Genomic DNA, 57,671 nt, shown 5'->3' with positions numbered 1-57,671 from the left:
GGCTCGGACAATCCGGCGCTGACCATTGTCAAAGCATTCTTATCCCGATGGTATGCGTATACGCCTTCCTGAAGATCCTCTACACCGTTCTCTTTGGCATAGATATAAATCTTCAGACCGGAAACACCTCCGGGAGGAGTATATAACCCCTTTTCCAGCGAATCGATCTCTTCTTTACCCAGAGTGGATAGCCATTTGCTGAATTGGCAGAAAGAAACAGGTGCGTTCTTATAATGCCGCCTGCTGGCACGAAGGGTGTAATAGGATGGGTCCCATTGGTACGGAGCCAGCGCGATTCGCTCATCGGCTTCATTGAATTTGCGGATATGGGGCTGTTCCCGCGTAAGCTGCACCAGCTCTTTACGGCTCAAAATATTAAACTTCCGCTCCCTCTGGATGCGGAGAATATCCTCCGCCGTCTCGTATACGGGACGCGCTCTAAAATGTCCGGCAATATCAAAGCGGCGATCCCTCAATGTCTGCACAAATGCCGCTTCATCAAACAGCTTTGTATCGGCCGCCCGGTAATCGAAATACCCTCCCATAAGGGAGAAAATGTACCGGTGGCCGCCGTCCAGCCGAAAGCTCCCGGCAATACTCTCAAAATCAAGTCCGATGGCCGGATACAACCCGATATTGAATTCATGCTGTCTGTTCATCATCAGTTGTGCCATATAACCGGTATCCAGCTTAGCCAGACTCTCGCTGTAATCCACATACACCGGCCTTAGTGCATTCAACTGGGCAATGAAGAAGATACTGAAGGCGGATTGCTCAAACACAGGCCGGTTCAGCTCCATATGGACGGAGGAATCCATCTTGAACGGTTTGCAGATCAAATACAATTCATGCGTCAGCGGGTGGTAATAATACAAGCCACCTTCCAGGCCTTCTACGCCGCCATCCTTGATATAAACATATGTCTGAACGCCATTGCGTCCGCCGGACGATGGATAGAGGAATCTGCTATCGCCTTTCACCTTCTCCATCTTTAACAGCGCAAGGAAGGCGGAGAAGACATCAAATGATATTTGCTTCTGTTCAAAGAGGTGTTTGCTTGAGGCGAAGCGGTAAAACATCTTTTTGAACGGCGAAGCCTGCAGCTGTACAGTCTGTGCCGGTTTCTCTTCTACGGCAGATGCTGAAACCGCAATTAGTCTACCGGCATCCTCTGGTAACCTAAACGAAGATCCGGAAGGATCCGCCATCGTCTCGTCCGCAATAAACTGGGCCACATCCTCAATTGTAGGGGAGCGGAAGAACAGGTCCATCGGTATTGTAACCTTGTACTTCTCCTCCACCATCCGGCTTACTGTCATGATGGTAAGCGAGGTCGTGCCTATATCGAACAGATCGTCAGAAACCTGTATGTTCTCTTCCGTTTCCAGCGCTTCCCGGAACATGCCGAGGAGTTGCTCCGTAATGCTGGTTCGGGCTGCAGGAGCATCTTGCTTAATTTCAATATCGGGCGGATTTCCCTCTGTACTGGTTGTGGCTGCTGCGGCCGGTCCGGGCTCCTGCATGAGCGGAGAGCCGCCTGCCGTATTGCCGTGTATATAAGCCGCAATATCCTGAATGGCTGGGTTGGAGAAATAGATTTCAATCGGAACCGTGACTTCATATCTTTCTGCAATCAGCTGATTGGCCGTCATGAGAGTCAGCGAGGTTGCCCCCAGATCGAAAATATCATCGGTTGCCGTCACCTCATCTTCTGTGTCCAGTGCTTCACGGAATATATCCATCAGGCCGCGGAGAAGTCCCTGATAGCCGCCGTCCGTCCGGAATGGCTTCTCCGCCTCCCCAGTCGGAATCGGCCATGGCAGCGCATCCCGGTTCAGCTTACCGTTCTCAGTTAGTGGGAGCTCAGTGATACGAGCAATGACATTCGGCACCATGTAATCCGGCAGGGTTCCCCTTACGTATTGACGGACTTCCTTGGCCGTCGGCGCTTCCCGATCGGCACATATAAGGTAAGCGACAATCTTCGGATCGTCGGTGTCCTTGTCTTGCACAGCCACAACCGCCTGCCGGATCTCGCCCATCTTAAGCAGCGCTGTTTCTATCTCACCCAGCTCTATCCGGAAGCCGCGCACCTTCACTTGCAGATCCATACGTCCGAGATATTCCACATCACCGCCGGGCAGGCGCAACGCGGCATCCCCTGTCTTATACAATCGGCTGCCCGGCTCGGTGGAGAACGGATTCGGAATGAACCGCTCTTCCGTCAGACTGGGACGGTTCAAGTAGCCTCTTGCCAGTCCTTTGCCGCCTACATAGAGTTCTCCGGAAGTCCCTGTCGGCACCTGGCGCAGTTGGTCATCCAATATATACAGTTGTAAGTCAGGGATAGGAGTACCGATGACACTGGTCTTAGAAGAAAGATCCTCTCTGGTTATCTGCCGGTAGGTGACATGTACCGTGGTCTCCGTAATACCGTACATATTAATCAGTCTCGGTTTCTGGTCGCCATGCCGCTGAAACCAAGGAGCCAGGCTCTGCGGGTTAAGCGCCTCACCTCCAAAGATGACATACCGGAGCGACAAGGCTCCCGGATGTTCCAGCCTGTCTTCAGTCAGCATAAACTGCTTGAAGGCGGTCGGCGTCTGATTAAGTACGGTTACCCCCTCTGCAGCAACCAGCCGGTAGAACTGGTCAAAGGAACGGCTGACGGCGTAGGGAACAATCACCAGACGTCCGCCGTGAAGCAGCGCTCCCCACATTTCCCACACCGAAAAGTCAAACGCATACGAGTGAAACATCGTCCAGACATCCGTCTCCCTGAAGCTGAACCACGCCTCTGTCGAAGAGAACAGACGGACTACGTTGGAGTGGGGGATCAGAGCTCCTTTCGGCTTACCGGTTGAGCCGGATGTATAGATGACATAAGACACGTTGTCACCGTTCACACCGCTTTCCGGATTGCGGTCATCCTCTTCGGCAAGCTCCTGTTCAAGGAGGTCCAGACAGATGAACTGGGCCTGGGCTAGTTCAGGCAGCTCAGGCATGTGCCTGGTCCGGGTAATAATCATCGGCAGGCTAGCATCCTCGATGATTAGGGACAACCGATCCTTGGGACTGTGAGGGTCCAATGGAATATAGGCTCCCCCGCTTTTAAGGATGGCAAGAATGGCAATCAGCAGCTCGAAAGAACGCTCCATACACAATCCGACCATGACCTCGGGTCCCGCACCCTGCCGGCGCAAATAATGAGCCAGCCGATTTGCCCGCTTGTTCAGCTCCCCGTATGTTATCTGCGACCCCTTGAATGTAAGGGCCACGGCATGGGGATTTCTCTCCACCTGATTCTCGAACAGCGAGTGGATGCATCCGACAGGCCCAGATAGCAGGTTAGGCTGATCAGGAACGCACAGATCGGGATCATGGGCCAGGTCGGTCAGCAATCCGTGATACCTCTCGAACATGGCCTCCGCTATTTCCGGCGGCAATACGGATGCATCGTAATCCCACTGGATCCAGAGAGAATCTTCACGCTCAAGGCTCATATTGTCCAAATAAACACCGGGGGTCGCAGATTGTCCGAATCCGACCGAAACTTCCGGCGGCATCGGCAAGGCACCGCCTGCTATGCTGTTTGTAAACACTACCGGGAAGCTGAGCGGCGCATCGGTTGAAGCGAGCATCAGCTTCTTGCGAAGCTCACCCAAGCCGCTGACGGCACTGCGGGCCAAATCATTGCGTATGCTCGCTTGCAAGGTGCGGACCCTCTGGGCAAAAGACAGACCGGAAGGGCGGATCACAACCCAACTGAGGGATGTGAAATCACCGACGACTCGCTGAATATCAGGATGGACCGCCGGGCGGCTCCAATCGACGAACACGATGGTGAAGGGCCCTTGCTTGCTCCGTTCCTCCAGCACTTGAGCGTAAGCAGCGAACAACAGAATTCCGGGTTCGATGGATAACTCTTCGGCCTTTCGTTTGAACGCCCTCCAATTGTGAATTCTCCCCTCCAGCCGGCGGTGCCCTCTTTCCGTTCCTCCGCCCTCAGTAGAGGGAAGCAGGGGACCTGAAGGCAGATCCGTCATTTTCTCCTTCCAGTATGCAGCCATCGCCTTGCCTTCGTCCGATTTGCGGAAGCGATCCAAAGCCTCAAGATAATCACGATAGTTAACCCCGGCTTCCTCCAGGGAAGCATCGGGAGTCACATATATCTTGAATAGGTCATGATACAGCATGGCAATGCTGTTCCCATCCGCAATCAATGCGTCAATGGTCAAATGAATCCGCGCCTTGTTCCCTTTCCACAGCGAAACGGACAGATCGAATAAAGGCCACTTGTTTAAAGGAAGCTCTATTTGTTGCTTGTCCTGTCGTATCCTTTCCGCTGCCCGATGATCTTCTTCATAATCCGATTGCTTATGAGAGTATACGGAAATCACATACTCAGGAACCGATTCCAATACCTGTTGGGTGCCGTTCTCGTTAATGACAGCCCGCAGCATATCATGGGCTCCCACTACACGGTTCCAGGCATGCTGGAGGCGAGTAACGTCAAGCCCCTCCAGTTCAAACTCCTGATACATCCGGCAGGCTGCCTTATAATTCAGGCGTCCGAACAATTGCGCTTGCTGCATATCGGACAACCGGAATCTATCATATCTTCCCGCCGGAGATGCAATAGCGGCAAGCGGTAGCGGTCCCCGAAGCTTGTCCTTCAAGGAGATCTTATCCCAGTCATTCAGGTTCGCAAGCTGCTTGATAATGTTCACGTATTCGGCGAACATGCCGGCTAAAGTCCCGGGTTGAAAATATTGCTCCACAGCATCCCACATTACGGTCAACTGACCATCCTGCTCGTATACCTGGTGGTCCAGACAAACCTGCGGCGTCTGGGAGATCGAGTACACTGTCTTGGCCAGCCAGCTGTCCTCCGCCGCCCTCCCCGCATTATTCAGCATACTGGTGAACACAATCGGAATGGACAGCGCGGGGGATTGCTTGCTGCGCACCCGCAGCTCCCTCAAGGCCCGGATTCCGCTCACGCTGCTATAGTCCAGATCCTCCCAGAGTTTTTGCTGATAGCTTTTTGCTTTGGCTTTGAGAGATAGCTGGCGGACATGTTTAATCGTGAAAATGTTGGTTGATACAAACGGTCCAACAACCTGGTCAATCTGCGGGTGAACGGGAGGCCGGTTAAAGTATGTAAGAATGATTGAAAAAGCGTCGTCCTCGCTCCAATACGACAGCAGCTCGCTGAAACACAGGATGAGCAGGGCTGTTTGCGAAATTCCCATGTCCCGGGACATATTTTTGAGCCGTGTCCAATCCTCCTTGCCGAATACATGCTGATAACGTTTGCGCTCATAGTAAGGCTGCCCTGATGGCTTCGCAGGATTCAAGTTATACGGAAGGGATGGACCGTTCGGCACCTCCGCATACTTCTCCATCCAGTAGGCAAGATCTCGCTTGTATCGGGGAGATCCCTCCTGATTGTGCTGATATAACATATATTCACGAAAGGTGAACTCTAGTGGCGGAAGCTTGCAGGAAGGGTTGCGGTACAACTGGTACCACTGCTTGAACAGTGTCGCCATGCTGAAGCCGTCCACTAGCCATTCATCAATGCTAAAGTGAATGATGTGCCGGCCCTGGTTCAGCCTGGACACGCATATTTCAAACAAGGGCCATTCATCCGTCTCGTACAGCTTGTGGGACATGCGCAGCCTCATATCCCCGATATGGCGGTCCATCTCTTCCTGACCACTGCCGGTTAAGTCAAATACCTGAGGCACATATTCGGGCACCTGCTCCAGAAGCCGCTGGGACCGGTTGGCCAAAACGACTGTCTGCAGCATCTCATGGTACGCAATCAGCTGGTTCCAGGCAGATGTCAATTTGGAGACATCCAGATCATATTCCTCCAACTCGAAATAGATATGGCAGCCCACACGATCGGTCGCTCCCCCGAAAAACTTGCCCACCGAAAATGATTCCTGCATATCCGACAATGGAAACGGACTGTACCGCTCACGGTCCGATCCCGCATTTCCAGCCTGAACCGACGTGCCGGAATCAGCATAAAGCTCTTTATCCTGAACAAGCTGCTGCATACGCTGTAGAACTTCCCTTTTCTCCTTGTCGGATAATTGGATAAACTGATTGTGATTTAGCATGGTTTCTCTCCTTCCAGAGTGAAAGGCTCACTGCAAGACATGTATGCAAGGACGGAAAGACCGTCCTTAAGGAAGCACCGTCTGGCCGTAAAGCTTCCTGTTCAAAGATTCGAACAAAGCATCCAACTGGTCTGATTCTAATGACTCGATATCGCTCTTTGGGCAGGAGCCTGCTATAGCCTTCCACAGCTCCTCCTGTCCAGGTGAGGATACGATGCGCACCGCCAAATCCTTGATGTAGCGGCTCTCTCCCAGCACCTCCATCGGAAGCAATAGCCCCAGCTCATTCTCCACCTCATATTTGAACTTCATCGCCATAATAGAATCAAATCCGAATTCCTGCAGCTCCTTGTCCATGCGCAGCTCCTCTGGACGAATTCCCAGCATGGAGCTGATTTTGTTCCCGAAATATCGGCTGACGGCTTCCTCCGGCCCAGCAGATTCCACGGCACTGAACGGTGACACTTCCGCCTTCCCTGTCGTAGAATCCAAGGCTTCCCGGCTCCGGTTAAGCTCCCCTGAGCGGGGTATCCAATACCGCTGCTTCGCAAACATATAGGTCGGGAGGCGCAACCGTGATCTGGTTCCTTCCGGATGGAGCTTGACCCACTCGATAGGAACGCCGTTTACCCATAACCTGGCGATGGTAGACCATTGTTGGCTCTGCATTAGCATATCGACATATCGTTGACTGGTTACATCCTTGCCTATTAATTCGCAAATGCCTTGTCTTACCGCTGGAGGTGCCGTCTCATAGATACCTTCTTCCTTTCCAATCTCCTGTCCGCTTATATAGAGCCGGGCCTTCTCCACAAATTCCTCAGCGGTTTGACTGACAAAAGCAACCCGCTCCTCCATCTCGTCACGGCCTGTCTGCAATGTGTAGGCGGCATGTAGAAGCTCAAACCTGCTTTCTTTCTCGGCAAATGATGCCGTAGCCTGCACGATCTCTCGAAGGCTGTTTTTGGTTTTGGCCGAGAACACCATCACAGCCGGTTCGTCCGCGCTCTTCGGCTCCGGCTGAGCCGGCTGTTCGTACTCCTCGATGATAATGTGGGCATTAACCCCTCCAGCTCCGAACACATTTATGCCAGCCAAGCGGGGAAGCTTGCGATGGCTTGCATCAACCGGCTGCCGCCACTCCTGTCTCTCAAGGACAATGTAGAACGGGCTATCGTCCAGCTGTATAAACGGATTTAATTCATTGCAGTGAAGGCTTGGCGGCAGCTCCTTATGCTTGAGCGCCAAGATTACCTTCAGCAGGCTTGCTATCCCTGATGCCGCCTCCAGATGGCCGACATTGGATTTAACCGAGCCCAGGCCGCATGCGGGTGCAGGCACGGACTGTACTCCCCACTGCTTCCTCAGCTCCGCGAATGCGTTTTTGATCCCCTCCAGCTCCACGGTGTCTCCCAACGTGGTGGCGGTGCCGTGGACCTCTATATAGGAAATCGCAGATGGATCAACACCGCTCCGGGCAACCGCCGCTTTTATTACCTCCGCCTGTCCACTTGGATTAGGCGCTGTAAATGATTTTGAACGACCGCCATGATTGACGGCAGTTCCCCTAATTACAGCATAAATAGGGTCCCCGTCCGCTTCTGCCTGAGCCAGCGGCTTCAACAGCAGCGCTCCGATTCCTTCCCCCGGACAAAGCCGTCTGCCTGCTTGTCAAAGGTACGGCAGCGCCCTGTCTTGCTGAGCATCCCTGCCTTGTCAAAGGCTACCATGCTGCGCGGAGACGAAAGCAAATTTACTCCTCCTGCCAGTGCAAGCCGGCATTCGCCTGCCTGCAGGGACAGTACGGCACGGTGAAGAGCTACCGCCGAGCTGGAGCATGCAGTATCCACTGCCTCGCTAGGACCATGGAAATCGAAAAAATAGGAAGTCCGGTTGGCAATTAAAAATGCGCATTCGATACAATCGAATGCGAATCCGCAGGAAGCTTAGACTCTGCAATTAAGTCGGCGTACTCATTGTTGGTAACACCGACGAATACCCCCGTCTGGCTGCCGGCCAGAGACGGCGGGCTGTAGCCGGCGTCTTCAATGGTCTGCCATACCGTTTCGAGAAACTTGCGCTGCTGCGGATCAAGCAGCAGCGCTTCATTCGGCGACATCCGGAAAAAGAGGGGATCAAATGAGGCCGCATCCTTAAGGAAGCCGCCCCACTTGCATTGAGATTTGTTCGCTTCCTTCATCGGATCGCCGTAGAATGCCTGCCAATCCCAACGTTCCGAAGGGATTTCAGTTATAAGATCATCCCCCTTGACGAGGTGGTCCCAGAACGCCTCCAGATTGTCGGATTGGGGCATCACACCACCGATTCCGATTACCGCAACCGCCCCGCAAGGTTTCGGATCATACGTTTTAACCCTGTCGTTCATTACTAACGACGGCCAGGCCTGCTCGGGCAGGTCGCCACTGTCTCGCTGTGAGTCAAGCGGCCCTTCCCCTAAACCAGTTACACATGCAGCTGTTCGGAAAGGATTCGCCGCTTTGGCGGTGTTAACCGACACAAAGCCGCCGCCTGTCAGCGTTTCTCCAACAGAACTTGCGGCCACCGGTTGAGGTTTTCGGAATACTAGCTCCGGCTCTGCGGCTACGCCCTTGCCCCCAAGGCTTAAACCCTTGGAAGAGCCGGAATAGCATGCCGCCAGCTCCTGCGGATACTTGTCACAGAGCTGCTGCACAATAGAATGTACAGTGATTTCTTTCATTTCAAAAAAAAGAGCCGGCGTAAGCTTAAGCCCCAGCTTCTTATTAAGATTATTCGTTAACTCCGTCAGTGTGATGGAATCAAATCCGTACTTTTCCAGCTCCGTATGCAGCGTAATTTCCTGCTCGCTGAGACTGCAAATGGCCACAATTGACTGAATAAGGTCTGTGGTTACCTTTACCGAAAGATTTATTTGGGCATCCAACGTGTAACCCCTCTCTTTCTCCAAGTATTGCACTACGCACCGCCTCATGATCCGATAAGCACGGCCTGCATTCTTTCCTGGTTGCCGTAAAGCACCATCAGTTGCTCCTCGTCAGCCGCCAAGCATTCCTCGAACAAGCGGATTCCCTGTTCATGTCTAAGGGGCAACAAACCTAGCGTATGTTGCATGAAACGCCTGGTTGCCTCATCGACCTGTATGCCACCGTCCTCCCACAATGGCCAATTAATGGAGACGGTTTTACCGTAACGTTTGTGCTCCTTACGCATCGCTTCCCGTCTACGGGCAAAATTGTCCAGGAAGCTATTGGCATAGGCATAGTCACATTGTCCAATGTTGCCGATCTCGCCCGATATGGAGGAGAACAGGACGAACAGATCCAGCGGCTCATCCTGCAACGCCTCATCCATAAACACCGCACCAGAAATTTTGGGCTCCAGAACATCCATGATGTCCTCGCGCTGCTTGCGAATGGCGATCGAGTCACGGATAATCCCGGCGCAGTGCAGAATTCCGTTAATCCTGCCGAACTGCGCCTTGGCCTGTCTCAGTACGAAATCCACATCCGATTTATCGGATATATCCCCGCTCACATAGACCGCCTGGCCTCCCGCCCGCTCCAATTCAGCAAGCTTGGCCGCAATCGTCCCGTTCATGGCCGTTCTGCCGTTCAACACTAGCCTAGCACGGTAATTTCTTGCCAGATGCAGGGCGATCTGAAACCCTATACCGCCCGCTCCACCCGTAATCATATAAACGCCGTTTTTTCTCAGGGGAGTGTTTTTTCCGTTTGACGGATCGTAAATCTCAAGCTTCTTCACCTGCCGCACATTGCCGATATAGCGTACCTCCCGCTCGGATCCGCCGTCGGTAAGTTCCTTCAGCAGGATATCAGGAAGAAGCTCCGGGGCATTCGGATCCACACCAACGGAACGTCCGAGCCAATGTCTGTTCTCCAAGTACAAGCTTTTGTAAAAGCCGCCGACGGCCGCACCAGCAGGATCATCCCTGAAATACAGATGAACGATTCGGACCTCACGGTCCGAATCGTTAGCGACAGCAGCCCTGCTCACATAGAAGAGCGATAACAGGCCTCTATCAAGCTGTTCGCTCAGGTAAATGCTCTTGTCCCGTGCTTCAAGCGTCCACAGGTGCACGATGTGGGAGTAGCCCGGAGCCACGCCCTCCAGTTCTTGAAATAATAGGTGGTATTCCTCCTCGTGTAACGGGTTAATCTGATACATGTCCTTTCCCATGCGCATATAACGATCCCCCGGCTTCACAAGAATGACCCGTTGGCCTGTTGCTGCGGACAATGCCCCGCATACGCTGCTGTCATTATGGAATAGCACGATCGGACCATCAACGGGACAGTGCTCCTGCTCCCTGCGCTTCTCCTCCCAAGTTGGACGGTACAGGACGGATTGGCCCTGTCCCTGCCGGATAAGTGGCCGAACGCTATAGTCCTTGATCTTGATTCGCACGTACCCCTCTTGGTCGATCAGACTTACATCTAGCCTTAGAACCTCTTCTTCACATGCAGATGACGAGAAAGATGCATACGCCAGACAGTTCTCCGGCAGTTCACCGTAGATTTCAAGACTGCCTATCGCAAAAGGAATATACGGACTTTCTTTTAGTGCATGTCGGTTGGCCAGAAAGCCTGCGGTCTGCAGCGCCCCATCCATCAGAACGGGATGCAGCAGGAAGGAATGAAAGTCCTTCTGCAGGTTGTTAGGCAAATGAATGCTTGCGAGCGCCTCATCTCCGTAAAAAGAGATTCGACTTAGCGGCTTGAAGGTGGACCCATAGGCAAATCCCGCACTCTCGAACAACCGGTAAAAATCGCCCTGCTCCATTTCCGTGCGGCACCGCCGGGCTATTTCCTGCAGATCCAAACGTTCGGCCGGAGCATCCGGCAGTGACCCGTAGCGGATCTCGCCCTGAGAGCTGACCGTTCCGTCTTCCAGGCTAATCCTGAAGTCAAATCCCGATGCTGACTGATGAATGGAGGTCCATGCTTCAACAGGCTCACCGGCCAATTGCAGAGGCTGGATCAGCGTCACGTTGGCCAATCCGGTTACATGCTGGTACGGATGCGCCAATTCTCCGGCCATGCGGGCCATCTCAAGATGGACCACCCCAGGAAGAATCATGCGGCCGTCAACGATATGATCCTGTAGGTAGAATGCATCCGCCCGCAGCAGCTTCTTATAACATTGGCGGATTAAATTCGATTCATTGCTGTCGATCAGTGCCGTCAGAGACGGCTGCGGGACAACGGCCGGCAGGCGTCTCGGCACCTCAGGCGTCTCCGCCAGAGGTTCTACCCAATAGCGTTGGCGGGAGAATGGATAGGCGGGCAGATGTACTCTTCCGGGCAAGCCGGACGGATACAGCAGATGCCAATCACTGAAATCAGCTCCTTGGGCCCATAGGGCAGCAAGCCGCTCCAGCTCTTCGGGAAGCTTCAGTTGAGAACATTCTGCCTCCATGCCGTCTTCGGACCCGTTAGCCGCCCTGCCTTGATATGAGCTTATACCGGTATACCCGGCCGCTGACCCGTTAAGGTAAACATCGAGCTTGGCCAGCAGATCTTCCATATCTTCGGCGATAAAGGCGATTCTTGCTTCCATCGCTTCTCTTCCCGTTTGCAGAGTGTAGGCCACATCCCGTAAGGATAAGCGGCCGGATGTCCGTTGGTTCTCCAGTCCTGCAGCGGTGCCGGAGAACCGGACTGCAGCCGTGATCTGTATCAGGCTGTGCTCAAGCACAATCTCCTGCTGCAATCCCTGCGGTCCATACTGGACCTCAAGCTTCCGGAGGAAATCCTCCATAGCAATAGGGTCTAATCCGCATTCGGCCAGAGTCATGTCTTCCTCCAGATCTTCAGATGAGACGTTCAGGCAATCCGCCAGCAGTATCTTTACCTCATCCACCAGGTGGCCGTGGCCGCTCTCCCGTTCAATTGCCGCCGATTCCGCCGATTCCATACAGCCGATAAGAAATGCACGGAGGGAATCGGCGTAAGCCAGTAGACGATCTTCATTCTGGGCGGACAATACGATCAGATGATTAGCGTCCTCTTCCGGTATCGGTACCGGTGCTCCAATCTCAGGCACAAATTCTTCAAGAACAATATGAGCATTCACACCGCTGAAGCCGAAAGCGCTTATGCCTGCCCGGTAAGGGAGCTCCCGTCCGTTCTCATCCTTCAAGCGGGCCCATGGCTGTGTCGTCTCCACCAGGTACAAGGGGCTGTCATCCAGTTGAATATAGGGATTACTTACACTGTAATTGGCCAATCCCGGCAACATGTGATGCTTCATGGCCAGCAGAATTTTGATGATACCGGCAATGCCGGATGCCGTCTCCAAATGCCCGATGTTCGGCTTCAGCGCACCGACGGCGCAATGTTTGACTGCTGCCTCGGCATCGCGGTTCCAGCCTTTATACAGTTGCTTGAAGGCTCTCTTCAAGCCGTTTATCTCCACAGGATCTCCAAGCTTTGTGCCGGTGCCGTGGGCCTCCACATAGCCGATGGTTGTAGGGTCCAGGTTCGCCTTGCGGTGCGCCATTACGACTACATCGGCCTGGGCGTTCGGGTTGGGAGCCGTAAGCGAGCTCGAGCGTCCGCCATGATTGATTGCCGAACCGCGGATAAGCCCATAGACCCGGTCACCATCGCGGATAGCCTGACTAAGTGGCTTCAGCAGGATGATACCCGCGCCTTCTCCACGGACCGTTCCTTCTGCAGCTTGGTCGAAGGTTCTGCATGTTCCGTCCTGGCTGAGGATGCCTACGTTGTCAAAAGAGATGTATAGTGAAGGGCTGGCTATGACGTTCACTCCTCCGGCAATCGCCAGATCGCAGTCGCCGCTGCGCAGACTTTCCACCGCCCGATGAACGGCAACCAAAGAGCTTGAGCATGCCGTGTCAATCGGTTCGCTCGGCCCGTGCAAATTTAGCAGGTACGAGATGCGCCCGGTCAATACATTATGGGCATTGCCGGTTAAAGCCTGAGCCCGGCTCTCAACCTTTCCCTCCGCCAGAACATCACTGTAATCATGTCCGGCTATCCCGATGAAGACGCCTGTCCGGCTTCCGGACAATTCGCGGGGATTGTAGCCCGCATCCTCAATTGCACTCCAGACCAGCTCCAGGCTGAGACGCTGCTGGGGATCCATTAGACTGGCTTCCCTGGGCGACATCCCGAAGAATCCCGGGTCAAACTTGTCCACATCCTTCATAAAGCCGCCCCAGATGACTTTGGTCTTATCCCTGTCCTCCGGCGACTCCCTAAAATGATCCCGCCAATCCCAACGGTCCGGCGGAATCTCCGTCACCATACAATCCATGTGGACTAGCTTGTTCCAGAAATCAGCCAAACTGTCTGATTGCGGCATGTAGCCGCTGATGCCGATAATCGCAACCGGTTGGTCCACCGGGGTAGAAGAGCCGGTATCGGTTACATCAGGGCTGGTATCCTCTGTCACTCTAGCCTCTCCGGCTTCTTCAGCCTCCGTACGTTCTGCTCCAGCGGGATGAAGCTGTATCGGCTGCTGCCCGGTAGGCAGCATAGCGGCAAGCTTGTCTCCATGCTCCCGGGTCATATAAACTGCCAATTCCTCTATATTTGGATATTCAAAGAACAGGGTCGGGTAAACCGGGATGTTTAGCTTGCTTTGAAACTCCTGGGCCAGTGAGATTAAATCTCCCGATTCGATGCCCATGGACATAAAATGCTGGCTGGTATCCGTTTCCGAAGGGTCCTCCTGAAGCAAGCCGGCGATTTTTTCGGTCAAGTACATGTGCACGCCCGCCAAAAGCTCCTCTGGGGTCGACGTATTCTGATTCATTGTACCGCTTAGATTCCTCCCGTTTGCCAGGCCTTCCGGCAGATTCTTGTCCGGTCTTATTTTTTTGCAAACAAATCCCTTCATCGTCACAAGAACCTTTCCGCCGGCATCTGCCCATTCAATATCACCTTCCCACAGCTCTGCATTCGTTCTCACTTCCTGCACCCGGCAATAGCACTCATCCGGCAAGGGACCGAATATATAAATCTGCTTGATCATCAGCGGAATCAGCGTGTCCTTCTCCCCGGAGACAGCAAAGCGAGGCGGCATAGAACCGCACCATCCAGCAATGCCGGATGAACCGCAAATTCCCGCTGATCCGTTCTCATCTCATCCGTGAGCGCCAGATGTCCCCAAACCGTTCGGGCAGCGTGGGAGACGATGACTTTCTGGACGGTAAGGAGCGATGGACCGTATACCCCTGGCTTGGCTTCATATAACAGAGAACCCGGTATCACCTCATGCTCCGGGAAGGATGGGACCGAAATGCTCCGACTTTCGCTAAAAGCAGCAGGGAGCACTTCTCCCCGCGACGCCAACCGTAGCTGACCCGATCCAGCATATTGAAACAAGCTTTCCGTATACAGCTTGCCGTCCTCTTCAACCGTACAGGCCGTTAATTCTACCTGTTCTCCTTCTGCCACTTCAACCGGCTCCTGAAAAAGCATGCTCCTGATATGCAGCAATGGAGCATCCGGTGCGGAGCGCCGGAATGCTTCATAGGCCAGACTGCAGTAAGTAACCCCCAATAAGGTGCGTCTGTCCATGGACAAATGATCCCTTACATAGGGCTCATTATAATGATATGTTGCTGTATAAGCTGCACGTTCTGGAACTTCACCCTCCCTTCTCCCATCCGTAAGCCAGTATGACTTGCGGTCAAAGCAATACGTCGGGAGCGGTAAGCGGTCCGGCTTCCGGCTATCTAGATACAACGCTTCCCAGATTACCTTTCCACCTTCCACCCAATGCGAGGCAATCGTTTCCAGGCTTCCATCAGTCAGCGCTTTCTTTCCAGAGCGTTGACCGGCACTGCCTCTAAACAGGCCTTGCACCGGTTCCCCCCTGCCAATCAAAGTGAGCTTCGCGGTCAGCTCCGTTAGATCAGCCGCAACAAAGGCAAGCCGTTCTTTCATCTCCGCGCGGCCCGTTTGCAGCGTGTAAGCGATCTGCTCCAGGGACAAGGTTTCTTCCGCTTCCGGTGTCAGCCGTTTCGCAATATACCGCTGGAGTGCTTCCGCATACGCCAGTAGACTACTCTCCTGATGGGCCGACAGCACAACAAGCACCGGCCTGGTGCTATACGCTTCCACTGCTTCCTTCCTGTATTCCTCCACAATGACATGCGCATTGGAGCCGCCCGCCCCGAAGGAGCTGATTCCCGCTCTAAGCGGATGAGTCTTCTGCTCCCCGTTCACCAGAACCGCTGGGCGGTTCCATTCCGTCAATTCCCGCTGCAGATAGAACGGTGAATCCTCGAATGCAATATACGGGTTTAACCTGTCGGCGTGGATGCTCGGTGCAAGCTTGCCGTATCTCATCTGCAGCAAAACCTTGGTCAGAGCGGATATTCCCGATGACGCCTCCAGATGGCCGATATTGGATTTGACCGATCCGATAGAACAATAGCTTTTCTTGGAGGTGAATCTGGAATACGCGATGCTCAGCGCCCGTACTTCGAGCGGATCTCCCAATGCCGTTCCGGTCGCATGGGCGTCCACATAACTGATGCTCTCCGGATCTACACCTGACCGCCGTATTGCTTGCTCCACCACCTCTGTCTGAGCGCTGAGACTCGGCGTGTTGAAGCTGCTCGATTGCCCGCCGCTGTTGACGGCCGTGCCTTTAATCACGCCATAGATATAGTCGTTGTCACGGACTGCCTGACTCAGAGGCTTCAGCAGAACGGCTCCGATTCCTTCGCCCTCAACAAAACCGTCGGCCCCTTCTCCGAAGGACCGGTTCTGATCCGATCCGGCCAGATTGTTCAAGTTGGCCAGACGTACATGCTGTCTCGGGTGAAGAATGAGATTGATGCCGCCGGCTACCGCCACATTGCAGTCCCCGTTCGCAAGACTTCCGCAGGCATAATGTATGGCTGACAGCGAAGATGAGCAAGCCGTATCGACCGCAATGCTGGGACCCGTAAAATTGAAGAAATGAGATGTCCGGTTGGCGATAATCCAATAAGCGGATTGGGCGTTGGTCGCCGCACCTTTCTCCCATGCACTGGCGGCAAGCTGCCCGTAAGCGCCGTACATGGCACCGACGAATACCCCGACCTTATCCCCCTTGTCCGCCAGCTTCTGCCCGGGATAGCCCGCATCCTCCAGGAGCGACCAGGTCGTTTCCAAGAACAGTCTTTCCTGAGGGTCCATCTCCCTGGCATGATCGCCTGGAATATGGAACAGTTCAGCATCGAACTTGTCCACATCCCGGATAAATCCGCCCCACTTGCTGCTTCCTTTTCCTTGCTCGCGGTTGTCGGGATCGTAATAACGCTCCCATTTCCAACGTTCCGCCGGCACCTCTGTAACACAGTTGCGTCCCTGCTTCAGATTATCCCAGAATTCATCCAGCGTTTCGGCTAAGGGATAACGGCCAGATAAACCGATGATGGCAATGTCCGTAGTGCCGGACACCATTTCGGTATGCTTCTTCGTAACGTCTGCAGGACTTGTTTCCTCCATACCGGAAGGTTGTTCCTTCTTCTGTGCAAACAACGAACCGACCCGGGCTGGGGCATCTGAATGTGCCTTCACTCCGAACATTTCCGTCAGTCTTGCCGAGTGCTCCCTTACAAAGTAGGATGCCAGAGCTTCAACCGTAGCGTGCTCAAAGAACAGCGTGGACGGAAGCTTGCTGAAATCCTTCCCCAGCTCCTTGTTCAGCTCGATGATGATGAGGGAATCGACGCCAAGCTTTTCAAATAACGTCTGCTCCCCGATTTTGTCCTGTTCCATCTTCAGTTTGCGGGACAGCAGTTGTTTGATATATTGGCAGACGGTCCGATGCAGTCCCTCTTCCGTCATCCCGGCACCCGCACTCGCCGCTACTGCCGCTGTCGGGTTTGAGAGTATGATTTCTTGTACCGGAGCAGGCTTCGGCTGTTCCTTCCCGACCGGCGCTCTCTCCCTCAGCTCTTGTGCCGCACTCTCTGCTGCAGGGTTCCCCGCCCCTTCAGAGATGACTACGCCGTTTCCTTCGGCCAATAGGACAGATTGATCGTTAACCCCGTCCTCATCTGCTAGCCCGTAGATGCTGACATGGGCATAACCGTTGCGGTTCAGGTACTCTTCCCAGGCTCCGGTGCTTAAAAGCGGGGAGCCCTTGATCCGCCCCGAATCGGTGAAATTCCACCATCCTCCCGTCAGACCGAAGGTCAAGGTGGAGAAAATCTGGAATTTGGTGATCTCGTTGATTACAACAAGTCCTTTGTTTTTAAGCAGCTCCTTCATATTCCGCAGAGTCTTCTCCACCGATCCGGTCGCATGCAGCACATTCGTTGCCAGAATTAAATCGAAGCTGTCCGCCGCAAATCCCTGCCCGCCAGGCTCCCGCTCAATGTCGAGGACTTGAAAACGAACAAAACCGTACCGGCCCCCATAAGTCTCATCACCATAGGCCGTGAAGCTTGCCGATATATCCGAATACACATATTCGACCAGTCCGCGCGGCACGCCCATGCGTTCCAGCCGGTCAAGGACAATAGCGCTTGTGCCGCCTGTACCCGCTCCAATCTCCAGGATTCGGACCGGCGAGCCGTCTCCGGCAGCCCTTCGCTTATGGATATAGCTACAGACTGCATCGGCAACCAATCCGTTGTAATAATCAATGATGTGGTTGCCCCGGTAAATGTTCTGGACCAGCTCCTTGGAGCCGCCCGGGAACATAATCTCTACATAATCTTTCCGGCCACTGAGTACTTCCGAATAATGAGCCACACATTGCCAGGTCAAATGGAAGTACGGTGCCAGAGACGGATAAGAACGCTCAAGCGATGTCTTGAGCGATTCCAAGTGGTCATCGGTAATCTGGAATTGCTCTTCGTCAGCCATAGAGGTGACGACCAGTTCATCCCTGTTCCGGGCAATGAAACCGCCCCGTTCAATGATATCCAGTAATGCACTGAACAGTTGCTCATACTTTTGCACAATGCCGAGTGTCTTCAGCAGCTCCTGTTGGCTGTAACGTTCACCCGCTGCCACAAACAGACCGTTCTCCCTGAAATACAGCAAAAGGGCCAGCAGGCCGAATCTTTCAAGCTCCTTAAATCCGCTTTTCAGGAAGTCTATCTGCTCCATCCCGTTCTTACGCAACCCGGAATCCAAGCTGATGTCCTTAATAACGGATGGCAGCCTGACCGGATAAACGGTTGCGCGGATGTTATGGTGGAAGAACTCCAGACTCTGGATCAACTCCGCTTGGGCTTTGAACATCAGCACCTGCGGGACCGGCAGAGCCAACGCTCGGCTAATCACCTGCATACCTTCCGCCGTATCGATGGGAAGCAGACCGGCTTCCGTAAGTAATCTGAGGTATCCATCTGATGCCACAGCTCCGACATTGCCCCAGAAGCTCCAGTTAATGACCTTGACCGGATAACCGGTCTGGGTTCCAAGCCAAGCCGAGAATGCGTCCTGAAAAGAACAAGCCGCACTGTAATTGCTCTGGCCTTGATTGCCCAGAATGGAATTCGTTGAAGAAAAGAAGACCATAAAATCCAACGGCACGTCCTTAAAAGCTTCGCCTAGTGTAACAGATCCTACCAGCTTGGGAGCAAGAACATTCTTCAGATTATCCTCGATCATGTTCTCAATTCTCATATCTTGAAGCACCATTGCCGAATGGAATACCCCATTGATGGATCCGTATAAAGTATGGGTCTGTTCGATTGCTGCTCTGAGAGCTGCCGGATCGGTAAGATCAGCCTGAATATAGGTAGCCTCTCCTCCCGCCTGGCGGATGCCGGCAAGCTTCCGTTCCATTTCTTCCGTCAGTTGGCTGCGTCCTGTCAGAATCAGACGGGCCTGGACAGTCCTGCCCAGATGTAGAGCCAGCTCCCAACCGATCCCGCCTGCACCGGCAATCCAGTATACCCCTCTGTTCCGGAAGGCGACGCCTTCATCGGACGGGAGATTAAGACCGATAACCCTACGGGTATACAGCTTGCCGTGGCGAACGGCAAGCTCACCGGCTGCTCCCGCCGATGCTGCTTCAAGAGCAGCATCGGCCGCCCGGCTGTTTGTTTCCATATCCAGGCTGCCCGTCTGCGGAAGATCCGCCAGCAGTAGAGACAGGTCGGGATATTCCAGCGATGCGCTTTTTATGAATCCGCTTATGGCAGCATGTACCGGATTCGTTGACTCGCCGGGCAGAACCTGGAAGATGCCGTTTGTTACAACAATGAGCCGGATTCCCTCGGTGCTGCCAATGGCCTTAACCAGATGGAACAGCGCTAGAATACCGCAGCTTTGACTTGCTTCCCACCCGGATATATCGCTGATGGAGGCAGGACTGTCTTGAAGTCCACCAAGGAAGTAGATTTCGGCAATGCCGTTCTCCTCCACCGTTCTCCGGTAAGCCGCCTCATCGTTATAGGCAACGGTCCAACTGCCGCCTGCCTCCATGGACGTTTCTTGAGCTATTCGGATTTCCAGACAATCCGTAATCTTGTTCCGCAAGGCATGGATGAAGTCACTTATGCCCGGAACCTCTTGCTCTCCGGAGATCATAAGCACACGCCCGTTCTTCGTTGGCGTGCCGGGCCGGTGTCCACTATGACCGCCCATAACCCACTGCGGAACATAGAGACTCCGGTTCTCCGCTTTTTTGACCTCGCGGGAAGCTAGCCTGTGGAAGGTTACGCATATTTTACCCTGCATGTCGATGAGCGCCAGATTATGCACATCTTTGCCCGCTTGGATAGCATAGACGTAGTACTCCCGAGAACGTAAGGGCTCCATAATATGAATCTCTTCTGCGGAGAATGGCAGCTTGGCTACCCCCTGCTCCGTATTTTGATTAAACAGGCAGCCCATTGATTGGAGCACACAATCCAGCAATACAGGATGAACTGTATAGTTGTTCAGCTCTTCGGAAGCTTCCTTCGGCAGTTGAATCAGACCCAGCACTTCCTTCTCACTATGCCATACCTCTGCCATAGCCTGGAAGAAAGGGCCGTAGACGATGCCGCTTCCTGCTGCAATCCGTGAATAAAATGCCTGCTTTTCCATATGTTGCGGACAACGTGCCATGATCTCGCTAACATTCACATATTCAGCCGCATCCTGGTGAGCAGCCCCGCTGGCTATGGACACACTCCCATTGGCGTGCAGCCTGGTCCCGCTGGAATTAGAACTGGCGCTCTCCACCTGGAACCGAAAGGAATTCCCAGCATCCTGCACCGAAATATGCACTTCGGCCGGTACATCTTCCTCCACGGTCAGCGGCTGTAGCCATACGATGTCTGATATTCGCCATGAATGCGCGCCTCCGAGCATTTCCGCCGCTTCAACAACCATTTCCACATATCCCGTTCCCGGAAACACATATTTCCCGTTAACCTTATGGTCACGAACAACCGGGTGGGAAGAGCTCCAGACCTTGCGGAATACAAGCCCTTCCCGCACACTTTTTGCGGGCAAGATATTGTCCAGCATAGCCGTTAAGGCTGCTTCGCTGTCGGAGGATATTCCATATTGCGGCTTTCGGTTCCGTACCGGCACCCAATGGGATTCTCTGGCGAAAGAATACGTCGGCAACGAGATTCTGCCCGGTCCGACGCCGGTATACAACCGTCTCCAATCCGGCTCGAAGCCCTTCAGCCAGAGCCGGGCTATCTTATCCCAGTTGCCTTGTGCGGCAAGCCGGTCTATAATCTCGGCCAGATCCCCATCGTCCAGAACCGCTTCCAGACCTTGGCTGTAAGCCGATGCATACATATGGGCACCCAGGTCTTCTCCCTTCAAATACAAGCCGAGCTTGTCCCGTAATTCAGCGGTATCCGATACAATAACCGCAAGCCGCTCCTGCAGCGGTTCCCGGCCCGTCTGCAATGTATAGGCGATCTTCTCAAGCGGAATCGCCATACCGCTTGTCCGCATCTCGTCCAGATACCGAACCAGATTATCCGCCTGCCGTTTCAATTCATCTGTTCCCTTGGCGGACAGCACGATGATAACCGGCGACCCTTCCGGTGCCGCCTGCGCTTCTGGAGGTCCGCTTACATATTCCTCCAGCAGCACATGGGCGTTGGTTCCACCGAATCCGAAGGAGCTGACGCCGCCCCGGAGCGGAACGTCATTGCCCGCCCCATCCTTAAGTCGCTCCCACTGCCTAGTTCGACCCACAAGATACAGCGGACCTCCGTCCAGCGAGATGTAGGGGTTCACCTCCCGATGATGAAGATTGCCCGGAAGCTGCTTGTGATACAAAGCCAGCACTACCTTAATCAGCCCAGCCACTCCGGCCAACGCTTCCAGATGTCCGATGTTTGTTTTGACCGAGCCTATGCCGCAATGGGGCACCTCCGCGGCAGGCCGACCCCATTCCCGGTAAAGCTGGTGCAACGCCGCCGTCATTCCGTTGACCTCGATAGGATCGCCTAGTGCGGTTCCCGTTCCGTGAGCTTCCAGATAACCGAGGGTAGCCGGATCAAAGCCTGCATCGTGGAAGGCCGATACAATCAATTCCTGCTGGGCTGTGCTGTTGGGTGCAGTCAGCGAGTTGGTTCTGCCGCCATGATTGACCGCCGTTCCCTTGATGACCGCGTAGATGTGGTCGCCGTCCGCCAACGCCTGCGACATCCGCTTTAGGAAGACAACCGCACAGCCTTCCCCACGGACATAACCGTTAGCCGAAGAATCGAAAGCCTTGCACCTTCCATCCTTGCTTAACATGTTGATCTTGCTAAGCGCTATGTGGGCGAACGGGCTCAAGATCAGGTTGACACCGCCTGCCAGCGCCATATCGCAGGCACCGCTGCGTATCGCTTCCACTGCCCGATTAACGCTCACCAACGAGCTGGAACATGCCGTATCGGTCAGTTCGCTTGGACCTTTCAAGTTATAGAAATAAGAGATGCGGTTCGGGATGACTGCCGTAACAATGCCTGATAAGGTATGAGGATCAATCTCCGTCTCCCTCATAAGGATTTCGGCATAATCGGAGCTGGTCGCACCGATAAAAACACCTGTTTGGGAGCCGGAGAGCATGGAAGGTCTGTATCCGGCATCCTCGAAAGCCGCCCAGACAGTCTCCAGCATGATCCGCTGCTGCGGGTCCATCAGTTGCGCCTCCCGTGGAGAAATTCCGAAGAAGGCAGCATCGAATTTATCGACATCCGGAATAAATCCGCCCCATTTGGAAACGGACTTGTTCGGGTCTTCATTGGTTTCATCGTAATATTGCTTCCAGTCCCAGCGGTCCGCCGGAATCTCCGTAATCAAATCCCGTTCGGCGACAATCTGCTGCCAGAACTGATTCAGAGTTGCTGAACCTGGCAGCTTACCGCTCATGCCGACTATTGCAATATCTCCGGCATTAGCCGCTCGGCTGCCTTCGTCTCCACCACCAGCCCGCTCATCCGCCGCTCTCTTGGCAGAGGTATCCGGAGCTTTGGTACGCCGTATTTCTTCAGGAAGCGGCCGGCCGTGATGAGAAGCCATCTTACCGGGGTATGCCGTCGTTAAATAACCGGCAAAGTCCCGGATCGTAGAATAGTTGTAAAAGAGAGTCGGATTGGTCTTCACACCGTAATGCTTGTTGATAAGCGCAGCCAGACCAGTAAAGGAGATGGAGTCGAACCCCATCTGGCCCAGGTTCGTCAGCGCGCTTGCTCCATCGGGCAGCGCTTTTATTTCTCCAGCAAGACGGAACAGCTCATTCTCGGCCAAAGGCTGCAGATCCGGGGCCGAACCGCCGGAGGTATGTAACTGTTGTGTCTCCTGCCCGCTCTTCTTGTCAGCCGGAACGGAACCGGGCAGACCGAACAAATGCACAATATGCTCAAGCCCGGCAGACGCCAGTTGCTTCCGATCCACCTTGCGGTTTAACGTCAGGGGATAACCGGATACATATATGATCCGGGAAGGAACCATATACTCCGGCAAAACGAGCCGAACTTGCCTTTGCAGATCCAGCACTTCCGGCAGCCTGTCCATATGCAGCGGAACAAGGAACGCCGTCAGCTGCTTGTCATTCCCTTCTTCCCGCGCCACCACAACCGCTTCAGCAATTCCTCCGGTCTTATGTAGCACATTCTCGATTTCGCCCAGCTCTATGCGGAACCCCCGGATTTTGACCTGAAAATCCGCTCGCCCAAGATAATCCAAGTTGCCATCCTGCAGATAACGGGCCAAATCCCCGGTCTTGTACATCCTTGAGGCTTGACCCGGATGAAAAGGGTCGGGTAAAAAACTGCGCTTCGTTTCCTCATCCCTGTTAAAATAGCCGATAGCGACCCCGTCCCCGCCAATATACAGCTCTCCGGTGACACCGGCAGGCACGGGCTGGAGCGATGCATCCAGCACATAGAATTGCGTATTCGCAATAGGCCGGCCAATGCTCATACGGTCCGTGCTCTCCACTTTACTGACGGAAGACCATATAGTGGTCTCCGTTGGTCCATACAGGTTCCAGAGCCCGTTGCCCAAGAGCAGCAGCTTATCCGCCAATTCCCGGGACAAGGCTTCGCCGCCGCACAGCATTTTGATCTGTAGGGGGAATCCCAGCCCGCCGCAAGCAGCATGTTCCATGTTGCGGGGGTCGCCTGCATCATGGTGATTCTGCCTTCCGACAGCTTGTCCAGCAGGAGGATGCCATCTTTCTGGATGTCCTCCGGAGCTATTTCCAATTGGGCACCAACAATAAGCGGCAAATACAATTCCAGTCCCGCAATATCGAAGCAGACCGTGGTTACGGCAAGCAGCCTATCATCCTGCGTACAACCGGGTTGCCCGGCCATAGAGCACAGAAAGTTGGTCAATCCAACCTGGCTCACCATAATTCCTTTGGGCTTGCCGGTGGAACCGGATGTAAATATGAGATATACCGGGTCCTCAGGCTGTAAGGGGACCAAAGGGGCAATAATCTCCAGTTCCTTCGGACAGACAGACTGCCCCACATCAGCTCCATCAACGCACAACACCGCACCGTCAAATTGTGGCAAGCCGGACCGGAGGGACGAATGCGTCAGCACATATGATAATGCACTCTCCCCGAACATATCGGCCAAGCGTTCCCTTGGATATAGTGGGTCCAGAGGAATGTATACGCCGCCAGCCATCTGCACGCCAATCAAGGCCGCAAGAAGATCCAGGGAACGATTTAGGTAAATGCCCACAAAGTTCCCCTTCGCGACTCCGTTAGCCTGCAGATGGAAAGCGAGCGTCTTGGCACGCCTGAACAGCTCCAGATAGGTCAGGCTTTCCTCCCGGAAGCGCACCGCTTCAGTATGGGGGAGCGCTTGACCTGTTCACAGAACAGATCTACAAAGGTTAGCCCGCGGGGATAATCCGTCTTAGTATCGTTCAAGCCGTAAAGCAACAACTGGCGTTCTTCCTCGGACAGTAGCGTAACCCCGGAGAGTTGCGTATCTCCTTGCGCTGCTATTGCTTCGAGGGCACGGATATAGTGGCTGGCAATTGCCGCCACTGTATCGGGTGTATACAAACCGGGATTATATTTTAGATGGAGCAAACACCCATCCGGTTTCTCGATTACTTCCAGCGTTAAGTCGAATTCCCCAAGCTGATGGATATGGTGTAGACAACCCAGGAAGATATCATCCTCCGCTGCCTGAATTCCGTTCTGAAAATAAAACGCCGCCTGAAACAAAAAACGTTCCCCGGACGGACGCCGTTCATTAAGCTCCCGGGCCAATGTGTAATACGGATACTGGCTGTGCTCAAGGGATACTAGCACCGTCCGGTGAACCTTCTCAATTAACGCGAGCAGCGTATCGCCTGGATCAATGTCATTCCTAATCACAATCATGTTCATGAAATTACCGATTACATTATCAAATCTTCCTTCCGGTCTGCCGGCCACAGGCGTCCCGATGGAAATGTCGCTTTGATTGCCAAATCGGGAAAGAACCAGCTGATACGCCGCCATCATTATAGAGAAAAGCGTCACCGGTCTGGACATGCGTACGGACTTTAAGGCGGCAACCAGCCCGCCTGAAACCGAAAATGAAAAAGACGCCCCTTCCTGGGAAGGGGCTGAGCAGATACCGGTCATGGGCAGCTCCAAAGCGGGTACAGGCTGGGCCAGCCGTTCCAACCAAAAGCTGCGGTCTCTGACGGCCTTATCGCTTTGGAGATAACGCTGTTCGTAATGAACATAGTCGGTGAAATCAGCGCGGCGTTCCTGAAGTACCGGTGTTCTCCCCTGGCTGAATGAGGAATAGCAGGCCTGCAAGTCGCTCAGAAACAGCTGTGAAGAAAGGCCGTCGAGAATGATGTGGTGGAACGTGAACAGCAATATTGCATAATCCTCCGACACTTCATAAAGGCATGTGCGAAAGAGCGGTCCCGCTTCCAAATCAAAGGGCCGTTTAATCTCATCCCAGAGCAGACTGTTGACCTCATCTTCAGTCAATCCGACCGCAGAGGACCGGTTGATCTCCAGAACCACTGATCCTCCCGTCAACTGGTACGGGAAAAACTCTCCTTCCTCCCGGACCAGTACCGTTTGGAGGGACGGATGAAACGACAGCATATACTCTAGCGCCTTATGGAGAAACTTCAGGTCAAATCCAGCTGATACCTTAAAGGCACCGGGAGTATGATATGCCCAGTTGCCGGGCGATAGCATATGCTCGGCCCACATTCCTTTCTGTCCTGCCGACAGCACCGTCCGTGAAGGTCTATGATGGTGGTTTCTGGATATCAGCTTGAGGGCTTCCTCCCGTGACAACTGACCGTCAGCAAACTTTTGATATATCTCTCTTTCGATCATTCGTTTCACCGCTTTCAACAAAAGACTTAATGAAATCCTTCAAGGCCAGTGCTTCATCCAATTGAAGCTTGTTATCTTCCATACTCGATAAAATCAAGTTGTCCAGGTAGTAGTCGAAGGATGCTTCACGTTCCGGTTCCACCCCTGTATCATCCTTCTTTGAGAATGGTTTCTCAGGCAACTTCCATGTCTCGGAGGCACCGCACTGAATTAAAAAACTGCTAAGCCGCTCGATAGAGTAGTGCTCGAATAAATCTGGCAGGGAAACCGTTATGCCGCAGAATTGCCGGATGGACTTCACCATACGGCTAGCGGTCAGAGAATCCATACCGTATTTATCAAAACCCCGGCCGGGCTTAATCTGCACTGCCTTCAAATCAAGCAAATCCGCAATCAGCTCCGTCAGATAGGTCCTGATTTCATGGGTAACCTCCCGGTCCGGTGCAACCACCATCGGTTCCTCCAGCGTTTGCTCTGCAGATAAATCGCTGGCTACCCAATAGCTTTCATGTTCGAAGGGATAACCTGGCAGCGACAGCATGGAGCATTGCTCCGGTGGATACAAACCGTCAAGTACCAGAAAGGTGCCATGCACCCAACGCTCCGCTAAGACGGATAACCTTTCCTTGGTCCCATCCGTTGCTGTATACTTCGCTTGGAAACCTGTATCGTCTACGCTCCCCACAAATACTTCTTTCCCGCTTAAGCTTCCGCCCAGCACCCTCTGCAGCGCATCAACGGCAGCCTGCTTACCGGGCACAACAAGGGCAAGCCTTTCTTCCATCGGCTCCCTCAGAGCCAGGGAGTAGGCAAAGTTCCTCATCGAAACCGAATCACTGCTTGTCAAAAACTCCAGCATATTTCGAGTCACCAAGGCCAGACGCTCCTTATTTCGGGCCGACAATAGCAAGAGGAAGGGACCCGCTTCTCCCAGCTCCTGCGTTAGCTCTTGCTCCAGACCGGGAAGATGCTCTTCTACTACGAGAGCCGCATTGGTACCGCCTGCACCGACAGCATGGATAACTGCCCGCAGCGGCAACTCCGGGGTGGAGCCATCGCCGCTGCGTTGCCGGAATCGCCTCCAATCGGCCGCTTCCCGTTGAATACGCAGGACGGTGCCTGTTAGGTCGATGCGCGGGTTCAAACGTTCCGCATGAAGCGAAGGAACGAGCTTGCGGTGTACCATTTGCAGAATGACCTTGGTCAATTGCGACATCCCGGAAGCGGCCTCCAGATGACCGATATTGGATTTGACTGATCCGATGGCGCACACATGGCTGTCCGGGTTGCAGTCTTGAAAGACAAGCTTTAACGCATCCAACTCGATGGCGTCTCCCACTGCCGACCCGTTCGTTGCCGTTTCAACATAACCGATAGTGGCGGGGTCTGCTTCTGCATCGGCCAACGCCAGGCGGATAAGCTCTGCCTGTGCTTCCCGGGAAGGAACCTTATAGGCACCGGTTCTGCCGCTATGGTTAACGGCGCTGCCCTTGATCCTGCAGAGAATTCGATCCCGGTCCGCTTCCGCCGATTCGGCCAACTTCAATATGACGACACCGGCCCCTTCGCCCGGTAGATAACCGTCTCCATCACCCATGCTAAGACTCCTACTGTGGCTTCCCAACAGTTTGGCCTGGGACAAGCCTATATATTTGTAAGGATGCAGACTCAGGTTCACACCTCCGACGATGGCCATAGAGCATTCTCCCAGCCGCAAACTGTTGACTGCCAGATGCAGCGCCGCAAGCGAGGATGAGCAGGCGGTATCCACTGCCATACTAGGTCCTTGGATGCCAAGATAATATGAAATTCGATTGGCGATCGACCAATAGGAAGCACCGGAAAGAACGCCAGCGGCATGTTTATCCTTGGCAACCCATGGATACGGCTGCGACATGACACCGATGAATACACCTACCCGCCGGCCCTCTTTCTCCAAGCGGTTCAGTCTGGTTCTTGAGTAGCCGCTATCCTCCAGCGCATGCCACACCGTCTCAAGCATGATCCGTTCCTGCGGATCAATGCTGACCGCTTCCTTGGGCGATATGTTAAAAAAGAGCGGATCAAACCGGTCCACATCTTTTATAAATCCCCCCACTTGCCATTAATGCGCATGTGCTCCTTGTCTTCAGGAGCATTCATGTACAAATCCGCATTCCATCGTTCCGTAGGCACTTCCCGGATACAATCCTTCCCTTCACTCAGGTTGGCCCAGAATGCACTGATGGTCTCCGCCTCTGGGTACTTCCCGCTTAACCCGATTACAGCGACCTCCTTGGCACCCGGCCGCGCCTGCTTCGGCTGGACCGAAGGAGCCGGGACCGCAGCATCGGCAGAATCCTTCTGGAAATATACTGCCAACCGATCCCGGTGGCGGTGCAGCAAATATCCGCTTACCTCCCGCACTGTATTGTATTCGACGAATACGGTTTGGCCATCTGCACCGATGACAGCTTCCAGATCACGCCCCATACTCATGAGCATGACGGAATCCATCCCATACCGGTCAAACGTGTCAGTATCGCGGATTCGTTCTACCGCTACCTTTGTTGTCCGGGAGATCATTTGTTTTACAAATGCAGAAGCCTGCTCCGGAGTCGGATCTCCCTCCGCACAGGGCTGATCGGAAGGTGCAACCATATCCGATCCAGAGGCTGCGGCCTCCGATATATCCAGCGGACGGAACAGCCACTCTCTCATCTTGTCCAGCCGGCCTGCCGCCACCGTCAGCCGAGGATAACCGAAACCAAGCATTGCTTCAAACGCCATCACGCCCTGGTCTGTCTGCAGTGCCGTCAGGCCAGTCTCCTCTTCCATCTTGGAACTTATAGCGGCAGGCATCATCATGCCTCCTTCCAACCAGAGAGGCCAGTTAACGGATAACGAAACGCCGGAGCGCCGACCCATGCCCGTTAGCTGATGCCTGCGCTCCATGTACTCATCCATATAACGGTTGGCAAAAGCATAGTCGGCCTGCCCTCGGCTTCCCGCTACCGCCGCTATAGAGGAAAAGGCTACAAAAAATTCAAGGGGTTCGTCCTTGGTAGCTTCGTCCACATGGAAGATTCCGTTTACCTTAGCCGCAAGAACAGACTGCAACTCTTCTCCGGACTTCCTTTTGACCAACGAATCCCGTGCCACACCTGCTGCGTGGATGACTCCGTGAATGGCTCCATGCCGCTGCCTGATGTTCTGGAAGAGTCTGTGCGTATCCGCAGAGTCCGATAAATCGCATCTCATATAGGAGATCTCGACTGTCCCTCCAAGCTGTCCCAGCACCGCAAGCCTGTCCGCATTCAGCTCTGACCTTCCGGCCAGCACAAGAATGCAAGGGCGGGCTGCCGCCAAATACCTGGCGAAGACCAGGCCCAGTCCACCAGCTCCTCCGGTAATCACATATACTGGCCGTTTCTGTACAAGGCTGCAGTTAGATGAACCGGAATTTAGTTGAAGCCCGGCATCCGCTTCCTCCAGCACCCGCATCATCCGTTTACCGCCAGTGTACGCGATCTCCGCAAATGATTGTTGAATAGCATTTACTTCCCTGTACAGCAGCTGAGCCAGCTCTGCTGCCTGCAGCTTATCATCCACCCGGACTGTTCTGTAGACCTCCTGCTTACTCTCCAGGCAGACACTTTTGGCAAAAGCGGCTGCGCAGGAGCTCTCCCATTCCGGACGGTGTCCTGCGTATACAAACAGAATCTTCGTTTGCCCATGCCTATCTACACCGGCTATTGCTCTGGTAAAGTAGAGCAGGCGCAGTGCCGATGAGTGTACGTTATCCACCTCATAGCTGGCTGAATCCTCATCAGTGTTCGTCCAGGTCCATAACCAAATGATATGGAAGTCATGGGGGCTGAACTCCCGAAGAGACTCGAAGAGCCCGTGATATCCGCCTGGCTCATCCGGATTAAGCTCAAAGCCGAATTCCGTTCTACGGAATTCGGCTCCCGTTCGTACCCTCAGAATCGTAGGGTATGCTTGGGCCAGCTCATCCCTTATATGCTCAAACCTTGCATTATCGTCATCAAAGACTAGCAGGCTCTGTTCCATGGTTCGCATATGAATTGCCAGTTCAACCGGCTTCCATTGCTCCTGGACGTATATGAGCCCCTTTCCTTCGGCCCCATTCTTGGGGCCAGATGTTCCAGTTAAGCGGAAGCCATTAATCCGGGCCAACCGGTTCCCTGACATGCAGCAAATTGTAATGGCATACCCTTCGTTACCCTCTACGGTATGCACCCAGCACGCAGTCGGCATATCGCCGTATATTTCAATCTCCTTAATGGCAAACGGCAGACCTGCTTGTTCAGCCGGCTCTTCCCCTGCCAAGGCGGCCACCGATTGCATAGCCCCATCCCATATGGCCGGATGGAACCCGTTGCCTTCATTCTGCAGGCTTCTGGACGGCAATCGGATAAGTCCCAGTGCTTCAACATCATTGTGGTACAGCTCCGCCATAACCTGATAGCTGGGCCCGTATTGAAACCCCCGTTCATAGAAGCGGGAATACAGGTCGTCAGGAGAGATTACCGACCGGCACCGCTCGCGTATCATTGATAGGTCGAGCGGACTGTCAAGAGCGGCAACACTCCCATATGCCAGAACGCCTTTAAAGTGGACCGTCTGCTCTCCCTGGACATCGGTAACAATGGCAAACTCAGCTTGGTCACCCGCCGGGGTTAACCTGATGGTTGCCTGTTTGCTGCCAGCTGTTACATCAAGGGGAGAGAACCACATTGCATGCTTCAGCTCTGTAACGGATTTCCCCGGATTCGCAAGCGAGCCGGCCGACCTGACCATCTCGATCATGGCCGCGCCCGGAACAAGAACATCTCCCTGCACCACATGATCCTTAATCAGGACACTCTCCTTGCTGAATAGCTTGGTATAGGATAGTCCTTCAAAGGTGGATACATTCGCATCAATAAACGGCCGCAGTGAACCGACAGCTTCTGCACTCGGCGACGCCGGAAGTGCGCAGCCGGTCTCTATCCAGTAACGTTCTCTGCTGAAGGGATAGGTCGGAAGTTTAACCGGACGGTGCTTCTGATCCGAATACAGCGTCTTCCATGGAATGTCAGAGCCTTCCGTCCATCTTCTGGCCATTTCATTCAGACGACTCCTATCCGTTAAATGGACAGTATCATGATCCGGGTCAAGTGCGGGAACCTGCCCGTGCGCCGTCTTATCCGATGCACATCCGGAGTATAGCCCCGGAGCTTTGCCGTCTTGAAGATAAACGTCCAGCAGATAGCTCAGCTCATGATAATCCTCGCAGACGATTGCCAGGCGCTCTTCGAAGTGCTCACGGCCGGTCTGCAGAGTATAGACCAGATCCTGCAACGAGTAACCGGCAGCGCCGGTATCGATCGGGAGCGTCTGCAGAATGGCCGGTTCCACCGCCTCTCCGCGCATTATTCGGGCAGCAGCAATGAGGCTATCCAGGCCACCGATTGTCAGGCCGCCCGCTATTTCATGTAGGTTCAGCTCAACCCCGAACTTCTGGTTAATCCCGGACACGAAGTGCATAATGTCAGCTGCAGTGCCTAATAAATTCCCGAGCTGGTCCCCTGTGTCCAATTGCTCCCTTCCGACTCCGGTCACCGCTTCAATATACGACAGAAGCGATTCCACTGGAGCCGCTTCCTTCCTTTCCGCTACCGCTCCTTCCTGCAATCGCCGGCTGTTCACAAATGCCTTCATTTGGCCTGCATACACATACAGCCGTTCCCTTGTCCTGGCTGAGAGCACTGCTATGGAAGCAGGCTGCCTATTTCGGTTTGCTGCTTTACTTGGGGACGATTTCCTCTCCACATACTCCTCTACGACAAGAAACGCGTTGGAGCCGCCTGCCCCAAAGGAGCTGATTCCCGCCCGACGGGGATACGTCTCTTGTCTCCCGTTCATCATGCGGACAGGCTGGCTCCATTCGCTTAATACGCGCTGGACGCGGACAGGAGAACTGGGGAAATCGATTCTTGGATTTAACTGATCAGAGTGCAGTGACGGTACAAGCATCCGCTCGCGCATTTGCAGCAATACCTTCGTCAGTGCCGCGATCCCGGCTGCCGATTCAAGATGCCCCACATTCGACTTCACTGAGCCTATGGCGCAAAATTCCTTATCCTCCGTAAAGGATTCAAACGCCCTGTTAATACCCTCAATTTCAATAGGATCACCCAAAGCCGTTCCGGTGCCGTGGGCCTCGAGATAACTGATCGTACGCGGGTCAATCCCCGATTCATGAAAAGCCTGCTTCAGCAGCTTCGCTTGGGATACCGGACTCGGAACCGTGTATCCGTTGGTTTTGCCTCCATGGTTAAGAGACGTACCCGCAATTACACCATAAATGGAATCTCCGTCCCGGACGGCTTTATCCAGCGGCTTCAACAACACGGCTCCTACGCCTTCACCCGGCACATACCCGTCTCCGCCTTCGCCGAAGCTGCGACATTTACCGTCCGTGGAGCCGAATTTGCCTTGGCTGACCAATATATATTTGTTGGGATGCGACGCCACGTTTACTCCGCCAGCAAGCGCATAATCCGTTTCCCCGCGAATAAGACTGTCGCAGGCAAGCTTGATTGCTGTCAACGAAGAGGAACACATGGTATCTATCGCCATGCTCGGACCTGTAAAATTCATTACGTACGAAACCCGGTTGGCAATGGAGGAGAAGCTTGAAGTCGGCTTCTCCCGCTCGTCCCCTGCAGCTCCGTACAGCTGGTACTGGCTCCACATCGCTCCAACGTAAACGCCTACCGTCGCCTTTTCCAGTCTTTTGCGGGTATAACCCGAATCCTCCAGCGTTTCCCATGCACATTCCAAAAACAGTCTTTCCTGCGGGTCCATCAGCTCCGCTTCCTTGGGCGATATATTGAAAAAAAGCGGGTCGAACTCATCTATACCGTCCAGAAAACCACCCCATTTGGTATAACTCTTCCCCTTCGCTTCCTTGTTTGGATCGAAGAAAGAGAGCAAGTCCCAACGGTCCGCCGGGATCTCGACAATACAATCCCTGCCAGACTTCAGATTGTTCCAATAGTCTTCCAGGGTCCGGGCCATAGGATAACGTCCGCTAATCCCTATGATAGCGATCCGTTCATCCTTATCGCCGTCCTCCTCCCTCCTGGCAGAAGGAAGGGAGGAATCGTTCGGTTCCTTGACCGGCGGCTCTCCTGCGGCTTCGCCCTCCGGAAGAGAGCGTCCGCCTGTCTCCTGCTCCGGTTCCATAGCGGTGACGTCCGCCGGCCCTCCGAACAGCTTCGCTACTTGATCCGGGTATGCCTTCACTATATATGCCGCCAGCTCTTCCAGATTGCGGTGCTCGAAGAATAACGTCTGAGGCAGTGCTCCGAATTGACTTATCAGCTCACCTGTCATATTCATAATCATTAGTGAATTCAAGCCGTATTCATCCAAGCTGCGCTGCGACTGCACCTTCCCGGCTGGCAAACGGGTCTCGGCTGATATAAGGCCTGCCAGCAGTTCTTCCACCCGCTTGCGCTTAGCATCGTCATCTTCCAGCACTTTCGCGGGTGACTCCCGATCAAGAATTCCCGATACTCGACCTTGCGGCTTGACCGAAGCAGTTACATACGGCTGCATCAGCGTCTCAAGTTCCCCAAGTTGAAGGGACCGCCGACTGACTACCCGATGCAGCAGAAGCTCTTTATCACCGGCTAGAACGGAAAGGGACAGATACGGGGACAGCAGCGCCTTTTCAAAGCTGGCTATTCCCTCGCGGCTGCCGAGCTCGGTCATGCCAAACTCCATCTGGAGCTTCTTCTTATGTTCCCCGGACAGCTGCATGCCTCCGTCTGCCCACAAAGGCCAATTAACCGACAAGCTTTTGCCGGATCTTAAGCCGTTGAGATGCTTCTGATCCCTTACCACTGCAAATTCGTCCATAAAACGATTGGCATAAGCATAATCGCTTTGGCCGGCATTGCCGAACACAGATGATATGGATGAGAACAAGACAAAGAAATCAAGATCATCGGAAGCTGTCAACTCATCTAGGTTCAGAGTGCCCCATACCTTGGATTGCAGGACCGCATCGAAATCATGGCGCTCCTTATGGAACAGTAAAGCATCGCTAATTACGCCTGCACAATGAACCACTCCCTGAATGGAGCCAAAACGCTTCCTGCATTCCTGCAAGGCACTTCTGGCCTCCCTATAGCTGGCAACATCCCCTTGGATGTAATGAGCTTCACCTGCGAGTGCCTGCAATTGCTGCAGCCTTTGCTTTCGTGTTCCATCCAGTTCGGAACGCCCGACGATGATGACCCGGCAGCCGGGATCAGCCAGCATACGGCAGGCCAATTGGTATCCAATGCAACCTAGACCACCCGTAATCACGTATGTTCCACGGTAGACCAGCTCGGCTTCCGGCACTTGCGGCAGCTCAACGGATTCCATGACCTTAACGCTCCGCCCGGACCCCGAATACATCACTTCCGAATCTCCGGGCACATCATATAATTCATTTCGCAGCCTGGCGCAGCAGGCCGCCCAGTCCTTCCGCAGCATATCAGGCTCCAGCATGACACTTGTGGTGCGGAACCGCGGATTCTCAACCGCTGCAGTTCGGAGGAAGGCATTGACTCCCGCGTAGTGGGGATAAGCATCATTTTTCTCGCCGGAGTATGCATAGACCAGGTTTATCGTCTCTGAGCTGTAAGGTCCATGCATAAACGCCTTGGTTAACAGATACAGTGAATATACTCCTGCTTCCATATGAACGGAGGGGTCACGGTACATGCTAGTATCCAGCGTCCATAAATGCAGGATGCCGTCAGGCCGGAAGCCGCGATCGAATAAAACGTCCAAGAGTTTGGTGTAATCCGCATATTCGCAGCCCACTTCATACATATTATCCGCCCCCTGTCTCCAGGAGGTTCCCTGCTTGACAATGATGATCCGCTGATCCGTGAGAGCATCGGCAGGGAACCGACGTTCATCGCTGCCAAAAACCAGTATGTTCTTCGGGATTTCAGCGGCGGACGGCAGCAGCTCTTTGCTCTTCCACCGGTCAGCCAAAAAAAGCACTTCCGGTTCCGGCGTTGTATTGACAACGGGGTTGCCCTGTTTTTTTATCGCTTTGATTACAAAATCGCTCAGGCGCAGATATAATGCATTCTGCTCATCAAATACGTTAATATCAGCTTTAATGATTCCGTGCCCTGATTCATTGGAGTGGTGGAGACGGATATGGGTGAGGCAAAGTTTGCCTAAAGGACGGTAAAGTTCCAGACGCCCCAGCATAAACGGCACGTACGATTGATCCGCCTCAAATAGTTCGTCAAAGCCGCCAATTGCATGCATTGCACCGTCCAGCATGTGGGGCAGCAGCTCATACGGGGCTTCTCCAGTTACTTGCCCGTCCGGCAGCTCAAGCCGGGCCAGCAGTTCATTCTCGTTGTACGCAAGTGTCTTCACCACTTGATAGCCGGCGCCATACTGTATCCCCTTCTCAGCGAAGGATGAGTATAGCTCGCTAGCCGTTCTTGAACGGGTACATCTAGCCAGTATTGAAGTGGCTACCTCGATCCCTGCGACGGCTGAACGGGGAACGGCGTCCAGCTCCAGCTGGCCTTGGCATACAGTCTGAGGGCCGTCGCCAGTCTGATCCATTATCGCAAAATGGACGGCATGTTCCCGCTCTGAGAGATGAATCGCCACACTCTTAGCATCCTCGGTGAAGCGAATCTCCCTCTTCCATACAATAGAAGAGATTGCACGAATCTTATGCTCACAAGCGAATTCCCCGGCTGCTCTTGCCATCTCCATCATCACGGCTGCCGGAAGCACAGCCGCTCCATGGATGACATGCTCCTGTATTTCGGCATCCTCCAGATGAAAGATGGTTCTGAACCGCTGCTCCTTCAGTGTAGAGAAATTTTCCCCTAAGTAAGGGTGAAGACTTCTTTGAGTGTCGGCCGACTTCTCTTCAAGCTGCACCTGTGGGCGGTAATCCGCCGCCCCCGCGATCCAATACCTCTGCCGTTCGAATGGGTAGACCGGCATGGGAATACGGCGAGGACGGCTTCCACGCGGAATCAGGGTCCAGTCGATGTCATGTCCCTGAATAAACCAGGCTGCGATCTGACCGGCGATATTCCTCGACTCATCCCGCTCAAGATCGGCCTTGCCGAATCTTCTCAAGAGCTTGTCCTGCTGATGCCGACCGGTCTCTTCTGCCGGGGCTTGACGATGAAGATTGCTGTAAATGTTCGGCAGGGCCTCCCCGCTCAGAAAAGCTTCCAGCTTGCGCTTCAGATCGTGGTGGCCCGCCACCACGAATACAGCCCGGCAATCAAACACACTCCGGCCCGCCTGCAGCGTATAACCGATCTCGTCGAGAGTATAGCCGCTCCCTTCATTATCAAGCCAAACGGCCAAATCGCCTGCTTTGGCCATCAGCGCCCGTTTGGTTTTGGCAGAGAGCGGTACGATATGATACGGAAGTGAATCACTGCCACCACGGGGGACATCAGGCACTTCTTCAACAACCAGATGTGCGTTGGTTCCGCTGATGCCGAATGAACTGACAGCAGCCATTCGCGGCTCCTGTGCCTCCCAATCCCTAAGCACCGTGTTGACATAGAAGGGGCTGTCAGCGAAATCAATATGCTCATTGGCATTTTTGAAGTGCAAGGATGGGGGAAGCTTTCTGTGCTTCATTGCCAGCAGGACCTTGATTAGCCCGGCTACCCCGGAGCAAGCAATCGTATGACCGATATTCGTTTTTACAGAACCGACCGCACAGTACCCCTTCTGGTCCGTCCAGCCGCTGAATGCTTCTGTTAACGCCTTGATCTCGATCGGGTCCCCCAGCTTGGTGCCAGTTCCGTGGGCTTCGATATACGAAATCCGGTTAGGATCGAGCCGGTGCTTAGTATACAGATTCTGGATTAACTGCTGCTGTGAGGCAGCACTCGGAGCGGTTATTCCATTCGTTTTACCGTCCTGATTGATTCCGGATGCGACAATTACCCCGTAGATGTGGTCCCCGTCCTCCAAAGCCCGGTCTAGGCTTTTCAGGATGACGATTCCCACGCCTTCGCCGGGCACCATCCCGTTGGCCTCATTATCGAATGCCTTGCATTGCCCATCAGCGGAGAACATCCCCATACTGGAGGACTGGTAATATAGCGACGGAGACGACATTACGGACACGCCTCCCGCAAAGGCCATCTCAGACTCGCCTGCCGCAATGTCGGAGCAAGCCAGATGGATGGCGGTAAGCGAAGAAGAGCAGGCTGTATCCACCGTTATGCAAGGACCCTTCAGATTGAGATAATACGAGATCCGGGCGGACAAAATGGCATTGTCATTGCCCATGGTCGTGTAAGGATCATGAGGAAGGTTTTGGTCGTGGATCAACTGGATATAATCTCCCGGCCTCCCTCCAATGTATACACCGACTGCTCTGTCGCTAAGTTCCTTATCCTGATAGCCTGCATCCTCCATCGCCTTCCAGCACTCCTCGAGAATCAATCGGTGCTGGGGATCCATCATTTCACTTTCCCTAGGAGAAATCCGGAAAAATTCTGGATCGAACTGGTCGATGCCCTGCATAAATCCGCCCCATTTGCTGGCAGAACGGAACGGCTTCTTCAGGTCCGGATCATAAAATGATCCCATCTCCCATCTTCCTGTGGGAATTTCCGTTACAGAGCAGACGCCTTTGGCCAGATTGCTCCAATACTCTTCGGCATTCCGGGCGCCCGGGAATCTGCAGGACAAACCGATTACAGCTATCTTTCTGCCGGCCAGCTGACAGTCCGCCGGGGCATCGTCAGCTGGCTTGGCCGGATGGTCCGTTGCTGCTTCGTCAGACGAGCAGGCTTTCATTGAGGCATTGCCCGGCACCACGACATTAGTAACCGTCTCCGTTATTTCTGGAGCAATAGGACGGGCACCTTTCCGGGCCAGGAACAGAACCAAGTCCTTAATGCTGGGATGATCGTAAAAATCGGTAACTTCCAACTTGACCTCAAACAGGGCTTTGATCCGGTTCATGAAATCGACTATGGTCATTGAATCAAAACCGACTTCGTAATATTTATGATGCGCCTTGATTTCGCCCGGGCTACCTCCTAGTATTTCTGTCGCAATCCGCAGCAGCTCATCCCTGATAGAATCATTATCAATTTCAGCAGAAGATTCTACCGGCGGAATAACATCGCTTACATCCTTGCCTGCCGCTTCTTCTAGCTCACGGACAAGAGCGCCGGTATCAGCCTTAATCAGTTTTTGACGATCCAGCTTGCCATTGGGGGTCCGTGGCATTTCCTTCAGGAATATGAAGGAGGAAGGAACCATAAATCCTGGCAATCTTGCACCCAGATCCTCCCTTATCTCGCCGTCCGAATAAACGGCATGCGGCTTTAAGGCAATGAAGGCCACCAGCCGTTTAGTCCCGTTGCTACTCTCCTTGGCGACAACAGCACATTCCTGTATCCGCTCATCTCCGGACAGCGCCTTCTCAACGGCAGACAGCTCAATGCGGATCCCGCGAATCTTTACCTGGTGGTCCTGTCTGCCAAGTAGCTGGATAGTTCCATCCGGCAAATAACGGGCCATGTCTCCCATCTTGTATAACCGCTCTCCCTCCCTGCCGCGGAATGGGTTCTTGATAAACTTGGCTGCTGTCTCCTCCTGCCTGTTCACATACTCTACAGCCAACGAAACACCGCCGATGTGCAGCTCCCCGGGCACTCCAACGGGACACAAACGCATATGGGAATCCAGAATAAAAGCCTTGACATTAGTAATCGGTCTGAACCATGCCATCCGACCTTCCGCAAGATCACAGTCTGCCGTTGAAAATTGCATTATTCCGTTTACCTCTGTCGCGCCGTAATCAGCTACGAGCAAAGAATCCGGGAAGTGCTTCATAAACTGCTTGAACAAATCCAGGGTGAACGGTTCTCCGACCGTCATCCACATCCGAACCTGCTTAAGGACTGTCAAATCCTCGGACGATTCAAACATCCGGCGAAGCATGGAGGGAAGCATCGTGCAACAGCTGACCTTATTTTTGTCAAGTGCCTGTATAATCTTTGACGGGTCCTTTACAACCGTATCGGACAGAATAACGGTTGGAACACCCTGTAGAAGTGCTCCAAGAAATTCCCACATGGACGGCATAAAGTTCATGCTGGTCCGTTGACAGGTCCGGTCTCCCTGTTGAAACGGGTATCTTGTCCACATGTGGTTGAAATAATTGATTAACTGCAGTTGCCTGTGTCTGACCCCTTTAGGATTACCTGTCGATCCTGATGTATAGAGAATGAGTGAAGCTTCTCCGGAATCATATATCGTTTCCGGCTGCATTCCGCCATCCTCAGCGATTCCGCCAGGGACGGGGTCTGAGCCGTCCAGGCGGAGTACCGGAACATGTCCGTTGCCGATGAAGGATTCTCGGGAATCCGTGTCCAGAATTAAAGCAAGGCCTGCATCCTGAATCATATAATGAATTTGTGTCTCTGGATAACTTCCGTCCAAGGGAACATATGTAAGTCCTAGTTTAAATATAGCCAGGATCGAAACGATCGTGTTGATGGATCTTTCGCCGTATACCCCGATGGCCGAAGCGGGGTCGATGCGCAGACAGCTGATCCGCAATGCGAGTCTGTCAACCGCAGCGGACAGCTCACGGAAGGACAACTCATCGGTTTCACCGGTGCCGCTTTCATGAATGACGGCAATGGCATCACCGCCTAGGGAAGCTGAACGTGCAAAACGGTCATAAAGCGGCTGATCAAACGATATCTCTTCGTCACAACCGGCCCAATCCAGCAGAAAGGACTCTTCTTCCCGGTTGATCAAAGGCACTTGATCCATGACCGTATCCGGTTCCTGCAAAAGATTGGTGAGGAAGTTGGCGAACTGCCGGAGCATCAGCTCGACGGAAATAGAATCCCATAATATCGGCGAGTATTTAATCCCTCCGACGCAACTCTCCCCTTCCTCCCGGAATGAGACCACCGCGTCCGGCGAAGCCGCCTCCTTGTTCTCCAGTGGGAGATTCGGAATCTGCAACAGCAGTTGGTAGGAGGAGGACTCTTTCTCCTGGGGAAGCGCATCCTTGACTTGCCCGACCAATGTCCGAAGCGTCCTTCCTTCCGCATTGGAGCAGTCAAACCAGGTTATGCTTCTGCCTCTTTTGCCGATTCCCCTTACGCCTGCTTTCATTTCATAATCCGGGTACCTGGCGAACAATGTTATGAACACGGCTGCCATTACAACTTGAGGCTTAACTCCCATTTCTTCACTGAACGAACGGACTGCCCCCCATTGCTCTTCGGACAGCTTGAAGAGGCGGATAAGCTCCCATTCATATGCCTGCCGCTGCTGCTCACCTTGGAGAAGATGGAAGACTTGCGGTACATTCTGGGCAAACAACCGTTGCACTTCTTGCAACGTCTGCTTCCCTGTTCCTTGTTTAATGATCCATGTATGGGACAGCTCCGTAGAAGCCAGCTTCAGGGAATCCAAAAATTCAGCCAGAGTCGTCTGATTTGCTGTAATAACAGCCGATTGCTTCTCCATATTGACAGGATGCAAGTGGGGCTGACTATCAAATGAAGTATGGTATTCGTAATGACAGCCTTTCCGGAAAAAATGCGACCTGCTAAAAATCAACATTTCCGCTATTGCCAAATCCATCGTCTGCTCCTCCTTACAAGTCCCTAATTCTCCCGCCGGTAGCAGAGGAGGTTGACATGCACATCATCTGCTTCTGCATATCAATCAGAACTTTACAGTTCTCGTTCTCCACTTTTTCATGATGCTCCAGCATATCCTTGATATCGTTTAAATCGTCTACCACTTTGGTAACAATATCCTCGAGATGAATCCGCCCTGCTTTTTGCAGAGCCAAGATGTGGCTGAACGCACCGCATAAATGTCCACGTGATCCAATAATTTTGATTTCATTCGTTATCATGTGATCCACACCCGTGATTTCCAGGGGAATTCCCTTGCGTCCAAGCAAGACAACTCGCCCGTTTTCGCTGATATGCCTAAATATCCGAGTAACATTCTCCACAATAGCGGAGGATTCAAATACGACATCGATTTTGTCAGGGGGAATCGACAAAAATTCCTCCGGCGTATACACACGGTCCGCCCACTTTTTTGCAAAATTCCGCCGAAATTCGATCGGTTCGATGATGTGCACCTCTGCAGCTCCGAATACCTGCTTGCTTAACATGGCGGTTAATAAACCGATCGGGCCTGCACCGAAAATAACGACTGCCTCACCTGCCTTCAATGCAGCATTCTCGCATGCCACATAGGCGACCCCTGCCGGCTCAATATTGGCTGCGGCCATGAGATCTCGTTCATCTTTTATATAGTCCGTTATGTTGTGCGCAATAGATGCCTGCACATCAACTACAGTTCCGAACAAGCCGTCCTTCTCCAGTCCCAACAGTTTCGCATGTTTACATTGGTTGAACTTGCCTCGCTTGCACACCTCGCATACATGACAGACGATGATAGACTCAAGCGCCACGAACATGCCGGGCTTAAGATGCTTGACATTCGCCCCGACTTCGATTATTTGGCCAACGCCTTCGTGTCCGATAACTCTTCCTTCTTCAGGTATTTCAAGGGGAGACGTACAGCGGATATACCCGGTTTCCGGATTATTCGTGGTCAGATGCAGATCCGTCCCGCATATTCCGACATAATGCATCTGCAACCGGATTTCATCTGGCTCCAACCTGGACAACACCCTATTCTCCAAACATACGCGCACATTCTGATAGATTTGGTTAGGCAACGGGTTGTCTACTCCCGGAACTGGATTTTTGTCAGCCCGTACAAGAAGGGTCCTAGTTTCAAGCATATGAATCACTCTTTCCTCGTATAGTGTGTGTTACTTATTGCGGATGGCCAGGGTCAAACCGTCCCCAACCGGGAGCATGCTCACAGTAACCCTGTCATCCAGATGAATCTGCTTGTTGATGCTGCGTATCTCCCTTACGTCTGGTCCCTGGTTCCATTCATTAATGACGCTGCCGCCCCACAAAACATTGTCAACACCGATCAATCCGCCAGGACGAACTAATCGGATGGCTCGCTCATAATAACCTGTGTAGTTTTCCTTATCCGCATCAATGAATATAAAATCAAAAAAGTTTGCGTAGTCTCTGGATAGCAGATCATCCAACGTGTCTAGAGCAGGTGCCAGACGAAGTTCAATTTTGTGGGCTACCCCCTCTTCTTCCCAATAGCGGTACCCCATCTTTGTCCACTTGTCGTCGATGTCGCAGGCTATAATACGCCCATCCGAAGGTATCGCCATCGCCATCAGTAGTGTTGTATAGCCGGTAAAAGTGCCGATCTCCAGAATCCGCTTAGCACCGATTAATTTGACCAGCAAGGCGATAAACTGGCTTTCTTCAGGCGGACTTTGCATGGCGGACAACAGCATACGGTTTGTCTCCTCGCGCAGCTTTCTGGCAGGCTCCGGCTCCCGCAGCGATACCTGAAGTAGGTATTCATACAGCTCGTCTGTCAGGTTTAACGCACGCTTTCCCATCATTAATTCCTCCACAAATTGCTAATTCTGAACAGAACCGCCCAATCTCCTAACATGTTCATTCATCCAGTCAGCTGTTGCCTTCATCAGTTTGTCAGCGATTTGATCCACGTGCCTCCTTCGCCAATCTTCCAGGTCCGTATCTTTCACCCACCTGTTGAAGGCCCCCATCGCAGGTCCGCAATAAATCTGGTAATCCACCTTGTTCTCACTGCTTCCGCTGCGGGCCAGCCGGTCGGAACGGTCGAAGTACCATTTGAATACGAGCGCCATCTTATATTTCGGATCACGTTCGGCCTTCATCAGCTCCTCATTCGTGCATGACAGCTTTAGCTCATGGTAGATTTCTTCGAAGCTTCGTTTGAAGTAACGCTCTTGGACCATGCTCTTGTCCTTGTTGTCCATATCCTCTAACGAATCATACAGACGGTACAACTCATATAGCTTGTTGGCTCTTGCCGGGAAGAACAAGCCTCTCTTCAACACCTGGGCCTGTGCACCAATATGAAACAGATCCCCCTGCGGAACCGAAGTCACATCCTGCACATTCATGCGTTGAAGCAGATCTTTTACGGCATCGCTTGTCTCCGCTTCCACGGTGCACTGGTTGATGGAACCGGTCATGACGAAGTCCGCCCCCATCATAAAAGCCGCCGCCGAAGCTTCAGGAACACCGATTCCTCCTCCGGAGCCGACCCTTATCCTTCTGGCATAGCCGTATTTACTCATCAACTCGTCCCTTAGCTTCCGGATAACGGGCAATAGTACCCAGGCAGATCCATGATCGGTCGGTCCTCCCGAATCGGCCAATACACAAATATCATCCGCCATAGGCATGTTTCGCAACTGATCCGCCTGCTCTCCGGTTATGCTGTTATCCTGAGTCAGCTTTTGCAGCAGCGGCTCGGGAGCTGGGCTCATAAAGGCGTCCGCCACCTCAGGCCTCGATACTTTGGCGATCAATTTGTTACCTGCTGTAATGCTGCCGTCCGTTTTCCTGCTAAGCCCGGCCGCCCGGTAAAGCACCAACGATCTTGTTATGCCTATAAAAGAGGCAGCCTCTAGCACCTTCACCCTGTTATGTAAGAGCAGATCAACAATGGCTTCTTCCTTCTTCAAATCGAAGGGATCATGAACCACATTCACCCCGTATGTATACTTTCCGTTCAATTTCAGTTGCAGGGACTGAATCATATCAGCAATCTGCGGGATGCCGAGGCCTTTCGTACCCAGAAACCCCATATAGCCCGCTTTGCTGAGCCGTGCCGTCATCTCCACAGAGGATATTCCATGATGCATGCCGCCGGCATAATAGGCCGCTTTAAGCCGGTAGTCTCTTATAAATCCTGCATCACCCAAGTCAGCAGCGGTTATTCCCGGAATTGCGGGTGCACCGCCAGCCTTCTCCCGTCCGTCCGGCTCTGGCCGGCTATCGTCTAGATCATTCTCTGGCAAAATATCCAGGAGAGGTTCTTCCATCCTAATCTGGTCCACCAGCTTCGTCAGAACCCGGCCCGGGCCGATCTCCTCAAAATCCTCCACTCCCATTGTCCGCATATACCGGATACTGTCCGTCCAATTAACGGTATGCGTAATCTGATCGGCAAGATTGCGCTTGATATCTACTTGACGGTAAGGCCTGGCATGCACGTTTGATATAACCGGAATAGTAAACCGTTTGAATTCGAAGCGGTCCAAATATGAGCTGAACTGCTGCCGTGCTTCCTCCATATACCTGGAATGAAACGCACCGCTCACATTCAGAGGCACAACCATCCGGGCTCCCGCCGTCTCCAGAAACGGCATCGCCTGTTCAATGGCCTGTTTGAGGCCCGAAACAACAATCTGCGTGGGCATGTTGAGATTAGCGATATCGATTCCGCCCAGCCCATTCTCCGACAGAACTTGCCGCACCTTCCCTGCCTCTAAGCCCAATACTGCAGCCATTCCTCCTCCGGAAACACGGTTCATCAGCTCTCCCCGTTTCTGGACCAGGAGCAGTCCAGTTTCAAAATCAAATACCCCAGACGCCAAGAGAGCGTTAAACTCGCCTAAGCTATGCCCTGCCACAAAATCGGGTGTCGTCCCCATTTCCCGCACCCTCTTCATGTAACTCAATGCATTGACGACATACAAAGCCGGCTGGGTGTACGCGGTCTGACCCAGTTTGTTCTGAGGGTCCTCTAGACATAACTGTTTGATAGAATAGCCAAGTATACGGTCAGCCTGGACCGTTAACCCGGGAAATTCATCGAATAATGTCTCCCCCATACCGGAATGCTGAGAACCTTGACCGGGAAACACGAATGCTTTCATCATTGTATCCTCCTCATATTCTCGAAATTAAAGCTGCTGGCCATCGCAAGACTATGTCTGATGCCAATGACAAATAGGACCTGCTGCGCAGGTCCTATTCCATCAATGCTCTCATTCATTTATATAAACATTACAGCAGACAAAAGCATAGGTCCCCCCTTTCGTCTGCTGTGTGCAACACACTACGGATAGATATAGCTATGTCGCATCATCCTTACCAACGTGCCGAAGCAGCGATTGGCTCGATATGATACGTTAAGAAATACAAATTATTGATATGTTTACATACATTTGATCTATTAATATCAATAATAATTTCGTCCATTTAATAATTCAATATACATTTTTATATAAATTGTGACATATATAGTATTTCGGCAAACATTATGTTACAATTTATTTCTTTAATTCCAAAATTAGTCATTTTTATCGAAAGGAATGATTTGTTTTGAAGACCGTCATTTATTTAGGTCGGAGCCCGTGACTGAAGGCCACCCAGACAAGATGTGCAATCAAATTTCAGATGCCATACTCGATGCCATTCTGATGCAGGACCCGAACGCAAGGTGGTTTTTCGGTGAAAATATAGTATTAGACTGGAGGCGTTGATTTAATGGGGGTTTTGAATTGAAGATTATTTAGTTTGAAAAATAAGTTTTAGACTGATTCATTAAAAGAAGCAGCGGCAGAACAAGATTTGATAAATAAAGTCTTAGACTGCCGCTGTTATTCAACTAACGTTCCTCGTTACTTCAAAAACTGATTATTTCTCAAAGGAAGATGATTCACCAGCTCCAAAACCTTGAAGGATCATCATTACCAGTCTATTGCTCCTACCTCTTTATTTTCTGAATAATTTTCTTCGATAACTCTTATTGTACATTCAACGGCTTTCTTAATAAATTTACTTGATTACTTCTATCGTTAAACGAGGTACTCAAAAAAAAGAACCCACAATTTCATGGGTCCCTTCACTCTTACTTTATTCTATGACTACGGAAGTACTCCGTCCAATCTTCAGAAATGACTACTGTTACCGTATCTACCTTCGACTGATACTCATTTGTTGCCGTGAAGGTGAACGTAACCGGCCCATTTGGTAATTTTTCAAAAGAAGGATCAGTGAGTTGGCCATCCCAAATGAGCTTGTCACTATCAGCCGGGGTGAGCTGCGTCGAATACCCGCCCGGCATCGTCACCTGAACCGTGTCTGGAAGACCGGTTGTCTTTGCCTGCAGCACGAAGGCTTCTCCTGCCCAATACACGTTATAAGCGCGTGGACTTTCCGGATCTCCGCTTTGCTTCAGATTATAGGCTTGGCGGTTAGCGTTCCATTCCTCGGTGTGCTTGACTCCGCCCTTTACCGTTAACAGATTGACCATAAAATATTTCCGCGGAGAAATCGCGCTCCAGTCAAAGCCGTCGAAAGCCTCAACCTCTACCGCATACTTCTCATACTCTGCAAGCGCTCCAGCGGGCACCTGCCACTGCCTAGCACTTGAAACCTGTTCACCTGACTGCACCTTTACCGCGCCTGTGGCCAAGTTGATAATGCGCACTTTATAGCGCTGCTGCAGGTCGCCGTCATCATCCTGGTAATCCCACTTGATGATCGGTGTAAGCGTGCTGACGATGGTGGGCTTGGCCTGGTTATCGCTAGTCGGATACGTGATATTCACTTTCGGGAGCCGGTTTACAACCGTGAGGCTATGTGTAATCTCACGGAAGAGTCCCAGCGAATCCGTCACGACCTGACGATACGTAAAAATTCCATTGGAAGCAAATTTCTTCGTGAAATCGCCCTGGGTGCTGGCGAGTCCTTCTGTTCCACTAGCCGGCTTCAAATAATACTTATGGCTAATGGTGTCTCCCTTCGGCTCGTCCAGATCCGTAGCCGTGCTTTTGATGTTAAGAACATCCGTCCGATAGATCGGTACCTTTGTGGCATCCTTTCCTGTATCCGTCAATAAACTAAACCCTGGCTTCGGCGGATTGTCGATGATGAACATTTTTTCATTCGAAATCTCTGACCAGGAGCCTTTAGAATATGCCCGGCCCAGTACAGTAAAATATTCGAAGCGATTAAACGTTGGGTTAGGAACTTGGTACTGGCGGATCAAGCCGGTATTATCTGCGTTCTCCACACTTTTTTCCAAGATACCTTCCTTTGTAAAAAACTCCAGGCGGTACTTTTCCTGTGGGTCATTCTCCGGATCGGAGTATGCCCACTCGACCAACGGGTCTCCTTGCTTCTCTGCATCCAGCACGGAAGGGTTCTCCGATGTGCCAGCAGGGGATGTTATCGTCATTGATGGTGCCAGGTTCTTCAGTACGTTGACCTTTAGGGTGTCGATGTTCGACTTGGCCCCGATCTGGTCCACGGCCCAATGCTCCAGGGTGTAAATACCTGAATTCGGGAAACTGACCTCGATGCTAGGAGTCTTGTATAATTTGGTGGCCCCGTCACTATCCGTCACCTTCCAAAAATATTGAAGACTGGCCATATCGGATGGATCTCCATCATTATCAGACGATGTGTACTGTTTTGTGTCAAATTGATACACCGTTGCAGGCCCGTTAATGGCTGCTGTCGGAACATGGTTCAAAACAGTAAAATTTCTGGTTGCATTAGAGGAAAGTGTTCCGTCTGAAGCGGTCAGGCGCATTTCCCAGCCATCTGATATGGCTTGCTGCTGTGTAATGCCGCTGCGTGCGATCAGATCCCGGATGGTCATGACCTGGTTTCGGTTGCCTCCAGAATAATAATATGGACTGTTATTGATTCTTGCGTTCCAAGCGTAGCTTAATACATCGCCGTCTTCGTCTGGATCCGGTGTCATATTCTCCATGATAATGACCGTATCCCGGTACACTTCCGTTGGCATGCTAAAAGCAGCTGCCGGAGGATGATTAATCACCTGTACGGTTTGGCTGTATGGTTCCGACCAAAGCCCCCGGTTATCATGGACCTTCAAGGTGAGCTGATAGGTCCCGACTCCGTATGCGGCGATGTTCGGCGGCGTAGTAGCACCGCCCCAATGACTCCATACCTGCTGCCAGCCATCCTTAATTACGGTCCAATTATAAACATCCAGCGGGTCATTATCCGGATCAAAGGATTTGTCTATAATCGTCGTTGCCTTCCGGTAAGACACGATGCTCGGCTCCACCGTAAACAGTGCAACTGGGGGAGATTAATACCTGCTCCAACCGTTCTTGGGCACCAGTCACTCCAAACCCCTAGGTTATTTTCTCCATCCATATCGCGCACTCGTAACCGAATGTCATATTGATCGTTTGTCGGAAGGTTGGCAGGGGGCGCTCCATCCATCCATACCCCAGACTCTGTTTTCTTGTACTGCCATTGCCAATCGATAAGCCCCTTGTTAGCGGCTGTGATATGATCAAGGTCATAACTGCTGTCTGTGATCTGTAGGGTCCCTCCGACCAATTTAGCTGCAAATAAAGCTACTGGTTTACGGTGCACATGAAAGGTCATGGAGGATAAATTGTCCCGGCTCCATTTTCGGTAAATATCAAATCGGTCATCATTTTTCGGGTTATCACGGGACTGGAAGACAGCCGTATATACACCACTGAATGGAAATGATGTGTATTCAGATGTTCTCCACAAACCGGAGTCACCAATGATACCCATTGAGTTATCAAAGAAATACGGATTGTGGTCATACCTAAAACGTGTGGAATGCAATGGATCTCCCTCAGAATCAAAAAATTTGGTTTTTGATTCAAATGGTGTGTTGATAAGGATATAGGTATTATTTCGTATTTGTTGTTTAACGTTTATATTTAGATTCGCAGTTTGTTTCATTCCCGATGGATCTGACGCGGTGATTATCATGTTATAGGACCCTGGCGGCAAAGAGTCTTGAATCGCGTCTATCGGGATACTGAAATTTTTCGATAACCTGGCTTGAGGTACAACGGTCTTCTTGTAGAAGACATTGGGGATTTCGGCGGTTACCGTTACATCTTCGTTATCCGGATCACTGACATATCCCTCAATATTGACTCCGCTCAAATTGGGAGCATTGACTAACGTTATTCCATTAGGTGTACCCACGGATAAAGAGGGTGGATGATTCGGTATGAGTTCAGCCGTCCTTGTCATATATGGAGTATAGTAAGCTGGTGTATAGCCGACACCGTAAGGATCCCCTCCAAGAAAATCTGTATGAACAACTATTCTAATTCTGAACAATTCCGGATCGCCAGCTAATCCTGGACGTATGTCTTGTTCTTCAATGTCGTTAGAACCTTGAAAGTATACGTTCGGTGCTGTTACCTTCATCTTCTCTCTTATGTTAGATAAATCAAAATCGACATAAGGTTTATACCGTTCCTCATAAGGGACGAAGCTGAACAAGTTTCCGAAATCCGCTGGCCAATAACGATCATAGTAGTAAGAGGATGGGTTTTCACGACAAAACCAGGACTGATCTTCCCCATACTGATCCATTTTTTCGTATTCATACCCCTTTTTGGTATAAATAGAAGAGCACATCTTGGTCATAATTCGTTCTGTACCATAACTACTATTCAAATGGACCCGGAGGTTGGCCACAGGCGCAATATCATAGGTCAATCTTTTAGTGATTTTATTGTATTTAAGATTGATAATCTTGAGGGCTGGGAAATCTAAAGTGATCGCATCATCCTGATTCCCATGCCCCCCCTGCCCGGCTTCAAAGGTGATATCCCGATAATAAATGATATCGTCCTCTGCGGCCTGCGCGACTGTTCCTAACCCTACCACCTCTAATGCTGGTCGTGGCAAGAAAGGGAGCAGTAAAGCAAAACAAAGAAATAGTATGATGCTTTCTTTCAACAAACGTTTCATATGCCTTTCCTTCCTCCACTTAAAAATCCCAATCTACTTCAGGCGGGCGGTTATTCACTTCTACTATTCGCTCGATTACATTCTGGGTGGCCTCAGAGCTGGTCCGCAGCCTATCGGCATCGGTGACAAAATCCTCAATCGTCGGCTGGCCAAACTCTTCAATAACGGTAACACGTACCTCATACTTCCCGACCTGATAGAGCTCCAAATTTAGGCGAGTTTTGTTTTCGTCACTGAACTGTACCCAGCTTTCATCTGTGAAACTTCCGTTGTTATTAGAATCGTAGCGATATTCCCAAACCCGTTTGATGATATTATCTTTGTCCGAAGAAAACGACATATCATCAATAGAAATGACTGCTTTATTTCCATTAGTCGGGTCCCTATAGGCCCCTATGGGCATTGCAAAGTAGGCAACCGGGGATTCATCGGGAGCGATATCGAAGGTAATCTCATTGTCTGAAGCATACCCTGCCGTATTCTCCACGTGAATCGTCGCCTTATACTTCCCGGGTTTCCTAAAAAGTACATCTTTACTCTCTAGCTCGGCCAAGCTGCCGCTGTACTTAATGTCCGCATTCGTGCCACCGCTGACTGCACTAATCGTGACCTGCGTCTTGGACTTAATGATCGGAAACCGGGTCGGACTTGAACTGCTGTTGGTCAATGTGGTTTTCCGGTTCTGCTTGAGCGATCCGCTGATTTCGAGGTCTGCTGATGGCCTTGGCTCGATGACCGTTACTTCCGTGCTGGTGCTTCCGGTCATGCCGTCATTATCAACGACGGTCAGGGTAATGGGAAAAGTCTCTCCGACCTTATCCCGGGTATACCAGACATAACCTCTGGCCGTATTTTCAATCCCGCCTTCCGCTCCAGGAGTTCCCCAAGCATAGTCGGTGATGTATCCATCCGGATCGGAGGAATTCCCCCCGTATACCATCATGTCAGAACCGGCTTTGATGTACTTAGGTGCAGTGATTCGGGCAATAGGCGGTTTGCCTTCCGGCTTGGTCGGTGTACTCGGTACGGATGGATAGCTGACCGGGTTATCCTTCTTGTACACACCGGCAGAGAGTTCCATACTCTGCTCCAGTGAAGTTATGTTTCCGGTCTTGGTAACCACAGGCTTCTTGAATCGAATGACAACGGTCAGAGTATAGTCTTGCTTGAAATTATCATTGACGACCCGACTTGCCGGGATTGCGAAGTCAAAGCTCTTTGATGCGGTAAGTTGCTTGCTGTAATCTTTCTTCATGTCGGCCTTGGCGGTACCATTCTTTTCCTTGGCGTAAAACACCCATTCCTCGATGTTAGAGGTATCCGTGTAACCCAGAAGCTCCCCTTTGACGTTGATTTTCACATCTACTTTGCTGCCTTCCAGCTTGATCGGATTCGGGCTTGGCTTCTCCAGCGTGGCCGTTCCGTTTAGCGTAGCTTGGTCAGGTGGGGAGTAATCAAAGGTGACCGTGCCGGCATAGCTGTAGGAGGTGAGTTTCGCTTGTGCTTCGTAGTAGTAGGGTTGATTAACAAAGTATAGACGTCCTTCAACCCACTGTCCTTTTTCAAAACTGTCAGAGACTTGTTCTGGTTTTACGTTTACCGTTGGAATTTCATATGTAATGACGATTTTCCCGTTTTTGAGACCACCAGACCCTTTTGCTCCATCTAAAAGCGTTTCTAGTTTCATCTTGATACTGGATTGAATGACAGAACTAAATGGAACCACTGTTTGATCCTTTCGAAACCATGTTGCCGAATTGGGCGGTACAATGGTAATAGATTTAGTGGTTACAGTTTTTGTTGGCGGTTTAGTTGAGGGTGTACTGTAATCAGTTGCAGCTGCATTATAGAATGTATTGACGTCTCTGTATTCATCATAGTTATTAATTTGCCAGCGTCTCCCGTCTGCATATCGCCAGATAGAATTGCCAGGGTTAGTCACGAAGGGGTACATCGGATTCCCGTCCCTCCCCTCTACAGAGAACGTTTCATCCTTTGCCGTCCCCTTCAGTGTAAGTTTTATCTTCCCGTTCTCGATGGCGATACCACCTACAACACTGTTGGTTCCTGAGTATTTAAGTGTCCCTGATTTAATAGCGGAGCCGGTGACCCCGCTCGGTAGATCCAAGTAAAATGTTTTGGCAATGTTACCAGATCCGGTTAAGCCATTCGTCACTGGTATGCTAACACTTCCTTGCTTGACATCTGCAGCTTGGGCCACACTACTTAAGTTGGGTGCCAAAGAAAATACAATAGTTATAACCAAAAAAGTAATGATTGGAATTTTTTTTATCATCTGCCAATCCCCTTACCTATTTTAATTCCACGATGAATTTTGAGATGGATTGGCCACTGTTATCTACGCGAACGTTCAGACACTTGAATTCCCCAGTGTAACGAAATCCTTGGTATGTGCTCAGCTTTTCACCAGGATTTAGCTTCCAATCCCACAGAGCTTCTTTGTTATTCGATTTGTAGTAACTTGCTTCGGGCATAGCTGCCGATGGCTCTCCCTTCGACAAATCCCCGAAAGTCATTCTCCACTTACTTCTAAGATCTTTAGCATTTTGTTGAACGATACTCTTACTCTTATTCTCCACCGTGATTTTTGTCCAAATAAAATACTGAAAACCATTCAGATCATAGCCATATTTCTTAATCAGCCCTTGGGCATCTTTCGATTTTCCATCATAGATCATAATCTTCTCCAGCGTATAACTAAGACCACCGGCCGTCAGGGTAACCGGGAGCTCTACGTCCTTCTTCAAACCATACTTGATTAGATTGTCCGTCATTACGGGTTGTGACTGGCTGGCTGCTGCGGATACTGTATTAATTGCTGCTCCTTGAATCAATATGGAACTGAACATCATCGTTGCTGCCAGTGTTACTTTCATTACTGTCTTCATCATAGAAATCTCTCCCTTAAATGTTGGTATCGAATACATCATTAATCTCTCTATTTCACGATAACGGGCCTGGATTCAAAAAACCGTACTAACACATACAAAGCATTCAGAGCTATTTGTAACTTTCTAATCCTGAGTATTTACTTGGAGGTACAACCTAATCTTTAGGAATGATCACTTACTCTATTGAAGGGTATATACCGACAAAACATCCAATTTTATCACCTCAAACTTTTATCTTACATCATAATTGTATGATAAAAGGTAAGAATCACCAAGAAATTATTGTCACAGCCGGTATTAGTAAATCAACTCTTCATATAAGCGAATTTCGTTACTTCCAAATGCTTTTGTCGGAACTTTGAATTCTTGAAAACACCCCTCCGACATCTCAAGTTCTCTATTTATTAAACTTGTACTCCTGGACAGCAGGTACAACAATTGGTTCTACTGACTTAGAGCGAGAAACTAAGACAGGATGTGCAGTCTCTATGACAGCAATCACAGAAGGACCCTGTATATATTTCGTTATTCCAAATTCTGAATCCTCATATAAAAAAGGAAAGCTAACTCCAGATGATTCATCCAAAATAACGAATTTTTTAATTTTGACCGCACTATGTAGCCGGCTACCTTTTTTAGGATCCAAGCTATCATCAAGCCCAAGATTGCTTTCGAGACTCGTTTTGAATGTCTCGAAAGCTGTCGTAGGTTCGATAATTAATCGCCCATGGAAGAGATCATTTTCGCTAATCTCTTGAGCTGCGTCATGAACTGCAATATTGTTCGCATCCTTTAGTAATGAACGCTGAACATCCCACTCCTGATTTTGAGATTGAAAAAACCAAGAATAGAGAAAAATTAGTAAGACGAAAGCCAATTTCACAATATAATCCATGCTTAAGTCATCCTTAGTCGATGTATTCTGACATTATTGAACCATGACCATAGTAATATTCTGGCAGAGTTTGTGACGAAAAATTGTAAGGGAAAATGCTAATCCGCGGCGCTTTAATATATACATCCAGTCTATTTTTTCGATCGATGACAGATGTAGTACTACTCGTAATTTGGATAGAGGACGCTGAAAAGCCTAACGCAGTTAAGTTGCTTGTCACTTCACTTTTGAGAGCTGAAGTGACCATCCCCTCTGTAGCTGCTTTTTGAGTGATGTACGACGTATTCGCTTTGACCTGCAGATCGAGCAGATAATCGATGTAAGAGAACAACGGCTGCAGGATGATAAATAAGACTAGCCACATAAATAATGCACGGAGGACGGTCGCCTTCAAACTAACTCTCCTTCCTAATACTTCTCTACTTTTTTGACATACGGGATTATATTATCTTGACTGTCCCCGATAATTGATGTTGCTGCAGCAATGAAAATCCCAGCAATGACAAATCCAATCGATAAAAACAGGGCAACCGATAAAGTGTCTTTTTTCATGAGTTAGGCTGCTTTTGAAGGTAGTTTTTCATAAAGCGGAGTTATCGGTGCAGGTATTGTTTGAATATAGCTTACCCCTGGAATTACTGGGCGATTATCATCTGCAGCGTTGATAACATCACGTACTACTGGGATCAAAACAGCAATCACAATGGCTACACATAAAAAACCGATAGCAATAAATAGTCCTGCTGAGATCGAATCTTTTTTCATACTATGCCGCCTCCTCTTCGAAATGGGATAGAATTGTCGGCGTGTTAGTTACATTAATACTGGCAGCTGGAATTGCAGGCCTATTATCATCGGCATCATTAATAACATCACGCACAACTGGAATTAGAACAGCAATTACAATGGCCACACATAAAAAGCCGATAGCAATGAATAGTCCTGCCGAAATTGAATCTTTTTTCATTTCTATTTTCTCCTTTTGATTTTCATTTTTTGATAAATCGGGTTCTTGATTCAAATCAGGTTTTAACATACATCTAATATCACCCCTTCTTGAACTAACGTTGATCTATTGATCGTTGCCAAGATATACTTGATCGTGAGTTACTTCATTGATAAAGGCTCACACCATTAAAGTTACCTTTGATCAACATGATATATTTCATGGCTAGAACAACAACCATTAGAAATGTAGCTATTGATGGTAAAGTAGTAACGATTGTTGAGTATTCACCAATACGTATCCACTTTCTTTGATATTGGTCAGAAGAAATTTTCGAAATAATCTTACTTTGGGAGCTTAAGTAATGAGCTGCCTCGTTATCATCGCTCATACCTTCGGTAGCCAATAAGATGGATCGAATATCCGAAATAAATACATGGTTGTGTGGAAATTGATCACAGAACCATTTGATCGCATTTTCAGTACCAATATCGACACAGCGCTCAGACATGCCGTATAATTCGTTGCGTAAATACTCGAAGGTCGGAGCCACCTGAGAACAATAGGTACCAAACTCAATATATCCACGTCTTCTAAGTCTATTGTTTTCGTATAATCGCAAAAATGAAATTAACTCTCCATCTTTACGCATGATTTTGTTCCGGTGTAATCTATTTAGGATCCATCCAAACGGTAAGAATTTGGCGTGGCTGCTTACCACAAGAATTCCAACACCGATAAAAACATCCATAAACGAAAACGGCTCATTCCGGATGAAATTGCTCAAGGCTTGTACAGTCACATATAATGCAGCTGCTGAAAATCGGAACAAATTGATTTTCCGTGATGACACCTGGAGTCCTGCATTATTCAGTAGTTTTTGGAGTTTCTCACTCTCGAATTTCCCTTGAACAGCCATCAGATTCATTTGTTTAATTATGGGATCCTTCTCGTTCTTTTTCCCCATTGCTGCGAAGATAAGATATGCCAAATAGGAGATTCCAACAGCCGAGATAATAAGAAAAATTCTATCCATGCGTCAACATCCTTTACTGATAGTCAAGCTTCGGTCTTGCAAGAATCATACTGATGGCAAAAGCCAAGAATAAACTTCCGACAATAAAACCTAAAAAATATAAGCCAATTTGTGTCTGGAATTGCAGCTTATAATACACACTAGGGGTAAGCATCAGCATGAATGTCCCAATAACAAAAACCAAAAGAATAAGATTTACATATAAACCGAGAGTGATTGGGTCATTGTTTGCTGTTTTTACAGTTATGATCGTTTCCCGCTGCTGCTCCATAGACATGTTGAGTTCAAGGAGAGAAGCGGAAAGAACGTGTGAACCTTCTCTTTCTGCATATAACAGATCAGAAATAAATACTCTGGCAAATGTTGTTGAGATAGAATCAGCAAACCGATTAGCTGCTCGTTGGAGTTCCTTTTCATTACTGTAATTTGCAAAGGCAGCCGCGAGGATCCGAAGCGGCCGCTTTAGGACATTATCCTCTTCAAGAAAATCAGATGTTTTATCCAACGCCTTATCAACAGACAAGTAGGTATACTTCGAGAGAATTTTAACTACATCGAGTAGATCAAAACTTGCTTTTACACTCTTTAGAGAATACTTATATCGCAAACGGATATACGGTAAAAGTGCACCAATCAAGGATAGGAACAGTGAGAACCTCCAATTATAGGACATTGTTCCTCGTTCATTGACCTTAATCCCCCCATAAAAGGATTATCAAAAGTTAGGTGATTGGGTAATTCGTTCATCGTGAGTGAAGTCACAAGATACACGGCGCCAAAGATAAAAATCGTTAGAGTAAAAAAACGAAATACACTCTGCTTAGGCTCGTAGTTTTTTTGAACAAGATACATTAAATCCTCCAAATGCTTCACTATGTAAGTCGATCTCTTGTTCTTATTTTTGGCATTCTTTTTTTCTTTAGCCTGCAATAGTATTTGGGTTACTTCTCTACGATAGTCATTTTTCTGCGAATTTCTCCGGATAAGTTGTTCAATTGTTGGCTGGATGAGTTGCCATATTCCCAGCACGACGATAAGGTGAAATAATATCCGGAACAAATATGAACCCATGGAATTCAAAAAATCACCCCCCTTTTTGAAAAGTCAGATTACAAGACTTCATTCAACACCATCTTTGATTTCATGCTCTCTTTAATTGGGTTTGTCATGGGTTTCTTCTTAGCCAGTTGACTCAAAAGGGATATGAACTCCTGTGTAGCAGCTTTATTCTTGTTATTCATTTTCTGCAGAATATCTGGAGTAAGCTGATCATGATAAGTCCAACTGTCCATCTCTTTGTCATAACGCATTAAATCGCAAGCAAACACAGAATTTTTCTTTGCATCATAATATACTTCAGAAACCCGCATTAATCTTTTGGTACCATCCTCACGGCTGCCGAAGATATAGACAATCTCGCAAGCCTTCAACGCAGACATGAGATGCCCTTTTAGGCTTCCACCCACTCTCGTTGATACTGCAAATGCTCCCTGGTAGGGAATGTCTTCTGGGTCCACCGTATGAAATGTTCCAATAATCCCATCGTACCCTTTTTCCCCACTCCACAAATAAAACTCCCACTCATTAAAACGCATTTCAGTCATAAAAATTATGTTTGGATCATGACGAAGGGATTCGATACCAACCTCCATCAGTTCTTCATTTGACGCTTGAATTGGAATAATTCGGTGTCCATTAATTACATGTGGTAACGTTGATTCCGGGTGCTTTTCAATCATTACTAACCCCAAACACTTCGTAGCAGCTAGGAGCTGCTCTCCGACTTCCGTATTTGCATACGTCGATTTACCAGATTCGACTGGTCCAGCAATAATACGATTTCTGTAAGTCTTTAAGAATGCGCGTAGCATCGCCACGGCTTCCTTTGGAATTGCACCGGTACCTGCTTGATCATCTAATGTTAGAAACTCCACAACTTGCCGGCGCATCGATATAGTTGTATAACCCTCCCACACTCTTGGACTCACCCAGATTGCTATTCGAATAAATCTCCCTGGCCAAAGGGGGTCATCAATCTTAAATTCTACGGAAGGGTTATCTTTATTTAACTGAAGCATGCCATCACTTCTCAGCAATGACCGTTTTAACTGTTCAACTCTCTCCAGAGAAGGCATATCATATGGGTAGGGAACAAAACCACCATTTCGATTATAGAAAATTTTTCTTCCAATAATCTGAAGCCCCGTTGATTCTGCATAATCTTTATTACTCAACCAATG

The 57,671-nt window shown here is 50.9% G+C and carries 23 protein-coding genes and 3 pseudogenes (2 of these 26 cut by a window edge); 1 reads left to right on the top strand and 25 read right to left on the bottom strand.

Going from position 1 to position 57,671, the window contains the following annotated elements; genetic code table 11:
- The 12 genes and pseudogenes from JI735_RS34030 to fabD form a co-directional block, all read right to left on the bottom strand.
- Window positions 1-6,134 carry the 5' portion of a non-ribosomal peptide synthetase gene (locus tag JI735_RS34030; RefSeq protein ID WP_039835552.1) on the bottom strand. 4,816 nt of this gene lie to the left of the window's left edge, so only the first 6,134 of its 10,950 coding nucleotides appear in the window; the start codon lies at window positions 6,132-6,134; its stop codon lies off the left edge, out of view.
- 66 nt (window positions 6,135-6,200) lie between these two features.
- Window positions 6,201-7,757, bottom strand: a complete 1,557-nt coding sequence (locus tag JI735_RS34025; protein WP_202677780.1) for an acyl carrier protein — start codon at window positions 7,755-7,757, stop codon at window positions 6,201-6,203.
- Window positions 7,754-7,984 carry a beta-ketoacyl synthase N-terminal-like domain-containing protein gene (locus JI735_RS37140; RefSeq protein ID WP_267919333.1) on the bottom strand — a complete coding sequence of 77 codons (231 nt, stop codon included), beginning with the start codon at window positions 7,982-7,984 and terminating at the stop codon, window positions 7,754-7,756. Before JI735_RS37140 ends, JI735_RS34025 begins: the two co-directional genes overlap by 4 nt.
- A gap of 50 nt (window positions 7,985-8,034) precedes the next feature.
- Complete coding sequence (locus tag JI735_RS34015) at window positions 8,035-9,057, bottom strand: acyl carrier protein (protein ID WP_202677779.1); 1,023 nt, start codon at window positions 9,055-9,057, stop codon at window positions 8,035-8,037.
- Window positions 9,058-9,101: 44 nt separating this feature from the next.
- A complete protein-coding gene (locus tag JI735_RS34010; protein WP_202677778.1) occupies window positions 9,102-14,204 on the bottom strand; it encodes an SDR family NAD(P)-dependent oxidoreductase in 5,103 nt (1,700 codons plus the stop codon).
- Window positions 14,162-23,692, bottom strand: a complete 9,531-nt coding sequence (locus tag JI735_RS34005; RefSeq protein WP_202677777.1) for an SDR family NAD(P)-dependent oxidoreductase — start codon at window positions 23,690-23,692, stop codon at window positions 14,162-14,164. Before JI735_RS34005 ends, JI735_RS34010 begins: the two co-directional genes overlap by 43 nt.
- A gap of 35 nt (window positions 23,693-23,727) precedes the next feature.
- Window positions 23,728-24,381: pseudogene (locus tag JI735_RS36705) on the bottom strand (AMP-binding protein); the annotation flags it as partial.
- Window positions 24,357-25,898, bottom strand: coding sequence for a condensation domain-containing protein (locus JI735_RS34000; RefSeq protein WP_202677776.1), 1,542 nt, complete (start codon window positions 25,896-25,898; stop codon window positions 24,357-24,359). The gene JI735_RS34000 and the pseudogene JI735_RS36705, both read right to left, overlap by 25 nt.
- Window positions 25,864-39,758: pseudogene (locus JI735_RS33990) on the bottom strand (SDR family NAD(P)-dependent oxidoreductase). Before JI735_RS33990 ends, JI735_RS34000 begins: the two are co-directional and overlap by 35 nt.
- Before the next feature lie 838 nt (window positions 39,759-40,596).
- A complete protein-coding gene (locus JI735_RS33985; protein ID WP_233476569.1) occupies window positions 40,597-41,655 on the bottom strand; it encodes a zinc-dependent alcohol dehydrogenase in 1,059 nt (352 codons plus the stop codon).
- 144 nt (window positions 41,656-41,799) lie between these two features.
- Window positions 41,800-42,468 carry a class I SAM-dependent methyltransferase gene (locus JI735_RS33980; protein ID WP_245236162.1) on the bottom strand — a complete coding sequence of 223 codons (669 nt, stop codon included), beginning with the start codon at window positions 42,466-42,468 and terminating at the stop codon, window positions 41,800-41,802.
- 18 nt (window positions 42,469-42,486) lie between these two features.
- Entirely contained in the window at window positions 42,487-44,781 is a 2,295-nt protein-coding gene (gene fabD / locus JI735_RS33975) for an ACP S-malonyltransferase (protein ID WP_039835537.1), read from the bottom strand.
- A 438-nt stretch (window positions 44,782-45,219) separates the two neighbouring features.
- Between fabD and JI735_RS33970 the strand changes: the two are divergent.
- Window positions 45,220-45,348: pseudogene (locus JI735_RS33970) on the top strand (S-adenosylmethionine synthetase N-terminal domain-containing protein); the annotation flags it as partial.
- Window positions 45,349-45,758: 410 nt separating this feature from the next.
- On the opposite strand, the gene JI735_RS33965 reads toward JI735_RS33970, so the two are convergent.
- The 13 genes from JI735_RS33965 to JI735_RS33905 all read right to left on the bottom strand — a co-directional run.
- Window positions 45,759-47,936: a glycoside hydrolase family 78 protein gene (locus tag JI735_RS33965; RefSeq protein ID WP_202677773.1), complete on the bottom strand. Its 2,178-nt coding sequence runs from the start codon at window positions 47,934-47,936 to the stop codon at window positions 45,759-45,761.
- Window positions 47,906-49,642 (bottom strand): hypothetical protein, encoded by a 1,737-nt coding sequence (locus JI735_RS33960; protein ID WP_202677772.1) that lies wholly within the window; start codon window positions 49,640-49,642, stop codon window positions 47,906-47,908. Before JI735_RS33960 ends, JI735_RS33965 begins: the two co-directional genes overlap by 31 nt.
- A gap of 19 nt (window positions 49,643-49,661) precedes the next feature.
- Window positions 49,662-51,938, bottom strand: coding sequence for a hypothetical protein (locus tag JI735_RS33955; RefSeq protein WP_039835529.1), 2,277 nt, complete (start codon window positions 51,936-51,938; stop codon window positions 49,662-49,664).
- Window positions 51,939-51,954: 16 nt separating this feature from the next.
- The gene (locus tag JI735_RS33950) at window positions 51,955-52,554 is read right to left on the bottom strand and encodes a hypothetical protein (protein WP_039835528.1); all 600 of its coding nucleotides are present in this window, start codon (window positions 52,552-52,554) and stop codon (window positions 51,955-51,957) included.
- Window positions 52,555-52,951: 397 nt separating this feature from the next.
- Complete coding sequence (locus tag JI735_RS33945; RefSeq protein WP_039835527.1) at window positions 52,952-53,449, bottom strand: hypothetical protein; 498 nt, start codon at window positions 53,447-53,449, stop codon at window positions 52,952-52,954.
- Between the two features lie 13 nt (window positions 53,450-53,462).
- Window positions 53,463-53,843 (bottom strand): hypothetical protein, encoded by a 381-nt coding sequence (locus JI735_RS33940; protein ID WP_039835526.1) that lies wholly within the window; start codon window positions 53,841-53,843, stop codon window positions 53,463-53,465.
- A gap of 14 nt (window positions 53,844-53,857) precedes the next feature.
- Complete coding sequence (locus tag JI735_RS33935) at window positions 53,858-54,001, bottom strand: hypothetical protein (protein WP_157771373.1); 144 nt, start codon at window positions 53,999-54,001, stop codon at window positions 53,858-53,860.
- A 3-nt stretch (window positions 54,002-54,004) separates the two neighbouring features.
- On the bottom strand, window positions 54,005-54,214 hold the full coding sequence (locus tag JI735_RS33930) for a hypothetical protein (RefSeq protein WP_039835525.1): 210 nt from the start codon (window positions 54,212-54,214) through the stop codon (window positions 54,005-54,007).
- A 1-nt stretch (window position 54,215) separates the two neighbouring features.
- On the bottom strand, window positions 54,216-54,485 hold the full coding sequence (locus JI735_RS33925) for a hypothetical protein (protein ID WP_039835524.1): 270 nt from the start codon (window positions 54,483-54,485) through the stop codon (window positions 54,216-54,218).
- A gap of 76 nt (window positions 54,486-54,561) precedes the next feature.
- The gene (locus JI735_RS33920) at window positions 54,562-55,431 is read right to left on the bottom strand and encodes a hypothetical protein (protein WP_039835523.1); all 870 of its coding nucleotides are present in this window, start codon (window positions 55,429-55,431) and stop codon (window positions 54,562-54,564) included.
- 13 nt (window positions 55,432-55,444) lie between these two features.
- The gene (locus JI735_RS33915; RefSeq protein ID WP_202677771.1) at window positions 55,445-55,954 is read right to left on the bottom strand and encodes a hypothetical protein; all 510 of its coding nucleotides are present in this window, start codon (window positions 55,952-55,954) and stop codon (window positions 55,445-55,447) included.
- A 110-nt stretch (window positions 55,955-56,064) separates the two neighbouring features.
- Window positions 56,065-56,511 (bottom strand): hypothetical protein, encoded by a 447-nt coding sequence (locus JI735_RS33910; protein ID WP_202677770.1) that lies wholly within the window; start codon window positions 56,509-56,511, stop codon window positions 56,065-56,067.
- Between the two features lie 29 nt (window positions 56,512-56,540).
- Window positions 56,541-57,671: the 3' portion of a P-loop NTPase family protein gene (locus JI735_RS33905; RefSeq protein WP_039835521.1), read on the bottom strand. Its footprint extends 354 nt past the window's final position; only the last 1,131 of its 1,485 coding nucleotides appear in the window; the start codon falls outside the window, past its right edge; the stop codon is at window positions 56,541-56,543.

It is taken from the genome of Paenibacillus sonchi (assembly GCF_016772475.1).
In the GTDB taxonomy this organism is placed as follows: domain Bacteria; phylum Bacillota; class Bacilli; order Paenibacillales; family Paenibacillaceae; genus Paenibacillus_AQ; species Paenibacillus_AQ sonchi.
The sequence above is the reverse complement of the archived record's forward strand: the minus strand, read 5'-3'. Positions and strand labels throughout refer to the sequence as shown.

Excerpts from the sequence above, each read along its gene's own strand:
- JI735_RS34010 (WP_202677778.1), bottom strand. The coding sequence starts at position 14,204 with ATGCCGCCTCGCTTTGCTGTCTCCGGGGAGAAGGACACGCTGATTCCG.
- JI735_RS34005 (WP_202677777.1), bottom strand. The coding sequence starts at position 23,692 with ATGGAACATGCTGCTTGCGGCGGGCTGGGATTCCCCCTACAGATCAAA.
- JI735_RS34000 (WP_202677776.1), bottom strand. The coding sequence starts at position 25,898 with ATGATCGAAAGAGAGATATATCAAAAGTTTGCTGACGGTCAGTTGTCA.
- JI735_RS33980 (WP_245236162.1), bottom strand. The coding sequence starts at position 42,468 with ATGATGGGAAAGCGTGCGTTAAACCTGACAGACGAGCTGTATGAATAC.
- fabD (WP_039835537.1), bottom strand. The coding sequence starts at position 44,781 with ATGAAAGCATTCGTGTTTCCCGGTCAAGGTTCTCAGCATTCCGGTATG.
- JI735_RS33960 (WP_202677772.1), bottom strand. The coding sequence starts at position 49,642 with ATGAAACGTTTGTTGAAAGAAAGCATCATACTATTTCTTTGTTTTGCT.
- JI735_RS33955 (WP_039835529.1), bottom strand. The coding sequence starts at position 51,938 with ATGATAAAAAAAATTCCAATCATTACTTTTTTGGTTATAACTATTGTA.
- JI735_RS33950 (WP_039835528.1), bottom strand. The coding sequence starts at position 52,554 with ATGATGAAGACAGTAATGAAAGTAACACTGGCAGCAACGATGATGTTC.
- JI735_RS33945 (WP_039835527.1), bottom strand. The coding sequence starts at position 53,449 with ATGGATTATATTGTGAAATTGGCTTTCGTCTTACTAATTTTTCTCTAT.
- JI735_RS33935 (WP_157771373.1), bottom strand. The coding sequence starts at position 54,001 with ATGAAAAAAGACACTTTATCGGTTGCCCTGTTTTTATCGATTGGATTT.
- JI735_RS33930 (WP_039835525.1), bottom strand. The coding sequence starts at position 54,214 with ATGAAAAAAGATTCGATCTCAGCAGGACTATTTATTGCTATCGGTTTT.
- JI735_RS33925 (WP_039835524.1), bottom strand. The coding sequence starts at position 54,485 with ATGTTAAAACCTGATTTGAATCAAGAACCCGATTTATCAAAAAATGAA.
- JI735_RS33920 (WP_039835523.1), bottom strand. The coding sequence starts at position 55,431 with ATGGATAGAATTTTTCTTATTATCTCGGCTGTTGGAATCTCCTATTTG.